This window comes from Rhodopseudomonas sp. BR0M22 (assembly GCF_010907035.1).
Classification (GTDB): Bacteria; Pseudomonadota; Alphaproteobacteria; order Rhizobiales; family Xanthobacteraceae; genus Rhodopseudomonas.
The window spans coordinates 1-56,673 of sequence record NZ_QUMK01000015.1; the positions used below are offsets into that span (position 1 = coordinate 1).

At 65.6% G+C, this 56,673-nt stretch carries 52 protein-coding genes and 1 tRNA gene; 39 read left to right on the forward strand and 14 right to left on the reverse strand.

The features are described 5' to 3' along the window. A partial coding sequence (locus DY468_RS06700) for a thermonuclease family protein (protein WP_246700910.1) occupies nucleotides 1-732 on the reverse strand: 732 nt, incomplete at its 3' end. Nucleotides 733-1,167: 435 nt separating this feature from the next. Between DY468_RS06700 and DY468_RS06705 the strand changes: the two genes are divergently transcribed. The 3 genes from DY468_RS06705 (at nucleotide 1,168) to DY468_RS06715 (ending at nucleotide 4,106) form a co-directional block, all read left to right on the forward strand. Continuing rightward, a complete protein-coding gene (locus tag DY468_RS06705) occupies nucleotides 1,168-2,373 on the forward strand; it encodes an ABC transporter substrate-binding protein (RefSeq protein WP_164603578.1) in 1,206 nt (401 codons plus the stop codon). 177 nt (nucleotides 2,374-2,550) lie between these two features. Next, entirely contained in the window at nucleotides 2,551-3,339 is a 789-nt protein-coding gene (locus DY468_RS06710) for an enoyl-CoA hydratase (protein WP_164603580.1), read from the forward strand. 2 nt (nucleotides 3,340-3,341) lie between these two features. After that, on the forward strand, nucleotides 3,342-4,106 hold the full coding sequence (locus tag DY468_RS06715) for a VOC family protein (RefSeq protein WP_164603582.1): 765 nt from the start codon (nucleotides 3,342-3,344) through the stop codon (nucleotides 4,104-4,106). Between the two features lie 215 nt (nucleotides 4,107-4,321). Here DY468_RS06715 and DY468_RS06720 read toward each other — a convergent pair whose 3' ends face one another. Genes DY468_RS06720 through DY468_RS06730 form a run of 3 tightly spaced genes read right to left on the reverse strand, consistent with a single transcriptional unit; the run spans nucleotide 4,322 to nucleotide 7,412 of the window. Beyond that, entirely contained in the window at nucleotides 4,322-5,128 is an 807-nt protein-coding gene (locus tag DY468_RS06720; RefSeq protein WP_107354019.1) for an enoyl-CoA hydratase/isomerase family protein, read from the reverse strand. Nucleotides 5,129-5,160: 32 nt separating this feature from the next. Beyond that, complete coding sequence (locus DY468_RS06725) at nucleotides 5,161-6,321, reverse strand: acyl-CoA dehydrogenase family protein (protein ID WP_107354018.1); 1,161 nt, start codon at nucleotides 6,319-6,321, stop codon at nucleotides 5,161-5,163. Between the two features lie 26 nt (nucleotides 6,322-6,347). Next, nucleotides 6,348-7,412, reverse strand: coding sequence for an acyl-CoA dehydrogenase family protein (locus DY468_RS06730; RefSeq protein WP_164603583.1), 1,065 nt, complete (start codon nucleotides 7,410-7,412; stop codon nucleotides 6,348-6,350). A 261-nt stretch (nucleotides 7,413-7,673) separates the two neighbouring features. On the opposite strand from DY468_RS06730, the gene DY468_RS06735 reads away from it, so the two are divergent. After that, nucleotides 7,674-8,456 (forward strand): SDR family NAD(P)-dependent oxidoreductase, encoded by a 783-nt coding sequence (locus DY468_RS06735; protein ID WP_164603585.1) that lies wholly within the window; start codon nucleotides 7,674-7,676, stop codon nucleotides 8,454-8,456. Nucleotides 8,457-8,525: 69 nt separating this feature from the next. On the opposite strand, the gene DY468_RS06740 is transcribed toward DY468_RS06735, so the two are convergent. Together DY468_RS06740 and DY468_RS06745 are read right to left on the reverse strand one after the other, a co-directional pair. Further along, entirely contained in the window at nucleotides 8,526-8,810 is a 285-nt protein-coding gene (locus DY468_RS06740) for a GlsB/YeaQ/YmgE family stress response membrane protein (RefSeq protein WP_164603587.1), read from the reverse strand. 69 nt (nucleotides 8,811-8,879) lie between these two features. After that, nucleotides 8,880-9,443, reverse strand: coding sequence for a YidB family protein (locus tag DY468_RS06745; protein ID WP_164603589.1), 564 nt, complete (start codon nucleotides 9,441-9,443; stop codon nucleotides 8,880-8,882). Between the two features lie 474 nt (nucleotides 9,444-9,917). On the opposite strand from DY468_RS06745, the gene DY468_RS06750 reads away from it, so the two are divergent. Continuing rightward, nucleotides 9,918-9,994 (forward strand) — tRNA-Arg (locus tag DY468_RS06750). Nucleotides 9,995-10,075: 81 nt separating this feature from the next. On the opposite strand, the gene DY468_RS06755 is transcribed toward DY468_RS06750, so the two are convergent. Beyond that, on the reverse strand, nucleotides 10,076-11,077 hold the full coding sequence (locus DY468_RS06755; protein ID WP_164603591.1) for an NADP-dependent oxidoreductase: 1,002 nt from the start codon (nucleotides 11,075-11,077) through the stop codon (nucleotides 10,076-10,078). A 90-nt stretch (nucleotides 11,078-11,167) separates the two neighbouring features. Beyond that, nucleotides 11,168-12,118: an ATP-grasp domain-containing protein gene (locus tag DY468_RS06760; protein WP_164603593.1), complete on the reverse strand. Its 951-nt coding sequence runs from the start codon at nucleotides 12,116-12,118 to the stop codon at nucleotides 11,168-11,170. A gap of 290 nt (nucleotides 12,119-12,408) precedes the next feature. Here DY468_RS06760 and DY468_RS06765 point away from each other — a divergent pair, with 290 nt between their 5' ends. Beyond that, entirely contained in the window at nucleotides 12,409-14,040 is a 1,632-nt protein-coding gene (locus DY468_RS06765) for an FMN-binding glutamate synthase family protein (RefSeq protein ID WP_164603595.1), read from the forward strand. A gap of 54 nt (nucleotides 14,041-14,094) precedes the next feature. Here the strand turns inward: DY468_RS06765 and DY468_RS06770 are convergent, their stop codons facing one another. Next, nucleotides 14,095-16,161, reverse strand: coding sequence for a carbohydrate porin (locus tag DY468_RS06770; RefSeq protein ID WP_205512090.1), 2,067 nt, complete (start codon nucleotides 16,159-16,161; stop codon nucleotides 14,095-14,097). A 371-nt stretch (nucleotides 16,162-16,532) separates the two neighbouring features. Continuing rightward, nucleotides 16,533-17,345, reverse strand: coding sequence for a creatininase family protein (locus DY468_RS06775; RefSeq protein WP_164603597.1), 813 nt, complete (start codon nucleotides 17,343-17,345; stop codon nucleotides 16,533-16,535). Between the two features lie 129 nt (nucleotides 17,346-17,474). On the opposite strand from DY468_RS06775, the gene DY468_RS06780 reads away from it, so the two are divergent. From DY468_RS06780 to DY468_RS06800, 5 genes are read left to right on the forward strand one after another with little or no spacing between them, the layout of a single operon-like run. After that, nucleotides 17,475-18,611 (forward strand): ABC transporter substrate-binding protein, encoded by a 1,137-nt coding sequence (locus tag DY468_RS06780; RefSeq protein WP_164603598.1) that lies wholly within the window; start codon nucleotides 17,475-17,477, stop codon nucleotides 18,609-18,611. An 8-nt stretch (nucleotides 18,612-18,619) separates the two neighbouring features. Continuing rightward, nucleotides 18,620-19,450, forward strand: a complete 831-nt coding sequence (locus tag DY468_RS06785; protein ID WP_164603599.1) for an ABC transporter ATP-binding protein — start codon at nucleotides 18,620-18,622, stop codon at nucleotides 19,448-19,450. Then, nucleotides 19,447-20,271, forward strand: coding sequence for an ABC transporter permease (locus tag DY468_RS06790; RefSeq protein ID WP_164603600.1), 825 nt, complete (start codon nucleotides 19,447-19,449; stop codon nucleotides 20,269-20,271). The genes DY468_RS06785 and DY468_RS06790 overlap by 4 nt, the downstream gene beginning before the upstream one ends. Next, a complete protein-coding gene (locus tag DY468_RS06795) occupies nucleotides 20,271-21,257 on the forward strand; it encodes a 2-hydroxyacid dehydrogenase (protein WP_164603601.1) in 987 nt (328 codons plus the stop codon). The genes DY468_RS06790 and DY468_RS06795 overlap by 1 nt, the downstream gene beginning before the upstream one ends. Nucleotides 21,258-21,259: 2 nt before the next feature. Further along, nucleotides 21,260-21,943 carry a protease inhibitor Inh/omp19 family protein gene (locus DY468_RS06800; RefSeq protein ID WP_164603602.1) on the forward strand — a complete coding sequence of 228 codons (684 nt, stop codon included), beginning with the start codon at nucleotides 21,260-21,262 and terminating at the stop codon, nucleotides 21,941-21,943. A gap of 98 nt (nucleotides 21,944-22,041) precedes the next feature. On the opposite strand, the gene DY468_RS06805 is transcribed toward DY468_RS06800, so the two are convergent. Both DY468_RS06805 and DY468_RS06810 read right to left on the reverse strand, forming a co-directional pair. Beyond that, a complete protein-coding gene (locus DY468_RS06805) occupies nucleotides 22,042-23,535 on the reverse strand; it encodes an NAD-dependent succinate-semialdehyde dehydrogenase (protein ID WP_164603604.1) in 1,494 nt (497 codons plus the stop codon). Between the two features lie 161 nt (nucleotides 23,536-23,696). After that, nucleotides 23,697-24,026, reverse strand: a complete 330-nt coding sequence (locus tag DY468_RS06810; RefSeq protein ID WP_164603606.1) for a hypothetical protein — start codon at nucleotides 24,024-24,026, stop codon at nucleotides 23,697-23,699. 240 nt (nucleotides 24,027-24,266) lie between these two features. On the opposite strand from DY468_RS06810, the gene DY468_RS06815 reads away from it, so the two are divergent. Together DY468_RS06815 and DY468_RS06820 are read left to right on the forward strand one after the other, a co-directional pair. Continuing rightward, entirely contained in the window at nucleotides 24,267-25,454 is a 1,188-nt protein-coding gene (locus DY468_RS06815; protein ID WP_164603608.1) for a serine hydrolase domain-containing protein, read from the forward strand. Nucleotides 25,455-25,585: 131 nt separating this feature from the next. Beyond that, entirely contained in the window at nucleotides 25,586-27,280 is a 1,695-nt protein-coding gene (locus DY468_RS06820) for an AMP-binding protein (protein ID WP_164603609.1), read from the forward strand. Nucleotides 27,281-27,441: 161 nt separating this feature from the next. Here DY468_RS06820 and DY468_RS06825 read toward each other — a convergent pair whose 3' ends face one another. After that, a complete protein-coding gene (locus DY468_RS06825) occupies nucleotides 27,442-28,443 on the reverse strand; it encodes an adenosine kinase (RefSeq protein ID WP_164603611.1) in 1,002 nt (333 codons plus the stop codon). Nucleotides 28,444-28,699: 256 nt separating this feature from the next. Between DY468_RS06825 and DY468_RS06830 the strand changes: the two genes are divergently transcribed. The 18 genes from DY468_RS06830 (at nucleotide 28,700) to DY468_RS06915 (ending at nucleotide 44,546) form a co-directional block, all read left to right on the forward strand. After that, nucleotides 28,700-29,569, forward strand: a complete 870-nt coding sequence (locus tag DY468_RS06830) for a helix-turn-helix domain-containing protein (protein WP_164603613.1) — start codon at nucleotides 28,700-28,702, stop codon at nucleotides 29,567-29,569. Nucleotides 29,570-29,638: 69 nt separating this feature from the next. Continuing rightward, nucleotides 29,639-30,058: a VOC family protein gene (locus DY468_RS06835; protein ID WP_164603616.1), complete on the forward strand. Its 420-nt coding sequence runs from the start codon at nucleotides 29,639-29,641 to the stop codon at nucleotides 30,056-30,058. 22 nt (nucleotides 30,059-30,080) lie between these two features. Continuing rightward, entirely contained in the window at nucleotides 30,081-30,401 is a 321-nt protein-coding gene (locus DY468_RS06840; protein WP_164603618.1) for an MmcQ/YjbR family DNA-binding protein, read from the forward strand. A gap of 80 nt (nucleotides 30,402-30,481) precedes the next feature. Continuing rightward, on the forward strand, nucleotides 30,482-32,038 hold the full coding sequence (murJ, locus tag DY468_RS06845) for a murein biosynthesis integral membrane protein MurJ (RefSeq protein WP_164603620.1): 1,557 nt from the start codon (nucleotides 30,482-30,484) through the stop codon (nucleotides 32,036-32,038). A 51-nt stretch (nucleotides 32,039-32,089) separates the two neighbouring features. Then, a complete protein-coding gene (gene trpS, locus DY468_RS06850) occupies nucleotides 32,090-33,139 on the forward strand; it encodes a tryptophan--tRNA ligase (protein WP_164603622.1) in 1,050 nt (349 codons plus the stop codon). A gap of 235 nt (nucleotides 33,140-33,374) precedes the next feature. Beyond that, complete coding sequence (locus DY468_RS06855) at nucleotides 33,375-33,869, forward strand: universal stress protein (protein WP_164603624.1); 495 nt, start codon at nucleotides 33,375-33,377, stop codon at nucleotides 33,867-33,869. Nucleotides 33,870-34,014: 145 nt separating this feature from the next. Further along, on the forward strand, nucleotides 34,015-34,581 hold the full coding sequence (locus DY468_RS06860; protein WP_164603626.1) for a NifU family protein: 567 nt from the start codon (nucleotides 34,015-34,017) through the stop codon (nucleotides 34,579-34,581). 133 nt (nucleotides 34,582-34,714) lie between these two features. Beyond that, nucleotides 34,715-35,410, forward strand: coding sequence for a tRNA (adenosine(37)-N6)-threonylcarbamoyltransferase complex dimerization subunit type 1 TsaB (gene tsaB / locus DY468_RS06865; RefSeq protein ID WP_164603627.1), 696 nt, complete (start codon nucleotides 34,715-34,717; stop codon nucleotides 35,408-35,410). 22 nt (nucleotides 35,411-35,432) lie between these two features. Further along, nucleotides 35,433-35,918, forward strand: coding sequence for a ribosomal protein S18-alanine N-acetyltransferase (gene rimI, locus DY468_RS06870; protein WP_164603630.1), 486 nt, complete (start codon nucleotides 35,433-35,435; stop codon nucleotides 35,916-35,918). A 62-nt stretch (nucleotides 35,919-35,980) separates the two neighbouring features. Continuing rightward, nucleotides 35,981-36,412 (forward strand): Fur family transcriptional regulator, encoded by a 432-nt coding sequence (locus tag DY468_RS06875; protein WP_164603632.1) that lies wholly within the window; start codon nucleotides 35,981-35,983, stop codon nucleotides 36,410-36,412. Between the two features lie 85 nt (nucleotides 36,413-36,497). After that, a complete protein-coding gene (locus DY468_RS06880; protein WP_164603633.1) occupies nucleotides 36,498-37,157 on the forward strand; it encodes an HAD family hydrolase in 660 nt (219 codons plus the stop codon). 120 nt (nucleotides 37,158-37,277) lie between these two features. Next, nucleotides 37,278-38,669: a tRNA (N6-isopentenyl adenosine(37)-C2)-methylthiotransferase MiaB gene (gene miaB / locus DY468_RS06885; protein WP_164603635.1), complete on the forward strand. Its 1,392-nt coding sequence runs from the start codon at nucleotides 37,278-37,280 to the stop codon at nucleotides 38,667-38,669. A 6-nt stretch (nucleotides 38,670-38,675) separates the two neighbouring features. Beyond that, nucleotides 38,676-39,734 carry a PhoH family protein gene (locus tag DY468_RS06890; protein WP_164603637.1) on the forward strand — a complete coding sequence of 353 codons (1,059 nt, stop codon included), beginning with the start codon at nucleotides 38,676-38,678 and terminating at the stop codon, nucleotides 39,732-39,734. Between the two features lie 68 nt (nucleotides 39,735-39,802). Further along, the gene (ybeY, locus tag DY468_RS06895; RefSeq protein WP_164603639.1) at nucleotides 39,803-40,306 is read left to right on the forward strand and encodes an rRNA maturation RNase YbeY; all 504 of its coding nucleotides are present in this window, start codon (nucleotides 39,803-39,805) and stop codon (nucleotides 40,304-40,306) included. Between the two features lies 1 nt (nucleotide 40,307). Continuing rightward, entirely contained in the window at nucleotides 40,308-41,429 is a 1,122-nt protein-coding gene (locus DY468_RS06900) for a hemolysin family protein (RefSeq protein WP_164603641.1), read from the forward strand. Continuing rightward, nucleotides 41,426-43,033, forward strand: a complete 1,608-nt coding sequence (gene lnt, locus DY468_RS06905) for an apolipoprotein N-acyltransferase (RefSeq protein WP_164603643.1) — start codon at nucleotides 41,426-41,428, stop codon at nucleotides 43,031-43,033. The genes DY468_RS06900 and lnt overlap by 4 nt, the downstream gene beginning before the upstream one ends. A 200-nt stretch (nucleotides 43,034-43,233) precedes the next feature. Beyond that, entirely contained in the window at nucleotides 43,234-43,653 is a 420-nt protein-coding gene (locus tag DY468_RS06910; protein WP_011156011.1) for a helix-turn-helix domain-containing protein, read from the forward strand. A 212-nt stretch (nucleotides 43,654-43,865) separates the two neighbouring features. Beyond that, on the forward strand, nucleotides 43,866-44,546 hold the full coding sequence (locus tag DY468_RS06915) for a tRNA (guanine(46)-N(7))-methyltransferase TrmB (RefSeq protein WP_205512105.1): 681 nt from the start codon (nucleotides 43,866-43,868) through the stop codon (nucleotides 44,544-44,546). Between the two features lie 248 nt (nucleotides 44,547-44,794). Here DY468_RS06915 and DY468_RS06920 read toward each other — a convergent pair whose 3' ends face one another. Further along, nucleotides 44,795-45,880, reverse strand: a complete 1,086-nt coding sequence (locus DY468_RS06920; RefSeq protein WP_164603647.1) for a DUF2336 domain-containing protein — start codon at nucleotides 45,878-45,880, stop codon at nucleotides 44,795-44,797. A 339-nt stretch (nucleotides 45,881-46,219) separates the two neighbouring features. Here DY468_RS06920 and rimP point away from each other — a divergent pair, with 339 nt between their 5' ends. From rimP to pnp, 8 genes are all read left to right on the forward strand, one after another. Beyond that, a complete protein-coding gene (rimP, locus tag DY468_RS06925; RefSeq protein WP_164603649.1) occupies nucleotides 46,220-46,999 on the forward strand; it encodes a ribosome maturation factor RimP in 780 nt (259 codons plus the stop codon). Nucleotides 47,000-47,001: 2 nt separating this feature from the next. Beyond that, the gene (gene nusA, locus DY468_RS06930) at nucleotides 47,002-48,615 is read left to right on the forward strand and encodes a transcription termination factor NusA (RefSeq protein ID WP_164603651.1); all 1,614 of its coding nucleotides are present in this window, start codon (nucleotides 47,002-47,004) and stop codon (nucleotides 48,613-48,615) included. Nucleotides 48,616-48,675: 60 nt separating this feature from the next. Continuing rightward, on the forward strand, nucleotides 48,676-49,455 hold the full coding sequence (locus tag DY468_RS06935; RefSeq protein WP_164603654.1) for an RNA-binding protein: 780 nt from the start codon (nucleotides 48,676-48,678) through the stop codon (nucleotides 49,453-49,455). Further along, nucleotides 49,448-52,087 carry a translation initiation factor IF-2 gene (gene infB, locus DY468_RS06940; protein WP_164603655.1) on the forward strand — a complete coding sequence of 880 codons (2,640 nt, stop codon included), beginning with the start codon at nucleotides 49,448-49,450 and terminating at the stop codon, nucleotides 52,085-52,087. Before DY468_RS06935 ends, infB begins: the two co-directional genes overlap by 8 nt. A 173-nt stretch (nucleotides 52,088-52,260) precedes the next feature. Continuing rightward, complete coding sequence (gene rbfA, locus DY468_RS06945; protein WP_164603657.1) at nucleotides 52,261-52,674, forward strand: 30S ribosome-binding factor RbfA; 414 nt, start codon at nucleotides 52,261-52,263, stop codon at nucleotides 52,672-52,674. Next, complete coding sequence (truB, locus tag DY468_RS06950) at nucleotides 52,674-53,774, forward strand: tRNA pseudouridine(55) synthase TruB (RefSeq protein ID WP_164603660.1); 1,101 nt, start codon at nucleotides 52,674-52,676, stop codon at nucleotides 53,772-53,774. Before rbfA ends, truB begins: the two co-directional genes overlap by 1 nt. A gap of 2 nt (nucleotides 53,775-53,776) precedes the next feature. Then, the gene (rpsO, locus tag DY468_RS06955; RefSeq protein ID WP_164603662.1) at nucleotides 53,777-54,046 is read left to right on the forward strand and encodes a 30S ribosomal protein S15; all 270 of its coding nucleotides are present in this window, start codon (nucleotides 53,777-53,779) and stop codon (nucleotides 54,044-54,046) included. A 337-nt stretch (nucleotides 54,047-54,383) separates the two neighbouring features. After that, nucleotides 54,384-56,540 (forward strand): polyribonucleotide nucleotidyltransferase, encoded by a 2,157-nt coding sequence (pnp, locus tag DY468_RS06960; RefSeq protein ID WP_164603664.1) that lies wholly within the window; start codon nucleotides 54,384-54,386, stop codon nucleotides 56,538-56,540. Nucleotides 56,541-56,673 lie beyond the last annotated feature (133 nt).

Here is a 56,673-nt window from a genome sequence, read left to right on the forward strand (position 1 = left end):
GTCCCCGCCCGCCCGTTCCATCTGCGCCAGATCGCGCACGACGATCACCGGCCCGGCTCTGTGTTCGATCCAGCCGCGCACCCGAATTCGTTGTCCTGTCAGAGACTTGAGTGCGGGCCCGGCGGCCTCGTTCGCCCCCGCGATACGCCTTGAAATAGTCACCGCGAAGCCACGAGTCCAGCGACCGGAAAAGTTCAGATACACCGTCGAACCGACCTCCCGCACCGACACCACCCGGCCCTCGACCACGGTGAACCGCCCTGTCCGAGCCACCATATCGCCCGAATTTGCGGCGTTTTTTATGACGTTCTCCTGCACCCAAATACCCGAGGCAGCGCCCCGCGCCGCCGCTTCGGCCGCCAGCAGGTCCTTCCGGCAATCCGTCGGCGCGCGATCAATGCCGACCAGCGCACGGCCTTCGGCCAACAACCGGCGCTGCACGAGTTCGCCACCGGCCTGCATCGCCACAAAAGCCCGCTGCCGTCCGTAGCGGTCCGGCACGTCGTCGGCGCCGTGCAACACGACCCCGCGCCCGAGCGTCAGCGCCGTGAGCAACGCCACTGCGGCCTCCGGTTGCTCGCCGGCCAGTTCGATTCCGGCGAGCCGGACTTCGGCGCCGTCGGAAAGCCGCAGCGTTCGCGCATCGATCACCGAAGCCACCACGCCCTCGCCCAGCACCGGCAGTTCGGCACAGCCGGCAACAGCGGCGCCGTCGAGCTGCACCAGCACCATCGCTCCGCCGCAGATCGATGTCAGCCACCGAGTCCTGGTTCGCCGGAAAGTCATCGAGCCCGCCGTGCCGATTCGGATCACCGCCACTCGGCAAGATTAGCTGTCGGATTGATTGTGGCGAAGTGAAATGCACCTCGACTCTCGCCATAAAGTTCGGAGCCGTATTCGGGGACTCGCGCGCGATGCGCGGCACGCAACGCGTGACGCACTTTGACCTCGCGCTGATTGCAGACAGGCAGGGATTGCACTTCACCAACTAAGCGTCGGCCGATTTCACCGAGCAACGTGCCGCTCCACGCTACGACGCGACACAGCAGTCCATTCCATCACTCGGAAAAACCGCATTGCTTGCCGCACGACAAGCGATGCGGCATGATCGCGCGCAATCAAAAATGGCGTCGTGATCACAATCGGCGCTCGTCAGGGGAGAACGTCTTGAAGCCATTCCGCACCGCTCTACTCGCATGTCTGTCGATCGCAGCAATCACGGCCGCGAACGCGCAGACGCAGCCGCCGCTGAAGCTCGGCGCGATCCTCGATATGTCGGGCCTCTATGCCGACATCACCGGGACGGGCAGCGAGACTGCGGCCAAGATGGCCGCGGAAGACTTCGGCGGCACGGTGCTCGGCCGCAAGATCGAGATCATCGCCGCCGACCATCTGAACAAGGCCGACAACGCCGCCAACATCGCGCGCGACATGCTCGACAATCAGGGTGTCGAAGCCATCATCGACGTCGCCGCCTCGGCAACGGCCCTTGCCGCCGGCGAGATCGCCAAGGCCCGCAACAAGATCATCATGTTCTCCGGCCCGGGCTCGATCCGGCTCAGCAACGAAGCCTGCGGCCCCTACACGGTGCACTACGTGTTCGACACCTTCGCGCAGGCCAACACCACCGGCCTTGCCGCGGTGAAGCAGGGACTCGACACCTGGTTCTTCCTGTCGGCCGACTACGCGTTCGGCCAGGACCTCGAGCGCGATACCACCAACGTCATCAAGGCGTCGGGCGGCAAGGTGCTGGGCAGCGTCAAGCATCCGCTCAACACCTCCGACTTCTCCTCATTCCTGCTGCAGGCGCAAAGCTCGAAGGCCAAGGTGATCGGCCTTGCCAATGCCGGCGGCGACACGATCACTGCGATCAAGCAGGGCGCCGAATTCGGCATCACCAAAGGCGGACAGAAGATCTCGCCGCTGCTCGCCTTCATCTCCGACATCGACAGCGTCGGGCTGGAGACCGCACAGGGTCTGATCCTGGCGGAAGCGTTCTATTGGGACCTCAACGACGAGACCCGCGCGTTCTCCAAGCGTTTCATGGAGCGCACCAAGCGGATGCCGACCTCGGCGCAGGCGGGCCTGTACTCCGAAACGATGCACTACCTGCAGGCCGTCAAGGCCGCGGGCACGACTGACGCAGCTGCGGTGACCAAGAAGATGAAGGAGACGCCGATCAACGACTTCTTCGCCAAGAACGGCAAGATCCGTGAGGATGGCCGGATGGTGCACGACATGTACCTGTTCGAGGTCAAGAAGCCGTCGGAATCGAAAGGCCGCTGGGACTACTACAAGCTGCTCGCGACCGTCCCCGGCGATCAGGCATTCCAGCCGCTGTCGGAATCACGCTGCCCGCTGGTGAAGAAGTAACCCGATCAACACCGTCATTGCGAGGAGCGCAGCGACGAAGCAATCCGGCTCAGTGCACGGCGCTGGATTGCTTCGCCTTCGGCTCGCAATGACGGGGAATCCGTGAGACGGCGCTGGCGCGTCTTCTCACTGTCAGGGCCGTACTCGAAGCCACACAAATAACAACAAGGATCCGCCATGACCGACATCGTCCTGCAAGATCTCGACCGCGGCCTGCTCACCATCACGATGAACCGTCCCGATCGGCGCAACGCGCTCAATCAGGACATGATCCGCGGCTTGGTCGAGGCGGCGCATCGCGCCAAGGACGATCCGGAGGTCCGCGCGGTGCTGCTGAAGGGCGCCGGTGGCACGTTCTGCGTCGGCGGTGACGTCAAGTCGATGGCGGCAGCGGGTGCTCCGCCGCCGCTCGAACAGAAGGTGGCAAACCTCCGCCGTGGCATGGAAGTATCCCGTCTGCTGCATCAGATGCCCAAGCCGGTGGTGGCGCAGATCGACGGCGCGGCGGCAGGCGCAGGCCTGTCGATGGCGCTCGCCTGCGATCTGCGGGTGGCGGGCGCCTCGGCCAAGATCACAACCGCCTTCGCCAAGGTCGGTCTCTCCGGCGATTTCGGCGGCACATATTTCCTGACGCACCTGATCGGCGCCGCCAAAGCCCGCGAGCTGTATCTGACCTCGCCGGTGCTGACCGCCGAGCAGGCGCAGGCGCTCGGCATCGTCAGCCGGGTGGTGCCGGACGCCGAGGTCGAATCCGCCACGCGTGAACTGGCGCTGTCGCTGGCGCAAGGCCCGACCGTGACGCTCGGCTACATCAAGACCAACATCAACAACGCCGAGAGCCTGTCGCTCGAAGCCTGCTTCGACGCCGAAGCGCTGCATCACTCGCGCTGCGCCGAGACCGCCGACCACAAGGAAGCCGCCGCCGCCTTCGTCGAGAAGCGCGCACCGTCGTTCAAAGGGCGCTGACGATGGCGCCGTTCCTCCGCCTGCGCCAGATCTGCCTCGTTACTGAGCCGATCGAACCCGCCGCGTCGCGTCTCGCCGCGATCCTCGGGCTGACCATCTGCTACCGCGATCCGCATGTCGGCAAATACGGCCTGGAGAACGTGCTGCTGCCGGTCGACGCAACGCTCTTGGAAATCGTCGCGCCGACCCAAGCGGGCACCGCGGCCGGCCGCTTCCTGGAGAAGACCCAAGGCCGCGGCGGCTACATGGCGATCTTCTGTTGCGACGATCCCGATGCCCGCGGCCGTCACGCCGCGAGCCTCGGCGTCCGCACCGCCAATGTGATCGACCACGCGCCGTATCATGGCGTGCAGCTCCATCCGCGCGACTGCCGCGCCGCCTTCATCGAGCTGAACCACACCGAAGGCAGTGACAACATTCGCGGGCCCTACCCGCCGGCGGGTCCGGATTGGGCCAAGGCGATCCGCACCGACACCACGCAGGCGCTGACCGCAGTCGAAATGCAGAGCCCCGATCCGGCCGATCTCGCCGCGCATTGGGGCCGCATTCTCGAACTGCCGGTGGAAACGGATGCAAGTGGCATCGCCGAACTGCGCCTGCCGAACGCCACGTTCCGGTTCGTGCAGGGCGCCAGCGAAGCAATGACGGCGCTGACATTCAAGGTGGCGGATGCGCAGAAGGTTCGCGCAGCTGCACAGGCGCAGGGCGTGAGCTGCACTGCCGACGGCTTCAGCCTCGCAGGCGTCGAGTTCAGGCTGACGAACTAACAACCTGCATGGCCTCATCCTGAGGAGCCCGGCTAAGCCGGGCGTCTCGAAGGATGGCTGCGAGTCACGCCGTGCACCACAACCTCATGGTTCGAGACGGCGCTACGCGCCTCCTCACCATGAGGGCCGATGACTTGGAGAAACAACTTCGAGATTCCGGGTTCGCGCTCCGCGCGCCCCGGAATGACGACGTGGGGCCGACGAGTAGTTTTGCCCTACCGTCCCTTGAAATGCGCGACGCGGCGTTCTTCGGTGGCTTTGACGCCTTCCTTGAAGTCTTCGGTGGCGCGCAGGCGGGTTTGTTCGGCGAGTTCGTGCTTGGTCGCCTGCATCACCCGGTCGGCGAGGTTCGCGCGCATCGTGGCGCGGGTCGACAGCAGGCCGAGCGGCGAGCATTCAGCGATTTCGCGGGCGAGCTTCAGCGCGCCGCTGCGGACCTCGTTGATCGGCACCAGCACGTTGGCAAGGCCCATCTGCACCGCTTCTTCGCCGGTGACGCGGCGCGAGGTGTAGAACATCAGCTCGGCGTTGTTCTTGCCGATCAATTCCGGCAGCGTCACGGTGAGGCCGAAGCCGGGATGAAAACCGAGCTTGGTGAAGTTGGCGGAGAACCGTGCCTCGGCGCAGGTGACGCGGAAGTCGGCCGACACCGCAAGACCCAGTCCGCCGCCGATCGCAGCGCCGTGAACCGCCGCGATGATCGGCTTCTTGGCGCGGAAGATCCGCACCGCCTCGTAATACAGATGACCGATCTCGCCGAGGCTGTCGGCCGGATCGCCCTTCGCCGCCGCCGGGTCGACCTCCTGCCGCGCCGGATCGCCGAAATTGGCGCCGGCGCAGAACGCCTTGCCCTGCGCCGCCAGCACGGTGGCGCGCACTTGCGGATCGGCGTCGATCTCGTCCAGCGCGTTGGCGATCTGCCGGATCAGCGAGATGTCGAAGAAGTTCAGCGGCGGCCGCTGGATTTCGATGGTGGCGACGTGGCCGGTCTTTTCGACCGCGATATCGGTGTAGCTGCTCATGATTGTCCTCGATCGTTCGATGCGCGCCGGCGTCAGCGTAGGCCGAGCCCGCGGGCGATGATGCCGCGCAGCACCTCGGTGGTGCCACCCTGGATGGTGAGCTTCGGCGCCAGCTTGGTGGCGAACGCCGTCAGCTCGTCGAGCGTGGCATGGTTCGATGCTTCACCGTCGACGAAGGCGGCGAGTTCACGCACCCGGTGCGGCAATTGCTGCTCCCAGATCGTACCGATGTCTTTGACGATCGAGGCCTCCACAACCGGCTCCTTGCCGGCCTGCAGCATGCCGGCGACCGACACCGACATCCGCCGCATGGTGTGCAGTTGCGCCACCAGCCGGCCGATGCCCTCGGCGCCGCGGGTGTCCGGATCGGGACCGAGCGCGCGCACCAGTTCGGTGAGCACGTAGTAGGTCTCGAGGAAGCGTTCCGGCCCCGACCGCTCGTAGGCGAGTTCGGACGTCGCCTGTTTCCAGGCGCCGTCGACCTCGCCGAGCAGATGATCGTCCGGCACGAACACGTCGGTGAACACCACCTCGTTGAATTCGTACTGACCGGTGATCTGCGCGATCGGGTTCACCTTGATGCCGGGCGACTTCATGTCGACCAGGAACTGGGTCAGGCCGTGGCGGCGATTTTCCTTGGTCGGCGGCGAGGTGCGGAAGATCGCGATCATGTAGTCGGCGATGTGCGCCGAGGTGGTCCAGATCTTCGAGCCGTTGATCAGATAGCCGCCGTCGGTCTTGGTCGCCTTGGTCTTGGCGGCGAACAGGTCGGAGCCGGAATTCGGCTCGCTCATGCCGATCGCGAAGCATAGTTCGCCACGGCAGATCCGCGGCAGGATGTCCATCTTGATGTGCTCGGGCGCGTATTTCAGCAGCACCGGGCCGCTCTGGCGATCGGCGACGAAGAACCGCCGGGTCGGCGCATTGGCGATGCGCATTTCCTCGGTGACGACGTAGCGCTCCAGAAAGGTGCGCTCGTGGCCGCCGTATTGCTTCGGCCAGGTCATGCCGAGCCAGCCGCGTTCCCCGACGCGGCGGGAGAATTCAGGCGCGTCGGAATCTTCGCGCTGCGGCTTGTGTGGATCGAAGGTGCCGGCGGCGATTTCTTCGGCGAGGAAGGCGCGGACTTCCTTGCGCAGCTCTTCGCAGACGGGCGGCAGGCGGATCGGATCGAAACGGAGGGCGGCGGTCATCGCATAATCTCGCTACGTTGAGGCGGTCAGCGCGAAGCGACCAGCGGCCACAAATCATCGGCACCACGCTTGGCCACCATGCGGCCGAGCTCGACCGCCCAATGGCTCTCGTTGCCGAAATCGTCGCGCCAGGCGAGCGCGCGCAAGCTGAAGCGATGCAGGATGTGCTCACGGGTGAAGCCGATCGCGCCGTGCACCTGATGGGCGATCGCCGCGCCCTTCTCGGCCGCTTCGGCGCAGCGGATCTTGGCCGCGGCGGCTTCGAGAAACAACGCCTCATCGAAGCCGTCAGCGCTACTGATCGCGTCGGCCGCGGAGGTCGCGGCCGCGAGTGCAGCCGAGGTTTCGCCGGCGAGCTTTGCCAGATTGTGCTGCACCGCCTGGAATTTGCCGATCTTCTTTTCGAACGCGACGCGCTCGTTGGCATAAGTCACGCTGCGGTCGAGCAGCGTTTCCAGTGCGCCGGCGATTTGCAGGCTGCGCGCGACGACGCCCATCAGCAGCAAAGAGGTCTGATTCAGCCCATCAGGCGCGGGCGCCGTGGCGATCGGCGCGACCTTGTCCAGAGTAACGACGTCCGACGCATCACCGCCGACGCCGAGACCTTTGTCGATCCGGCAGGCCGATGCCGGCACCAGCGCGATCGTTGCGCCGGCAGCGCTTTGCGCCAGCACGGCGATGTGCTGCGCGCCTTGCGCGAACGGCACGCTGCGCGCGCGACCCGACAACTTGCCGTCCGCATCCAGCGCAATGCGATCTTTCGGATGAGCCGGCGCGATCGTCATCGCGCCTTCGGGCGCCGCGATCTTGCCCTGGGCGAGCAGCCAGCCGGCCAGCATGGTTTCGGCGAGCGGCACCGCGAGGCCGGCGCGGCCGGCGGCGTTGAGGACGCCGAAGCCTTCGGCAACGCTGGCGCCCGAGCCACCGAACTCCTCCGGCACCCAGGACAGCAGCAGCCCGGACTCGCTCAGCGCCTGCCACAGCGGCGCCTTCCAGGTCTCGGCTTTGTCGGCATTGATGGTTTGCGCATCGGCGAGGTCGGCGAAGATCTTCTCCGCAGTCTCGACGACGATGTTGTCAGTCTCCGTCACGGCGTTTCCCGGTTGCGCACTCAGCACCCGGCGGATCGCCAAGCATGCGTGCTGGTCTTGTTGTTGCGCGGCATGATGATGAAAAGCCGATACGAAGACAAGCGCGGCCGGCACGGGGCGGACTGCGCAGCGGACATGGTCGAAACCGAGGAACGCGACAGACTTATTCCGCATCATGGGTTTTGCCGGCTTGCCCTCGATGTCGCAGCCGATATGGTGGCGGCCACGCGGCGAAGCCGGTTCGATGCAGAGGGAGTGAAGATGTCGGAAGCACTGAACGTAATCGTCACCGGGTCGGCTTCAGGGCTCGGCGCCGCCACCGCCAAGATCCTGGCGAAGGACGGCGCACGGTTGGTCATCAACTACGCATCGAGCAAAGACGACGCCGAAAAGACCGCCGAAGAGTGCCGCAAGCTCGGCGCCGCCGAGGTGATCGTGGCGCAGGGCGACGTCTCCAAGGACGACGACTGCAAACGGATCGTCGAGGCCGCGGCGCGTTGGGGCAAGCTCCACGCCCTGGTGAACAATGCCGGCACCACCAAGCATGTCGCGCATCATCTGCTCGATCAATTGTCGGCCGACGACTTCCAGCGCATCTACGCGATCAACACCATCGGCCCGTACCAGATGGTCCGCGCCGCGCGTGAACTCCTCGTCGCCGGCGCCAAGGCGGCCGGCCGCGCTTCGGCCGTAGTCAACGTCTCGTCGGTCGCCGGGATCAGCGGCATCGGCTCGTCGATCGCCTATGCGGCCAGCAAGGGGGCGCTGAACACCATGACGCTGTCGCTCTCGCGCGCGCTCGCGCCGAACATCCGCGTCAACGCGATCTGCCCCGGCTACATCGACACGCCGTGGTTCACCAAGGGCCGCGGCGCGGAGGAGGCCAAGCAGGTACGCGACATGGTGGTATCGCGGGTGCCGCTGAAGATCGCCTCCAGCGCCGAAGACATCGCCGAACTGGCGTGTTTCCTGGCGACGCCGAGATCGAGCAGCATGACCGGCGAGCTGGTCCGGATGGACGCCGGCATGCATCTGGCGGGCTGATCCTGCTGCGACTTGAAAATGACAGCGGCGGCCCGGAACACCGGGCCGCCGCCATGTCGTCTGCGATCGTTACGGATAGCGATTACCAGGATCGGATATCACCCGCCGCGCCACCAGCCTGTTCCAGATGAACAGCACCGCCACCGCTCCGATCGTCGCAGTGATGAATCCGGCGCCCTGATTGGGACCATAGTGGCCGATCATCTGTCCGACTGCCGTGGCGAGAAACGCGCCGGCGATGCCGAGGACCGTGGTGAGAATGAAGCCCTGGGGATTGTTGGGCCCCGGCGACAACACCCGCGCGATGATTCCGGCAACGAAGCCGACCAGCAGAATCCAGAGTAAGCCGCCCATACCCAGTGTCCTTTCTCGAGGTCGTTCCGACCGCTCAATCTCAAGGAACTACAACTCGGCTGTCTCCGATCAGATCCAGCGCGAAGCCTCATCGTCGGTCGGCAGCCGGCCATCGGGCGTGAGCTGGTCGACGACGTCGGGCAGGTAACGGCTCAGGCCGTCGAGCAATTCGTCGCGGGACATCCCGGTCTGGTGTGTCATTAGATCGATCTGATCGGCGCCGAGCGCATTGGCCAGATCGTTCGGGCCGATCTGCTGATTTGGGCCATGGCCGACCCAGGAATTGGCCGCGTCACCGAGCCCGTTGTGCTGAAACTGCCGCAGCAGATCGCCGAGACCGCCCGACAGCACGCTGCCGGCAGCGCCACCCAGAACCAAGCCGCCGAGGCCACCTTTGAGAAGGTCGCCCCAGCCGCCGCCGGCATTCGACGGCACCGGTGGCGGCGTCGGCATCGGGCGCGGCTGATTGGCCGGCGCCTGCTGCTGGCCGCCGGTCATGTGCTTGTAGGCCTTCCACGCCAGCAGCGCGAGAATCGCCATGGTGAACTTGGACATGCCGCCGCTTTTGTCCTGCGGATCGGCCGGGCCGCGCGGGCCGTTCTGCATGCCGTTGAGGATGTCGAGCAAACCCATCATGGCCTCCCATTTGATCGTCCGATCAATCTGCCAGCCGCGACATGAACCGGCGGCAACAACCCCTCGGCAACGCAGACCGCGCCGCTTCGTTCACCGCCGGCAACACATAGGAGCAGGCCGAGGCCGCAACAAGGAGCGGACAATCCGGCCCGGACTAATCGGATGTGTGACGCGGCTGTGACGGGAGTAGCAGCAAGCGCCCGGCGCCGGCGCGGCGAACTGCCGACTGATTGTAACCACCGACGCCCGCCCCGTTCACGACCGTCCCCCTCCGCGAAGACGGAGGGCCACAGAATCCCAGAGCGACGATGGCGTTTCGCAGGCGCACTCGGCTGGGTCGCGGTCGAGCCGGGCGATGGCCCACGGGAGGGGCCGGCACCGCCGGTCGCCCACCGCCCATTCCGGGGGTGGCGATTCGCCGGTCGCTCTGTTATGTGAACTGCCAGCGCCCGCGGCTCGCCGCGGCCGGCCGGTCCCGTAGCTCAGCCGGATAGAGCGGCGGTTTCCTAAACCGTAGGTCGGATGTTCGAGTCATCCCGGGATCGCCAACTCCGCCCTTGCGGTCGATGCAAGGCCGCTGGCCGGGACAACGCCCGGCCGACTTTTTTTGTGCAGCCGAGCCGCTCAGCTCAAACCCGCACCATCCGCTTGCCGCGGTTCTCGCCGGCCAGCAGGCCGATCAGCGCGGCGGGGGTGTTTTCCAGGCCGTCGATGACGTCCTCCTGGACCTTGAGCTTACCGCTCGCGACCCATTCCTGCATCTTGGCGACCGCTTCGTCGCGCTGATCCATGTAGTCCATCACGATGAAGCCCTGCATGATCAGCCGCTTTACCACGATCAGTCCGGGGATGCCGCGCGGGCCGGTGGCCGAGGGGGTACGGTCGTATTGCGAGACCGCGCCGCAGCAGGCGATCCGGCCCTTCAGGTTCATCTGCGGCAGGCAGGCTTCGAGAATGTCGCCGCCGACATTGTCGAAATACACGTCGATGCCGTTCGGCGCGGCGGCCCGCAGCGCCTTGAACAGCGCGCCGTCCTTGTAGTCGACCGCCGCATCGAAGCCGAGTTCGTTGACCAGCCAGTCGCACTTCTGTTTGCCGCCGGCGATGCCGACGACGCGACAGCCTTTGATCTTCGCAATTTGGCCGACGATCGAGCCGACAGAACCGGCCGCGGCCGACACCACCACCGTCTCACCGGCGCGCGGCTTACCGATGTCGAGCAGCCCGAAGTAAGCGGTCAGGCCGGCGATGCCGTAGACGCTGAGCAGATGCGTCATCGGCTCGACCTTCGGCAGCTTGGCGAGATGCTTGGCGGGCAGCGCCGCATAGTCCTGCCAGCCGGTATCGGCAAACACCAGATCGCCCGGCGCCAGGCCAGGCGCCTTCGAACTCACCACCTCGGCGACGCTGCCGCCCGGCATCACGCTGTCGGTTTCGACCGCGGCCCGATAGGTCGCGCCCTGCATCCAGGCGCGGTTGGCGGCATCGAGTGAGATGTAGCGGACCTTGACCAGCGCCTCGCCGTCCTTCGGTTCCGGCATCGGCGATTCCGCCAGACGGAAATGCTCCAGGCCGAGTTTCTCCTTCGGCTTCTCGATCAGCAGGATCTGGCGGTTGATGGTCGCGGTCATGAGTTTCCTTCGTGTCTGATGAACATGCGGATGCGGCGCGATCTTAGTTGATCCGCAGCGAAAGGAAATCGGCGCCATCCGGACTGCGCGTCAGGCCGGTAGCGCCTGCATCACGCGATCGAGCGCGCGGGTGTAGACCTGCTCGGCAATGCCCGGAAACCGGCGACTGAGCGATTCGATCATGACGCCGGAGTTGATCTCGAGCACCTGCGGGCCATGAACGGTCCAGACCACATCGACGGCGCCGAAGCTGAGTCCGATCGCGCGGGCCGCCTCCGCGGCGAGCGTCACGCAGGCGTCGCGCAGCGCCCCATCGTCGATCAGTTCGGGCACCGCACCGAATTCAAGATTGTGCCGCCAATCGAGCGGAACCTGCTGGCCAGCCGGCACGATTGCATCGAGCGCAACGTGTCCCGCCGGCAGGTTCGACAGCACGGCGCCGAGCCGGTCTGCCGGCACCGCATCGAGCAGAAGCTGCAGGAGGCTGCGCACGCCATCGCCGGTGATCGCCGGCCGCTTCTTTTCGTAGACAACAAGGGGCGCCCGATCGAGCAGGATGACACGGACTTCGCGGGCGATGTCGAAATACGGCGCGATCGCCAGATTCTGGTTAGCGGCCAAGATGGCGGTCGCGGCGCGCTCGAGCTCGAGCTCGGTGGCTGCTTTGAAGACCAGATGTCCGCAGGTGCCTTCGTTCGGCTTCAGCACGAGACCTGCAGGATTGGCACGCAGCATCTCCAGCATCGCCGACCAGTGGCCGCCGCTCGGTACGTATTTGAAGTGCTCGTGATTCATGAACAGCCGGTGCGGCACGCAGGCCATGCCGGCCGCGGCGAGGATATCGGCGGTCGCCGCCTTGTCGTTGGCGAGGCGGTGGGTGACCGAGCTGTTCAGCCCGAAATCATACCCATAGATAAAATGCCGGGCGTCACCCTTGCTCAGCACGATCAACCAGCCGTCGAGCCCGAGCGTGACGCCGACGCCGCGCGCGCCGCAATAGTCTTTGACGATCCGGACGATCACGCGGTCGGCATATTGCATCGGGACTCTCGTCAACAGGCAGTGACCGGCGCGGTCATCCTCGGCCGGCGGGCGCGGTGGGATCGCTTTGCGACGGCGAAATGTCAAGCCGAACCCGGCCGCGAAGTCTGGTCCGGGCTGCATCACGGAATTGCGACGACGCCGTGACCAAGCCGATCGAGGAAGCCACCGAGGTTATCGGGGCCGGGTGGCCGTGCTATACAGCGCCACGATCAGCGCCCTCGGCCGCACCAGGCTTCCCACCGCGGCGGCTGATCGAATGTCCATCCTGCCGCTTCCGCGGGGACTCCATGGCAACGCTGCTGCTTCCTCTCTCGCCGCGCTACATCGCACTCACCGTCTGCGTCGTACTTACAGCACTCCTCGCCACGCTCGCGGCATTCGATGCACACACGCCGCTGTTCGGCGTGGTGCTGGTGCCGCTGCTGGTGTTCGGCGCGCTGACCCTGCTCGGCATCCACGACCTGCTGCAGAGCAGCCACGCGGTGCTGCGCAACTATCCGATCTCGGCGCATCTGCGCTTCCTGCTCGAAGAGATCCGCCCGGAGATGCGGCAGTACTTCTTCGAGAGCGAAAAGGACGGCAAGCCGTTCAGCCGCGACACCCGCGCGCTGATCTATCAGCGCGCCAAGATGGAACTCGACAAACGTCCGTTCGGCACCCAGAAGGACGTCTATGACGACGGCTACGAGTGGATGCACCATTCGGTCGCGCCGCGGCCGCACGCCGAGGAGGCGTTCCGGATCACGATCGGCGGACCGGATTGCGCCAAGCCGTATTCGGCCTCGGTGTTCAACATCTCGGCGATGAGCTACGGCGCGCTGAGTCCGAACGCGATCCGCGCCCTCAATGCCGGCGCCAGAAAGGGCGGCTTCGCGCACGACACCGGTGAAGGCGGCGTCAGCCCGTATCACCGGGAGCACGGCGGCGATCTGATCTGGGAAATCGGATCCGGTTACTTCGGCTGCCGCACCCGCGACGGCCGGTTCGATCCCGAGGCGTTCGCCCGCGTCGCCTCCGACGACCAGATCAAAATGGTGGAGCTGAAGGTCAGCCAGGGCGCCAAGCCGGGCCATGGCGGCGTGCTGCCGATGGCGAAGATCTCCGAAGAAATCGCGCAGATCCGCGGCGTCGGCATGGACGAGGATTGCGTCTCGCCGCCCTATCACAAGGCGTTCTCGACGCCGATCGAGATGATGCGGTTCATCGCCGAGATGCGGCGCCTCGCTGGCGGCAAGCCGGCCGGCTTCAAGCTCTGCATCGGCCACCCGTGGGAATTCCTGGCGATCTGCAAGGCGATGCTCGCCACCGGGATCTATCCGGACTTCATCGTGGTCGACGGCAAGGAGGGCGGCACCGGCGCTGCGCCGCTCGAATTCATGGACCACCTCGGCATGCCGATGCGCGACGGCGTCAGCTTCGTGCACAACGCGCTGATCGGGATCGGGGCACGGGACCGCATCAAGCTCGGCGCATCCGGCAAGATCGCGACCGGCTTCGACGTCGCCCGCGCCATGGCGCTCGGCGCCGACTGGTGCAACTCGGCCCGCGGCTTCATGTTCGCGCTCGGCTGCATCCAGTCGCTGAGCTGCCACACCGACCGCTGCCCGACCGGCGTGACCACGCAGGAGCCGACCCGCTACCGTGCGCTGGCGGTGCCGCACAAGCTGGAGCGGGTTTACAACTATCACCGCGCGACGCTGCAGGCGCTGGCCGAACTGGTGGCGGCCGCCGGCCTCGATCATCCGCGCGACATCCGCCCGTATCACTTCTCGCAGCGCACCTCGTCGTCCGACGTGTTGTCGCTGGCGCAGCTCTACCCGGAGCTGCAGCCGGGCGAGCTGCTGAAAGGCACGGATGATTCCCGCTTCAAGCAAGCCTGGGCGATGGCCCGCGCCGAGAGTTTTGCGCCGTTAGTTTGAGCGGCGCGAATCGCTCGGTTGCTCTACTCGCTCTCGAGTGCGGCCGGGGATGCGTCAGAACTCCCCGTGCACCCGGCCCGAAAACACCGACACCGGGCCGCGGTCGGCGTTGTAGGCGGGGTTGGCGATCAGCTGATAGTCGGCGGTCGCGGTCCACGACGAGTTGAGCGCCAGCGCATAGTAGCTTTCGAACACCCGCTCGCGGCGATAGTTCAGCGCGCCGTCGCCAATCAGCGGGCCGAGCCCGCCTGCGGCGAGGAAATCGCGGTGATCGCGCGACAACCCGTTGAGCGCGCCGGCGATGCCGATCACGTCGTCCGGGCGGCCCCAGCGCTGGCCGCGGATCGACACGCCGCCCGACAGGCTGCTGTCGATATCGGTGAACGCCATGATCTCGTTCTTGCCGTCGTTCCAGCTCCAGCGGCCGAACACGCCAATGTCGTCGGTGACCGCCTGCTCCAGGTTGAGCGCGTAGCCGTACTTGATCCGGCCGCGGCGGGTCTGGGTGATGTCGAGGTTCAGCGACGGATCGTTCAGCGTCTCGCGATAGCTGCCCGAATAGGTGCTGTTGATGAAGCCCAGCGTGCGCAGCTTGCCGGGAAGGCCGAACAGCGAATAGCGGGTCTCGAGCTCGGCGACGTATTCGCCGCGCTTGAGCAGCTTCATGTCGTAATTGTTGGAATTGGATTCGGCGTCGACCAGGAAGTAACCGGCGCGGATCGCCCATTGTTTCTGGTTGAGTTCGGCGGTGGCGCCGTAGCCGAGGCCGAGCTTGTCGGCGGCGTAGTCGAACGCGCCCGAGGCCCAGATCGACCAGTTCATGAAATCGCGGCGGGGATCATGCGCGTAGGAGTTGCCGTCGAACACGTCGATGACGCTGAAGCGGCCGACCTGCAGCGTCAGCCGCGAGATATCGGCCTTGCCGGAGAGCTGCGAGCCGCTCGACGCGAGCTGCTCCTGCTCGCCGCCGAGCCCGAAGGTCTGGCGCAGATAGAACCGCGACGGGCTGAAATGCGGATAGGCGAAGCCCGATTTCTGCGCTTCGCCGTTCGGAAAGCCGCCGGCGCCGACCGTGTCGCTGAGCCCGTAGCCCTGCAGGAACTCCGGGTTGAAATAGAACTCGCCGCCGTCCCACAGCCGGACATTGACGAACAGGCTGGTGCTCCAGGTGTTTTTGAACTGCGCGCCGGGAAACAGGCTGTTGGTGCCGCTGTAGGGCGCCCGGAACGACGGATAGCCCTGCCCGATGAACGTGGTCTGGCCGTGGATCTCCCAGCGATCGGACTCCGGATCGGCGACGGCCGCCAGCGGCGTCGAGCCAGCGCCGGTGCCGGCACCGAACCAGTCGATCTTGCGGTTCACGCCGACCCGGACGGTCTGCAGATTCAGCGACGTCGCGTAATTCGCTCCGGTCGGCAGGGCGACGGTGGCGTTCTGATACTGGCTGTAGAGATATTCGATCTTGGCGCTCCAGTTCGGCGTGAAGCCGTATTCGATGCCGGCGCCCGCCGCCCAGCCGATCCGCGCGTTCATCACGCGGCCGACGTCGGGGTCGGTCAGATAGCGCTCGTGCTCGAAGGCGAGGCCGCCGGTGACGTAACCGAGCCATCGGCCGGCGATGACGCCGAACCGGGCACGGACCGTGCCGTAATAGTCGAGATGCTGCAGCGTATCGGCGGTGCCGTTGTCGAACTCCGACAGCACCGCGTTCTGCGGCAGATAGCTCGGAAACGAGATGTCGGCTTCGACGCCGAGCAGCAGGTTCGATCCGGTGACGAAATTATAGCCCGCCTGCGCGCCCGCGGTGACGCCTCCGGCGCCGTTGCTGTTCTGCGCGGTCGAGGTCGCATCCTGCAGCGTCGCGCCGGCGTGGCCGCGGACGTATCCCGCATGGGCACCGACATAGAACCCGCTCCAATCGTGAGCCGGGTCCGGCCGCTGCTTGCCGATGCCGCCCGCGGCTGCGGCCTGCGGCAGCAGCAGCGCGCCGGCCGCCACGCCGGCGATGAGCGCCGTAGCGGAGCGACGCCGGGAGACACGAACGTAAGGCGTGCCGCTCTCACGCGACACCAAGCAGGAGCGAACCGAAGTCGGGCGGGTGGGGCGTCGTCGAACAGTCATCAAGCTCACCTGGAACGCGTGCGATTGCGCGACGTTTCGTCGCGCCCGATCACCCGAAGGCATCCGACGAGCGTTCGCAAGCTGACGAAAGTCGGAAGCGTTGTCAGCACCTTGGGGCCCGTGACCCGCAAAAGCGCCCTCCAGCGCACACAACTCGACACGCGCCCCCCGCGACAGCGCCAGTCTGGAATTCCTCCAAGTCCAGAGCTCGCGGTAATTCACTGCCGTCCCGCCAGGTGCGCCGCCAAAGGCAGGCGCCTGACGGCAAAAAGCCGAGCGGTATCAGAGACGGACGGGCCACCTGGAGACAGGAGGTGAAGCACGCTCGCCCCGGTTTCGGGACGGCAGCGATACGGCTGGAGGAGTACCGCTCAAGCCGAAGGCGTGGTCGCCAGCGCGGCGAGATCGAAACGGTGGACGTCGTCCAGCAGCTCGCAGAATGCGCCCGCGCCGTAATCGAGCAACAGCCGCCCCTTCTCGGCGGTCGCCGCGGAGGCGTCGCCGATGGCTCCGCTCGGATGCAGGTCCTCGGCGGCCCAGGCGAACGGCGCCGGACGCTGTGCCGACAGCCGGCGGTAGGTCTGCTCCATCGCCACGCTGGCAGGCTGAAAGTCGGCGATCCTATCGACCCGGACCAGTTCCGGCACATGCGCCAGCATGATCGAGGTCTCGGTCGCACCGCCATGGATGCCGTGGCGCAACTCATCGGCGGCGAACAGACCGTCGGGCAAACCGAACCGCGCCCAACCGGTGGTCACCACCAGCATCCGGTGCCGGGCGCGCAGCTCCTGCGCCACCAGGCCCATCGCGGCGCTGTTGCCGCCGTGACTTGTCACCATCACCAGCTTGCGCACCCCCGCCCGTGCGACGCTGTCACCGATCTCGGTCCACAGCTTCAGCGCGCTCTCGGTCGACAGCGTCAGCGTGCCCGGAAACGACAGATGCTCGGTCGACAGGCCGATTGCCTGCACCGGCAGGAAGGTGGCGGGGATGTCGGCCGGCAACCGCTCTCGCACCCGCGCCAAATAGGCTTCCGCAATGGTGACGTCGGTCGACAGCGGCAGATGCGGCCCGTGCTGCTCTGTCGCGGCGAGCGGCAACACCGCGATCCAGCGCGACGGATCAGCGCCGGCGATCTCCGGCCAGTAAATCGCGCTCCAGTCGCGAGGCGGCAGCTTGGTCATCGGCGAAATGCGGGGTGACGGAGAAGTGGTTCAAATGCCGGCATTGTTTCGCTATCAATCCTGAAACGCTCGAATCCGCGCCGCCCTGATGCCGCCATCATGGGCCAAAATGAACGACGGAGTCCAACCATGAGCCCCGCTTTCCTGCTGCGAGCGTTAACCGGGGTGCTGCTGGCCGTCGCACTGGCGTCCCCCGTCCACGCCTCCGGCCATGGGGCGGAAAAGCCCGCAGCCGAAAAGCCGCCGGAACCGCCGCCGCGCCCGCCGATGCCCAAGAAGCCGCCGCCGCCGAAGGTGCAGCCGGTGCGCAAGGTGCCGGAAGGCGGGCTCGACAAGGTCTCGTTCGGCACCAACTGGGTGGCCGAAGCCGAACACGGTGGCTTCTTTCAGGCGGTCGCCGACGGCACCTACAAGGCCTACGGCCTCGATGTCAGCATCGTGCCGGGCGGTCCGAACGTCAACAATCGTGCACTGCTGATCGCCGGCAAGCTCGACTTCTTCATGACGGCCAACACGCTGCAATCGTTCGACGCGGTGGCCAACAATGTGCCGGTGGTGGCGATCGCCGCGATCTTCCAGAAAGACCCGCAGGTGTTCCTGTCGCACCCGGAGTCGAAGGTCGAGACGTTGGACGATTTGAAGCCGCTGACGCTGTTCGTCTCAAAGGAAGGCATCGCCAGCTACTTCCAGTGGCTGAAGTCCGAATACGGCTTCAGCGAAGCCAAGGTGAAGCCCTACACCTTCAACCCGCAGCCGTTCATCATCGATCGCCGCAGCGCGATGCAGGGCTACGTCACCTCCGAACCATTCACCGTCGAGCAGGCCGCCAAGTTCAAGCCGAACGTCCTGCTGCTGGCCGATTACGGGCTCAACGGCTACTCGACGCTGATCGAAACCCGCCGCGATATGATCGACAAGAACCCCGAGATGATCCAGCGCTTCGTCGATGCCTCGATCGTCGGCTGGTATCACTATTTGTACGGCGACAATTCCGCCGGCAATGCGATGATCAAGAAGCTCAATCCGGAAATGACCGACGCCATGCTGGCGTATTCGGTCGACAAGATGAAGCAATACGGCATCGTGGATTCCGGCGACGCCACCAAGAACGGTATCGGCGCGATGAACGACGACCGCTATGCTTCGTTCTTCGACAAGATGGCGCGCGCCGGCGTGGTGCAACGCGGGCTGGATTTCCGCAAATCCTACACGCTGCAGTTCATCAACAAGGGCGTCGGCGTCGACCTGCGTCCGACGCAGCAATAGCCGGCCACATGGCCACGTCGCCGCGACCGTCCGCTGCGGATGCCGACGCCACCGGGCCGGCGATCGAACTGCGCGGCGTCACCAAGACCTACCGCACCGGCACGCTGGCGCTCGGCCCGGTCGATCTCGACATCGACCGCGGCGAGTTCGTGTCGCTGCTCGGCCCATCCGGATGCGGCAAGTCGACAGCGCTGCGGATGATCGCCGGACTCGCAGCCCCCTCTTCGGGGCGGATCGAGGTCGGCACCGCATCGCCGCGGGGCCGCGGCGAACATCCGATCAGCTTCGTGTTTCAGGAGCCGACGCTGATGCCGTGGGCGAGCATCCGCCACAACGTCGCGTTGCCGCTGAAGCTGGCACATGTCGCCAGCGCCGAAATCGCCCGCCGGGTCGACGACGTGCTGGCGCGGGTCGACCTGTCCGAATTCGCCGAGGCGTTTCCGCGCGAACTGTCCGGCGGGATGAAGATGCGGACCTCGCTGGCGCGTGCGCTGGTGACGCGGCCGGACATTCTGCTGATGGACGAACCGTTCGCCGCGCTCGACGAAATCACACGCTTCCGCATCAACGACGATCTGCTGGAGCTGTGGCGCGAGCTGCAGATGACCGTGGTGTTCGTCACCCATTCGGTGTTCGAGTCGGTGTATCTGTCGCAGCGCGTGGTGGTGATGACGCCGCGCCCAGGACGGATCGCGGCCACCTTCGATATCGACGCGCCGAAGGAGCGAGGCGAGGAGTTCCGGCTCTCGGCCGATTATGCGGCGCAGTGCCGGGAGGTTTCACGGGCGCTGGCGTCGGCCAGCGAAGGCGCCCTCTCCACCCGCGAGGCACAAGCATGAGCGCCCTGCCTGCCTCGCGTGACGACGCGTCACCTCTGAGCGCCCGCGCCGGGCTGCGTGTCGCGCTCCCGATCGTCGTCCTGATCGCCGCGATCGTCGCGTGGGATCTGGTGGTGCGGCTCAATCAGATCCCGCCTTATGTGCTGCCGGGACCGCTCCTGGTCGCTTCGACGCTGATCCAGGACTGGCCGGTGCTGTTCGGCTCGCTGCTGACAACGCTATGGACCACGCTGGAAGGCTTCGTCGCCGCCGCGGTCGGCGGCATCGCGCTGGCGCTGCTGTTCAACCAGTCGCGGCTGCTCGAATACTCGCTGTTTCCCTATGCGGTGGTGCTGCAGGTGACGCCGGTGATCGCGATCGCGCCGCTGCTGCTGATCTACCTGCCGCAGGAAACCGCGGTGATCGTCTGCGCCTGGATCGTCGCGTTCTTTCCGGTGCTGTCCAACACCACGCTCGGCCTCAACTCGGTCGACCGCAATCTTACCGGGCTGTTCCGGCTGTACGGCGCCTCGCGCTGGCAGACGCTGCTGCGGCTGAAGTTGCCGGCGGCGCTGCCTTACATCCTCGGTGGCCTGCGCATCGCCGGCGGATTGTCGCTGATCGGCGCCGTGGTGGCCGAGATCGCGGCGGGCTCGGCCGGCGCCGGCTCCGGGCTCGCGTACCGGATTGCCGAATCCGGATACCGGCTCAACATTCCGCGGATGTTCGCCGCATTGCTGTTGCTATCGACGGCGGGCATTGTGATCTATCTGCTGCTGGCGCTGCTGTCGCATCTGCTGCTGCGGCGCTGGCACGAAAGCGCGTTGGGAAAGGATAATTGATGCCGGGGGAAACGGGCGCGTCCGAGCTGATCGATCTGTTGATCTATGGCCCGCGCAAACAGGTGATCGATGACGGCTTTCCGGACGGCTATGCGCTGCACCGATGCGAGCGCGCGAACGACCTGGAAAGCCTGAGCGACGACGTCCGTGGCCGCATCCGCGGCATCGCCGTCACCGGCCTGGTGCCGACCGGCGCCGCCATGCTGGAGCGCTTTCCGAAACTCGAGATCGTATCGAGCTTCGGCGTCGGCTACGACCATGTCGACGCCGCCTGGGCGGCCCAGCACGGCGTGATCGTCACCAACACCCCCGACGTTCTCACCGAGGAAGTCGCCGATACTGCGCTGGGGCTGCTGATCGCCACCTTGCGCGAGTTCATCCGCGCCGACAAATACGTCCGTGACGGCCTATGGCAAACGCAGGATTATCCGCTCAGCACCGGGTCGCTGCGGGACCGCAAGGTCGGCATGGTCGGGATGGGGCGGATCGGCCAGGCGATCGCCCGCCGGCTCGACGCCTCGCTGGTGCCGGTGGTGTATCACTCGCGCAATCCGGCGCCCGGCGTCGCCTACCAGCACTATCCGAACCTGATCGAGATGGCCAAGGAGGTCGACACCCTGGTGGTGATCACGCCGGGCGGCCCCACCACTGCCAAGCTGATCAACGCCGAGGTGCTCGATGCGCTGGGGCCGCGCGGCGTGGTGATCAACGTCGCACGCGGCTCGGTGATCGACGAAGCCGCACTGATCGCCGCACTGAAATCCGGCAGGACCCTCGCCGCCGGCCTCGACGTATTTGCGACCGAACCGAACGTTCCGGAAGAGCTGCGAACGATGGCGAATGTCGTCCTGCTGCCGCATATCGGCTCGGCCTCGGTGGTGACGCGCAACGCCATGAATCAGCTCGTCGTCGATAATCTGAAGGCTTGGTTCTCAGGCCGGCCGCCGCTGACGCCGGTGGCCGAAACACCGGTGAAAGGCCGCTGACCATGTGGCGCGCGTTCGGCATAGCGATCCTGGCGGCGCTGCTGGCGACCGCCGCGGCAGCACAGGACGCAGCCACGATGAAGAAGGACATGGTCGGCCAGTGGGAGCTGTCGACCACCGAACGCAGCAAGACCTGCGTCGTCACGCTGTCGTCCGAGCCGGCGCCCCAGGGGCTGAAACTGACGCTGGAGCCCGACTGCGCCAATTCCCTGCCCTTCACCAAGGCGATCGCAGCCTGGGACGTCAAAGGGCTCGACATCCTGAGGTTCGAGACCGCCGAAGGCGGCTTGGTGATCGACTTCACCGAGGTCGAAAGCGGCATCTTCGAAGGCCACCGCGACGGCGAAGGAATCTACATCCTGCAGAATCTGGTGGCGGCCCGGTCGCTCGCCAAATCGATGGAGCAGATGATCGGCGACTGGACCATGGTGCGCGGCAACGGTCGCCAGGTCTGCGGACTGACCTTGACCAATACCGAAGCCGGCCCCGATAACTTCCAGGCATTCCTGAAACCGCGCTGCGACCCGCAGGTGGTCAGTTTCGGACCGACGATGTGGCGGCTCGAACACGGCGCGATGCTGTTGGTCGCGCCGAACGGAGCTACCTGGCGGTTCGAGGCGGACGACAATGCGCAATGGCGCAGGGTGCCCGACAGCACCGACCCGCTGATCATGCTGCGGCAGTGATCTCTTCGGATGCTGGCGATGCTTTCAGTGCGTAACAATCCCCGCTGACTGCCGGCGGCGGTCACGCCGCCGGAGCCGTCCGCATCAACCGGTGCGCCTCAGATCCCTGCCATCATCACGTATTTGATCTCGACATATTCTTCGATGCCGTGATGCGAGCCTTCGCGGCCGAGGCCGGATTCCTTGACGCCGCCGAACGGGGCGACTTCGGTGGTGATCAGGCCGGTGTTGACGCCGACCATGCCCGACTCCAGCGCCTCGGCAACGCGCCAGACGCGGCCCAAATCGCGGGCGTAGAAATAGCTGGCGAGGCCGAACGGCGAGGCGTTAGCGAGCTTGATGACTGCGGCCTCGTCCTTGAAGCGGAACACCGGCGCCAGCGGGCCGAAGGTTTCTTCATGCGCCACCAGGGCGTCGGGCCTGACATCCGCCAGCACGGTCGGCTCGAAGAAGGTGCCGCCGAGCGCGTGGCGCTTGCCGCCGGTGATCACCTTGGCGCCGTTCGCCAGCGCGTCCGCAATGTGCCGCTCGGTCTTCTCGACGGCGGCGTCGTTGATCAGCGGCCCTTGGGTCACGCCCTGCTCGGTGCCGTTGCCGACCTTCATCGCCTTGACCTTGGCGGCGAGCTTCTCGACGAAGGCGTCATAGACGCCGTCCTGCACGTAGAGCCGATTGGCGCAGACGCAGGTCTGGCCCATGTTGCGATATTTCGACACCATCGCGCCGTCGACCGCGGCGTCGATATCGGCATCGTCGAACACGATGAACGGCGCATTACCGCCGAGTTCGAGACCGAGCTTCTTCACCCCGGCGGCGGACTGCTTGTAGAGAATCTTGCCGACCTCGGTGGACCCGGTGAAGCCGACGAACCGCACCGCCGGATGCTCGCAGAACACTTTGCCGATCGGCGGCGCATCGCCGGTGACGATGTTGAACACGCCCTTCGGGATGCCGGCCTTCTCGGCCAGCGCCGCCAGCGCCAGCGCCGAGAACGGCGTCTCTTCGGCCGGCTTCAGCACCACGGTGCAGCCGGCCGCAAGTGCCGGCGAGACCTTGCGGGTGATCATCGAGTTCGGAAAATTCCACGGCGTGATCGCGGCGCAGACGCCGATCGGCTGCTTGATGGCGATCAGGCGGGCGTCGGGGCGCTGGGTCGGAATGGTTTCGCCATAGACCCGCCGCGCCTCCTCGGCGAAGAACTCGATATAGGCGGCGCCGATATCGACCTCGCCGAGCGCTTCCGTGAGCGGCTTGCCCTGTTCGCTGGTGAGAATCAGCGCCAGATCCTCGCGATTGGCGATGATCAGTTCGAACCATTTGCGTAGGATATTGGAGCGCTGCTTGGCGGTGAGTTTGGCCCAGGCCGGAAACGCGCGTTCGGCGGCTTCCACCGCGGCAGTTGCTTCGGCAGCGCCGAGGCTCGGGATAAGGCCGATTTCGCCGCCCGTCGCCGGATTGGTGACGGCAATCGACCCGCTGCCGGTCCAGGCGCCGTCGATGTAGCACTGCTCACGCAGCAAGGAGGGGTCGTTCAGACGATCGCGCAGCGCTGCGGATTGAGCGGCAGTACGGGCGGCGGCGGTAGGGGACATCGAAGACTCCGGCGTGGCTGGTGGATCGCAGGCGGGACCACGATGGGCCCCTGTCGCCGGTCAATATAGGAGGAGATCGCTCCGAGCACAGGGCCGGCGCCATCATGCGCCTCCCTCTGCAACAGCATCGCACCTGCGAACGCAGGTGCCCCACAACGAATTCAGGCAGCGCCGGCGATCCAGGTGCTGCGCAGATTGATCATGCGTTCGGCGGCGGTGCGGGCATGAGCCCGGGACGTGGTGGCGCAAACGCGATATTCCAGCTCGGGGAACGGCTGCACCCCGCGCCGACCGAACCAGGACCCGATTCGGCCCGATTTGGCCGAAAGCTGCGCCAGCGCGACCGCGAGATTGTCGACCGCCTCGAATCCGTACAGCGCGCCGGTCTGCGCGTATCGCACTTCATAGATCCCCGGACTGATCGGCGCCTCGATATTGCCGCCGCGGCCGGGCTGCGGATAGCGCTTCCAGTCACTCCAGGTCGGGATCATCTCGGTGCTCCAGGCGAGGGCGTCGCAACTTTGAGTTGGACGTTGGCTGCCGCCGCGAGGTTCAACACTGCGGCGACTTTGTGAACGCCACGCCACCCCGTTCGTTCCCGGCACGAAATCGTCGTCGCTCGCAAATGCGAGACTTTGTCGCTCGACCTCGTTATCGCTTGCGGAGCGGAACCGCTCGGTGAAAAATCCGGCCGCTTTTAGAAACTGCCAGCCAAACAAGGGAGGACGAACATGCAGAGCAGCAACCAGATCGATCAAAGCTTGCGACAGATGAGCGAGCGCGGGGATATCCCCGGCGTGGTGGCGATCGCCGGCAATTCGAAGGAGGTCCTGTATCAGGGCGCGTTCGGCAAGCGCGATCTGTCGAAACCCGAGCAGATGACCACCGACAGCGTGTTCTGGATCGCGTCGATGACCAAGGCGATCACGGCTGCTGCAGCAATGCAGCTCGTCGAGCAAGGCAAGCTGTCGCTTGACGAACCGATCGGCAAGGTGCTGCCCGATCTCGCCGAACCGCTGGTGCTCGACGGATTCGACGCCGACGGTACGCCGAAGACCCGGCCGGCCAAATCTCCGATCACGCTGCGGCAATTGCTCACCCACACCGCCGGCTTCTGCTACGACATGTGGAACGCCGACATGGTGAAGTACATGGAGCGGCACGGCATCCCCGGCATCATCGGCTGCCAGGAAGCCGCGCTGAAGACGCCGCTTGCGTCCGATCCGGGCACGCGCTGGGAGTACGGCATCAACATCGACTTCGCCGGCAAGGCGGTCGAAGCGGCCAGCGGCATGAAGTTGGACGCGTATTTGCGCGATCATCTGTTCGCGCCGCTCGGCATGACCGACATCGGCTTCAAGATCAAAGATGAACAACGGAAGCGGCTGGTCGCGGTGCATGCCCGCGGCGAGGATGGCTCGCTGTCGCCGATCCCGTTCGAGGTCGCGCAGGAACCGGAATTCCACATGGGTGGCGGCGGCCTCTACGGCACCGCGGCGGACTATCTGAAGTTCACCCAGATGATCCTCAACAAGGGCCGCGGCAACGGCAACCAGGTGCTGAAGCCCGAGACCGTGGCGATGATGGGCCAGAACCACATCGGTGATCTCAACGTCACCAAGTTGAATTCGGCGATCGCCTTCGCCACCAACGACGTCGACCTCTATCCCGGCATGACCAAGAAGTGGGGCCTCAGCTTCCTGATCAACACCGAGACGACCCCGGAAGGCCGCAGCCCCAATAGTCTCGCCTGGGCCGGCCTCGCCAACACCTATTTCTGGATTGATCCGGCCCGCGATGTCAGCGGCGTGATCCTGATGCAGGTGCTGCCGTTCGCCGATGCCAAGTGCCTGGAGGCGTTCGCAGCCTTCGAGCAAGGCGTCTATGCCGGCCTCGGCGCCGACCAGCAGGCGGCCTAACAGGCTCTCGCGCCGCCGGCGGGGTCGCAATGCCTCGCCGGCGGCGCTATGCTTCGTGAAAGAGGCGAAAAGCCCGCACGATGGCGACCCGACACTTAGAATGTCCGGGCGATAAGGCGAGGACCAAGGACGTGACCAACTCGACCCCCAGCTATGTCTGCGGCGTCTCCGACGCGCCGCTACTTGGAATCACCATCGGCCAGGCGCTCGACCGCGCGGCGGCGCTATGGCCGGATCGCGAGGCGCTGGTCTCGCCCAGCCATGACACCCGCTGGACGTGGCGTGACTTCGCCGCGCGGGTCGACGCGCTGGCGGCCGGCTTTCTGGCGCTCGGCCTGGAGCACGGCGCCCGCATCGGCATCTGGTCGATGAATCGGCCGGAATGGACGCTGACACAGTTCGCCGCCGCCAAAGCGGGACTGATCCTGGTCACCATCAATCCGGCTTACCGGTTGAGCGAACTGGAATTCGCGCTCGCCAAGGTCGGCTGCGCCGCGCTGGTGACCGCCACGGCGTTCAAGACCTCGCACTACATGGAGATGCTCAACACGCTGATCCCCGAGCTGGCGACCTCGCCGCCCGGTGCGCTGCAATCGGCCAAACTGCCGAAGCTGCGGACCGTGATCCAGATCGGCGGACCGAAGGCGCCGGGGACGATCGCATTCGACGAAGTCGCGGCCATGGGCGGTGCGCGGCACCGCGATCAGATCGCCGCGTTCGCAAGTGAGCTGCAGTTCGACGACGCGGTCAACATTCAGTTCACCAGCGGCACCACCGGTTCGCCCAAAGGCGTGACGCTGACGCATCACAACATCCTCAATAACGGTTACTTCGTCGGCCGCGCGATGAAGCTGACCGAGCAGGATCGCATCTGCATCCCGGTGCCGCTGTATCACTGCTTCGGCATGGTGATGGGCAACCTCGCCTCGGTGACCTCCGGCGCCGCGATGGTGTACCCGGGCGAAGGCTTCGATCCGCTGGTGACGCTGCAGACCGCGTCACGCGAGAAATGCACAGCGCTGTACGGCGTGCCGACGATGTTCATCGCCGAGCTCGATCATCCGGAATTCGCCAGCTTCGATCTGTCGTCACTGCGCACTGGCATCATGGCGGGCGCGCCGTGCCCGGTGGAAGTGATGCGCCGGGTCAACGATGCGATGAACATGCGCGAAGTCACGATCGCCTACGGCATGACCGAGACCAGCCCGGTCAGCTTCCAGAGCGCGGTCGACGATCCGGAAGACCGGCGGGTCTCGACCGTCGGCCGCATTCATCCGCATGTCGAAGTGAAGGTTGTCGATCTCAACGGCAAGGTCGTGCCGCGCGGCCAGCGCGGCGAACTGTGCACCCGCGGCTACAGCGTGATGCTCGGCTATTGGGACGAGGCGGAAAAGACCGCCGACGTGCTCGATGCCGCCGGCTGGATGCACACCGGCGACCTCGCCACCATCGACCAGGAAGGCTTCTGCAACATCGTCGGCCGCATCAAGGACATGGTGATCCGCGGCGGCGAGAACCTGTATCCGCGCGAGATCGAGGAGTTCCTGTATCGCCACCCGAAGATCCAGGACGTCCAGATCTTCGGCGTCGCCGACGACCGCTACGGCGAAGAACTCTGCGCCTGGGTCCGCCCGCGCCCCGGCGAAACGCTGAGCGCCGACGATGTCCGCGCGTTCTGCCAGGGCCAGATCGCCCACAACAAGATCCCGCGCTACATCGAATTCGTCGACGAATTCCCGATGACGGTGACCGGCAAGATCCAGAAGTTCATCATGCGCGAGAAGGTCGAGGCCAAGCTCGGCCTGAAGGCGGCAAAGACGGCGTGAGCTGTCGTTGCAAGTAACAACAAGGACGACGTCATTCCGGGATGCGCGCGACAGCGCGCAGACCCGGAATCCCGACATGTTCTACAAGACGCCGATGCGACAAGCAGGAGATTCCGGGTTCGCGAACTGCGTTCGCGCCCCGGAATGACTCGGGGAGACGCTTAGACCGCCAGCCCGTGCTGCTGCGCCAGTTCCTTCAGCGACACCTGCGGGCGGGCGCCAATGTGCTGGATCACTTCGGCTGCCGCCAGCGCGCCGAGGCGGCCGGCATTTTCGTAGCCGAGATTGCGGACCAGGCCGAACAGGAAGCCGGCCGCGAACAGGTCCCCGGCGCCGGTGGTGTCGACCAGCTGATCGATCGAGGTCGCCGGCACCAAGGTCACGCCATCCTTATCGACCACCGCGCAGCCCTTTTCGCTGCGAGTGACGACGCCGAGCGCGACGTCCTGGGCCAGCAGCGTCAGCGCCGCATCGAAATCCGAGGTCTGGTACAGCGAGTGCAGCTCGGCCTCGTTGGCGAAGATCAGGTCGACGGTCTTGGAGCGCATCAGCTCGAGGAATTCACCGCGGTAGCGGTCGACGCAGAACGCATCCGACAGCGTCAGCGCCACCTTGCGGCCGGCGCCGTGCGCGATCTTGGAGGCCTTCAGGAACGCTTCCTTGGCCTGCGGCGGATCCCACAGATAGCCTTCGAGATAGGTGATGGCCGAGGCGGCGATCTTGGCCTCGTCGATATCGGCCGGCGACAAATCCTGCGCGGCGCCGAGATACGTGTTCATGGTGCGCTGGCCGTCCGGCGTCACCAGGATGTAGGAACAGCCGGTCGCCGGGCCGTCCGTCGCCGGCTTGGTGTCGAAGGTAACGCCCGCGGCGCGGATGTCGTGGGTGTAGAGCTTGCCGATCTGGTCGTCCTTGACCTTGCCGAGATAGGCCGTGCGGGCGCCGAACGAGGCCAGCCCGACGATGGTGTTGGCAGCCGAGCCGCCGGACATTTCGGTGGCCTGGCCCATGTCGGCATAGATCGCCGCGGCGCGGGCTTCGTCGATCAGCGCCATGCCGCCCTTGGCCATGCCGTGCTTGACCAGGAAGTCCTCTTCGGTGCGGACCAGCACGTCGAAGATCGCATTGCCGATGGCGAGAACGTCGTATTGGGCTGAGGTCATCGATATCCGATCCGTTGCGGGAGGTAGACGCGAAGCCGCGTCGTGCGGCTTTGAGGCGCGGCGCGGTCCGGCCTAAAAGGGCGGGCCGGCCTATCATGCCCAGGTCGGCTGCGGCAAGGGGCCCGGACGGCCGAAAAGCTCCGACGAGCCGGCGGCGCAGCATCGGCCGCCCCCCACTCCGGGGGGAGTTCGGTTGCCGATTACCAGCTGCATTGCTACGATGCAGCCTCTGGCCATTTTGGTAGCGGCGCCACCCATGAGCCTCGACCGTTGCACGCACGAGTGCATCCATGACGACGGCATCAACAGCTGGACCATGGCCAGCATCTCGGCCCCTTCGGATATCGCCGATCTCATCCAAGGTTACTGCGATTATCGGGAACACACCGGCGGGTTCACCACACGCCGCGAACTACCGCACGCGGAAGGCGTGTTCATCGTCAATCTCGGCGATCCGATCTCGATTACCGGAGGTGACGGCGCCGTGCTGTCGCTGAAGGCCGGCGAGGCCTTCGTCGCGGGCGCACATCTGCGGCCGGCGCTGTCGCATTCATCCGGTGCACAGGCCGGCGTTCACATCTACCTGCCGCTGGCCACGCTGCGCCGATTGCTCGGAACGCCGATGCACGAGCTGGCCGATCGCGTCGTCGGGCTTGATGCGCTGCTCGGCCGATCGGCCACCGACTTGTGTTGCTCGTTGCAGGACGCCGCCGGGCGTGACGATCGCGTGCGGCGGCTCGACCAGGCTCTGCGCCGGCGCCTGAGGGAGACCGATGCACTGAGCGCTCAGCAGCAACATGCGCTGAGGCTGCTGCGCGTGCGGCCAGACCTCGATATCTCGGCGATCTCCAAGCAGATCGGCTGGAGCCGGAAACATCTGGCCTCGCGCGTCCGCGACGCTGTCGGCGTCGGGCCGCGTTCGTTTCGCAGGCTGTTGCGTTTCCAGACGCTCACCCGCTTGATCGGACGAGATGCCGCGCGTCCGGATTGGGCGCAACTGGCGGTGGAGGCCGGCTATTACGACCAGCCCCACATGATCAATGAGTTCGTCGAATTCAGCGGGCTGACTCCGACCGCTTATCTGGCCCGCTCATTGCCCAATGGCGGCGGCCTTATCGAGGCCTGAGGTACGTTTCGTCCAATCCCCTACCGAGGTTGCGGTCTATCCGGCGTCGGACATTACGGAGGACATCCGATGCGACACGAGATCATTCCCAATCTGCGCTACGCCGATGCACCCCGCGCGATCGAGTTTCTCTGCACCGCATTCGGCTTCGTGCGTCATGCCGTGTACCTCAGCGAGACTGATCCCGGGATCGTGCAGCACGCCCAGCTGGTCTGGGCCGATCGCATGGTGATGATTTCGTCGGCGGTCGATTCGCCCCATGTGCAGGCCGCGCGGATGAAGACCGCCGCCGAGGCGGGCGGCCCGACCATGGGTCTGTATCTGATCGTCGCCGACGTCGACGCCCATGCCGAACGGGCCCGCGCCGCAGGCGCACAGATTATCCGCGAACCAAGGGACGAAGACTACGGCGGCCGTGGCTATTCGGCCAAAGATCCGGAAGGCAACGTCTGGAGCTTCGGCAGCTATGATCCTTGGGCTGATCATTGAGCCGATGGAACGCGCGCCCAAAATGTCCACCAGCCACGACCTTCGCCGCATCGCGCTGTCGCTCCAAGGGACGATCGAGGCACCGCATTTCGATCGCATCGCCTTCAAGGCCCGGCGCATCTATGTGACGCTCGCCAGCGACGGCCGGACGGCGAACTTCAAGTTCACGCCGGAGCAGCAGGAATTCAAATGCCTGACACACCCCGCGGCGTTCTCACCGGTGCCGAACGGCTGGGGCAAGCGCGGGGCAACGACCGCAATCCTGGCGGAGCTCAGCCTCACCGAGCTGGAAGATGCCCTCCGCCTCGCTTGGACTGCCGCCGCGGCAAAGCCGTCCCGCTAGGCTTCGCACCAATGTTTACCAAGCCGCATGAAAGCCCGTTGTCCCAAGCTGATGCGGCTTTCGTCGCGCTATAAGGGCCCATGCTTCGCCCGCTGCTCACCGTTTCTGCCGGAACGCTGTCGTCACGCTTGTTGGGATTTGTTCGCGATGCCCTGGTCGCGGCGCTGCTCGGCGCCGGGGTGGTGGCGGATGCTTTCCTGCTGGCGTTTCAGCTCGTCAACGTGACACGGCGGCTATTGACCGAAGGTGCGCTCAACGCCGCGCTGGTGCCGGCCTGGCTGAAAGTGCGCGAACACAACGGCCCCGTGGCGGCGGCCGCGTTCGCCGGGCGGCTGCTCGGCAGCATCGCGCTGGCGACGCTGCTGCTGGCGATCCTGCTCGGCGTGTTCATGCCGCTGCTGATCGCGGTGCTGGCGCCGGGTTTCGTCGGCCAGCCGGCGCTGCTGATGGCGACCCGTGACGCCCGGCTGATGCTGCCCTATCTGGCGTTCGCCGGCCCGGTCGCGGTGATGATGGGGTTGTTCAACGCGCAGGGCAAAGTCGGCCTCACCGCATTCTCGCCGCTACTCTTCAACGTCTCGCTGATCGTCGTCACCGCGGCGCTGCTGGTCGGCCACGATGATCCCACCACCGCGGCATTGATCCTGTCCGGCACCGTCGGCGTGGCCGGACTGCTGCAGCTCTCGATCCTGGCGGTGAACGGGCGCGGCGAGCGGCTGGCGACGCCGCTGCGCGCCGGCTTCGACGCCGCGATGCGGACGTTCTTCGCCAAGGCGATCCCCGGCATGATCGCCAATTCCGGGCCGCAGCTCCTGATCGTCACCGGCGCGATCATCGCCTCGGCGCAGCCGGCGGCAGTGTCATGGCTGTATTTCGCCAACCGGCTGATCGAGCTGCCGCTCGGCATCGTCGGCGTGGCGATGGGCGCGGTGCTGGTGCCGGAACTGGCGCGCGCGGTGCGGGGAGGCGACGACGCCGCGCTGTCGGAAGCCGCTTCCCGCGGGCTGGAACTGGCGATCGGTGTGGCGCTGCCCGCGACTTTCGGACTGATCGTGCTGGCCGAGCCGATCGTGCGGCTGCTGTTCGAACACGGCGCGTTCAGCGCCGCGGACTCGGCCGCGACCGCGCAGGCGCTGGCGGTACTGGCCGTCGGCCTGCCCGCCCAGGTGCTGGCCAAGAACTGGTCGGCCGCGTTCTTCGCCCGCGAAGACACCCACACGCCGCTCGTGGCGACCCTGATCTCGGTCGCGGTCGCGCTTGCAGCAGCCGTTCTGCTCGGACGGCTGTTTGGGGCTGCGGGCGTTGCGGCTGCGATCAGCCTCGGTGCCTGGAGCAACGCAGCTCTGCTGCTGGCGCGCGGCGTGCAGCGCTTCGGCGTCACGATCAATGCGCCGGCGCGGAGCCGTCTGGTGCTGATCGTGATCGCGGCCTGCGCGATGGGCGGCCTGCTGTGGCTGGCGGTCGGCCTGCTGCACCCGCTGACGGCGGCAGACTCGACTTTGGCCCAAGCCGCGGCGATCGGCGGCCTGATCGCAGGGGGGCTGATCGTCTACGCGGCGGCCTTGATCCTGTTCGGCGTGGTCCGGCCGAATGCGGCGCTCCGCGCGCTGCGGCGACCGCGCGGCTTGCGCGGCTAGCAGAGCTGTGCCACTTCACGGCGCCTCATCCGCACGCTCCAGGACCTGATCATGACCATTCAGCGGGTATTCTCCGGCATCCAGCCGACCGGCAATCTGCATCTCGGCAATTACCTCGGCGCGATCGTGAATTTCGTGAAGATGCAAGAGACGCACAATTGCATCTATTGCGTCGTCGATTTGCACGCGATCACGGTCCCGGTGACGGTGTGGGGCGGGCCGGACGAGCTGCGCAAGAACATCCGCGAAGTGACGGCGGCGTTCATCGCGGCCGGCATCGACCCGAAGAAGCAGATCATCTTCAACCAGAGCCAGGTGGCGGAACACTCCGAACTGGCCTGGGTGCTGAACTGCATCGCGCGGCTCGGCTGGCTGAACCGCATGACCCAGTTCAAGGAGAAGGCCGGCAAGGATCGCGAGAACGTCTCGGTCGGGCTGTACGACTATCCGGTGCTGATGGCGGCCGACATTCTGGTGTATCGCGCCACCCATGTTCCGGTCGGCGAGGATCAGAAGCAGCATGTCGAGCTGACCCGCGACATCGCCCAGAAGTTCAATAACGACTTCTCCGATTCGATCGCCAAGCAGGGCTTCAACGACGGTTACTTCCCGCTGCCCGAGCCGGTGATCACGGGGCCCGCGACCCGCGTGATGAGCCTGCGCGACGGCACCAAGAAGATGTCGAAGTCGGACCCGTCCGATTACTCGCGCATCAACCTGACCGACGATGCCGACGCGATCGCGCAAAAGATCAAGAAGGCCAAGACCGATCCGGAGCCGCTGCCGAGCGAAGAAAAGGGCCTGGAGACTCGCCCTGAAGCCGACAATCTGGTCGGCATCTACGCGGCGCTCTCCGGCAAGCCGAAAGCCGACGTGCTGACCGAGTTTGGCGGCGCGCAGTTCTCCTCGTTCAAGTCGAGCCTGGTCGATCTCGCCGTCGCCAAGCTGTCGCCGATCTCCGGCGAAATGAAGCGGCTTTCTGCCGACCACGCTTATGTCGACTCGGTGCTGGCCGACGGCAGCGACCGCGCCCGTGCGATCGCGGCCGAAACCATGGTGGCCGTGAAGGACATCATGGGCATGGTGCGCAAGAAGGGCTGAGGCTTCGCACGCTCCCGTCATGGCCGGGTCGAGCCGGCCATCCATCTTCTTCAAAGGACTCTTGCAAGATTGGATGGATGCGCGGGCCTTCGCCGCGCCGAAGGGCTTCGGCCCCGCAGGCGGGTCAAGCCCGCGCATGACGGCTTTGTCTGTGGCGGCACCTTGTCCTTCCCGCTGTCGCCATGGCAGCATCGCCTCGTTGCGCGGGCGCGCGCTTGGGAACTCCGGGGACACCATGAGCAGCCAGCGACGGAGCTATGAATCCGGCCACAAGCCGAAATGTCTGGTGATCGTCGACGACACCGCCGAATGGGATCGTGCGGTGTATTACGGCAGCCGCTGGGCGGTGCGGGTCGGCGGCAGCGTCGTGATGCTGCGGGTAATCGAGATTCCCGACAAGAACCAGCAATGGCTCGGGGTCGCCGAGGTGATGCGTGCCGAAGCGATCGAAACCGCCGAGCTCGCGCTCGATCGCGCCTCGGGCCGCGCCAACGGCGTCGCCGGGATCACGCCGGAGCGGGTGATCCGCGAGGGCGACACCATCGCGCAGGTGCGCAAGGTGATCGAACAGGACGTCGACATCGTCATGCTGGTGCTGGCGGCGGACGACGGACCAGATGGTCCCGGCCCCATCGTCACCTCGATGGTGCGCCATCTCGGCACTTTCCCCGTGCCGGTGATGATCGTCGCATCGAGCCTGACCGACGACGACATCGACGCACTGGCCTGACGCCTCGATCTTCGAAAATGTGAGCCTGATCAGGCACTTTCTGCAACCTCGGGGAGAGCCCGCGGGTTGACCGTGCTTTCCCGAGCGCTATTTGCTAGGAGAGACCCACGCACCGGCCTTGAACCGGCGACGACGGAGACATTCGATGTTCATTCAGACCGAACCGACCCCCAATCCGGCCACGTTGAAGTTCATTCCCGGCCGGAGCGTGCTCGACAGCGGAACGCTGGAATTCACCGATGCGACCCAGGCGGCGCGTTCGCCGCTCGCGGCGCGGCTGTTCGACATCGACGGCGTCAGCGGCGTGTTCTACGGCACCGACTTCGTGACCGTCACCAAGGACAAGGGCGAGTGGCAACACCTCAAGCCCGCGATCCTCGGCGCCATCATGGAGCACTTCATGTCGGGCGCACCGATCCTGGCCGACGGCCAGTCGGACGGTGAGGATGGCGACGACGACGAGTTCTACGCCGATGATGATGCCGAGACGGTGGAGATCATCAAGGATCTGATCGAAACGCGGGTTCGTCCGGCCGTCGCCAACGATGGCGGCGACATCACCTTCCGCGGCTTCAAGGACGGCATCGTCTATCTCAATATGCGCGGCGCCTGCGCCGGCTGCCCGTCTTCGACCGCGACCTTGCAGCACGGCATCCAGAATCTGCTCAAGCACTTCGTGCCCGAAGTGGTCGAGGTTCGCCCAGTGACCTGACCGGCGACTGCTGCAGCAACAGGCAAGCACGCCAAACAGGCATGGTGCAGCGCGCCATGCCTCACCTCCTAATAATTGTCGATCGATCCGGCAGGACATGACGCAACTGTCGCATTGCTGATATGTTAGCCGGATGCTGATCCTCGCCATCGACACCGCTCTCGACGCCTGCGCAGCCGCGGTGCTGGACACCGAAGCCAATCGTCTGCTCGCCGGCGAATCGCAGGCGATGAAGCGCGGCCATGCCGAGGCGCTGATGCCGCTGCTCGGACGGGTGATGGACGCGTCAGGAATCGGCTTCCTCGATATCGACCGCATCGCAGTGACCACCGGACCTGGTAGTTTCACGGGGCTCAGGGTCGGCCTGTCGGCCGCGCGCGGCATTGCGCTCGCCGCTGCCAAGCCGGTCGTCGGACTGACGACGCTGTCGGCTTTCGCGGCGCCGCTGGTGAGCGAAACCGACGACACCCCGATCCTGTCGGTGATCGATGCCCGTCACGACCACGTCTATTATCAACTCGTTGCCGGCAACGGCACGATGATCCTGACGCCGCGCGTGGCGCCGATCGCCGAAGCGCTGGAAGCCGCGCGTTACGGCGCGCCGCGTCTGGTCGGCAATGCGGCGGAGCTCCTGGCAGATCGGTGGCCGGCGCTGACCCCGCCGCCGTTCGCGGTCGATCAGCGCCCCGCTCCCGATATCGGCTGGCTCGCCTGGCTCGGCGCCGCCGCAACGCCGGAATCCGCACCCGCCAAGCCGTTCTATCTGCGTCCGCCCGACGCCACCCCCAAGATTGATCCGATCGCTCAATCGGCGCAGCCCGCCGCATGACGCGCCGCGAAGTGAGCCATCGATGATGACTTGGCTGGCTGAGTTCTGGGGTTACGCCGATGCAGTGGTCGAGACGGCGACGCTGCGCGACGCGCCGAAGCTTGCCGAGCTGCACTCCGCGTCGTTTCACCGCGGCTGGGACGAGCAAGAATTCGCCGACCTTTTGAGCGAGCGCAATACGCTGGTGCACCGCCTGCGGGTCGGGCGGCGCATCATCGGCTTCGTCGCCTCACGAATCGGTGCCGACGAAGCAGAGATCCTGTCGATCGCCATCGCCGCGTCATATCGCGGTCGCGGTCTGTCGCGCGAAATGCTGCTCACTCACCTCGGCCACCTGGCCGGCCGCGGCGTCGCCACGGTGTTTCTCGAGGTGGAGGAGAACAATCAGCCGGCGCGGCGACTCTACGATCGTACCGGCTTTCAGGTGGTCGGACGCCGCGAGCGCTATTACCGGCAGCCCAACGGCGAGCAATTGAACGCATTGATAATGCGTCGCGACTTGTCCTGACCGCTGCGCGGTGGCAGAACACTCCGTAAGATAATCATTCACCATCAGATGCGTTGACGCCGATGTCCGAACCCAAGGCAACCGAAATCGAAGCGCGCTGTGCCGCCACCGGCATGCGCATGACGGAGCAGCGCCGCGTCATCGCACGCGTCCTCGCGGAGTCGCAGGATCATCCCGACGTCGAGGAACTCTACACCCGCTGCGTCGCGATCGACGACAAGATCTCGATCTCCACGGTGTACCGAACGGTGAAGCTGTTCGAGGATGCCGGCATCATCGAACGTCACGATTTTCGTGAAGGACGTGCGCGCTACGAACAGATGCGCGACAGCCATCACGACCATCTGATCAACCTGCGCGACGGCAAGGTGATCGAGTTCACCAACGAAGAAATCGAGAAGCTGCAGGCCGAGATCGCGCGCAAACTCGGCTACAAGCTGGTCGATCACCGGCTCGAACTGTATTGCGTACCGCTCGAAGACGACAAATCCTGAGCCCCGCAACGCATTTCCCGAGGTGCCGATCCGCCGCGAGCTGCGCAGCTCGCGGCGTTGTTAGTTTAGATTGCAGGTCTCGCGCGTGACTTTCGACCTCGTCATCTTCGACTGCGACGGCGTGCTGGTCGACAGCGAGGTGATTTCCTGCCGGGTCCACGCCGAGACGCTGACGCGCTACGGCTATCCGATCACCACCGAACAGGTCGCGGCCCGGTTTCTCGGCCGTTCGGGACGCGAGGCGCGCCGCGAGATCGAGGCCGAGATCGGCCGCCGCTTCGCCGACGATCTCGAAGCGCATCTGCTCGACGAACTGCTGCGTGCCTTCACACAGACGCTGCAGCCGATCCCCTATGTGACCGCGGCGCTCGACGCTCTGACATTGCCGTTCTGCGTCGCATCGAGCGGCACCTTGGATCGGATTCGGGTGGCACTGACCCAGGCGGGCCTGCATGCCCGGTTCGCGCCGCATCTGTTCTCGGCGGAGCAGGTGGCGCACGGCAAGCCGGCGCCGGATCTGTTTCTGTACGCAGCAGCACAAATGAGAGCCGCCCCGGAGCGCTGTGTGGTGGTCGAGGACAGCGTGCCGGGCGTATTGGGCGCGAAAGTAGCCGGAATGACCGTGCTGGGCTTCAGCGGCGGCAGCCATTGCACCGCCGCCACGGCCGCGGCGCTGGTCTCCGCAGGAGCCGATCGCAGCTTTGCCGATATGCGCCAACTTACTAAAATCATTGAGGAAATTTAACCACCCTGGACGCCGGTGACGGCAAATCGGCGTTCGCGGCTGGATTTCGCCCGGTTTCGGCTATAAGTGACGGCAACGCGCTGGAAAACGCGCGTTTTTTGTTCCGGGCCCCCACACGCAATGTCTCCGCCGCGCAAGCTGCACATCAAGTCATACGGCTGTCAGATGAATGTCTACGATGCACAGCGCATGGTGGACGCATTGGCACCGGAAGGCTTCGTCGAGACCGCGAACGTGGATGACGCCGATCTGGTGATCCTCAACACCTGCCACATCCGCGAGAAGGCATCCGAAAAGGTCTATTCCGAACTCGGCCGGCTGCGGGTCGCGCGCGACGAGGCCGCCAGCCATGGCCGGCGGATGCAGATCGCGGTCGCAGGATGCGTGGCGCAGGCCGAAGGCGAGGAAATCATCCGCCGCGCACCGGTGGTCGATGTCGTGGTCGGACCGCAGAGCTATCACAACCTGCCGCAACTGCTGGCGCGGGCGGACCGCGACGGCCGCGCGCTGGAAACCGAGTTCCCGATCGACGACAAATTCGGCGTGCTGCCGCAGCCGGCGCCGGATGCGATCCGCGCCCGCGGGATCTCCGCCTTCGTGACCGTGCAGGAAGGCTGCGACAAGTTCTGCACCTTCTGCGTCGTGCCCTATACCCGCGGCGCCGAGATGTCGCGCCCGGTGGCGGCGATCATCGAGGACGTCAGGCGGCTTGCCGACCACGGGGTCCGCGAGGTCACGCTGATCGGACAGAACGTCAATGCCTATCACGGCGACGGACCGGACGGCCGCGTCTGGCCGCTCGGCCGCCTCATGCGGCGCCTCGCCGAGATCCCCGGCATCGTTCGGCTGCGCTATTCGACCAGCCACCCCAACGACGTCGACGACGATCTGCTCGCGGCGCATCGCGACCTGCCGGCGGTGATGCCGTTCGTCCATTTGCCGGTGCAATCGGGCTCGGACCGGATCCTGGCGGCGATGAACCGCAAGCATACCGCCGACGATTATCGCCGGGTGATCGACGGGTTCCGAAGCGCCGCGGACGGAATCGCGTTCTCGTCGGACTTCATCGTCGGTTTCCCGGGTGAAACCGAACGCGATTTTTCCGCGACTCTCGCGCTTGTCGCACAAATCGGCTACGCTGGGGCGTATTCGTTCAAATACTCCCCGCGGCCCGGCACGCCCGCGGCGGACATGCCGGAGATGGTGCCTGCAGCGGTCATGGACGAGCGGTTGGAGCAGCTCCAGCAATTGATCGACCAGCAGCAATCGGCCTTCAACAAGGCTGCGATCGGCCGAACCGTCGAGGTTCTGTTCGAGCGCGCCGGCCGCAAGCAGGGCCAGATCGTCGGCCGCACCGCTTATCTGCAGCCGGCCCATGTGATGGCGCCGGACAGCATCATCGGACAGGTACTCCCCGTCCGCGTCGACAGCCTCGAACGCTACAGCCTGCTCGGCGAACTCGTATCGGCAACTGCCCGGCCGGCCGATGCGATGGCCCCCACTGGAGCCTGAGCCCCCTTGGTCAAAAGCGCACCGGAATCGTCTTCGTTCGTTTCCCGCCGCAAACCAGATCGCGACAGTTTGAACCCGCCCGAAACCCAGGTCGTCATCGATTTCGACGACAACCGCGCCGCCTCCTCCCTGGTCGGCCCCTACGGTCAGAACCTCGCTCAGATCGAGCGCAGGCTCAACGTGGTGGTGGACTCACGCGGCAACAACATCACCATCGGCGGCTCGCGGGAGGGCTGCGACGCGGCCAGGCGCGTGCTCGAAACGCTCTATGCGCAGGCGATGTCGGGGCACGATCTGGTCCAGGGCGACGTCGAAGGCGCAATCCGCGCCGTGATCGCGCAAGGTTCGTTGTTCGAGTTCGACACCAAGCAGCCGTCCGCGGCCGCGTTCGAAGCGATCAATCTGCGCAAGCGGCCGGTCCGCGCGCGCACTGCGGCGCAGGATTCCTACATCCGTGCACTGAAGCGGCACGAGCTGGTGTTCGGCGTCGGCCCGGCCGGCACCGGCAAGACCTGGCTGGCGGTGGCGCATGCGGCGCAACTGTTCGAGCGCAAGGAAGTCGATCGTATCATCCTGTCGCGGCCGGCGGTCGAAGCCGGCGAACGGCTCGGCTTCCTGCCCGGCGACCTGCGCGAAAAGGTCGACCCTTATTTGCGGCCGATCTACGACGCGCTGTACGACCTGATGGATGCGCGGATCGTCGAACGCGCGCTGCAATCCGGCGAGATCGAGATCGCGCCGCTGGCGTTCATGCGCGGTCGCACGCTGACCAACGCGGCGATTATTCTCGACGAAGCGCAGAACACCACGTCGATGCAGATGAAAATGTTTCTCACGCGCCTCGGTGAGAACAGCCGGATGATTATCACCGGCGACCCCAGTCAGGTCGATCTGCCGAACGGCCAAACCTCAGGCCTGTCCGAAGCGGTGCGGCTACTGTCCGGCGTCGAGGGGATCGCACAGGTGCAGTTCAGAGCCGAGGACGTGATCCGCCACGAATTAGTGGCGCGGATCGTCGCCGCCTATGAAGGATCGCCGCCGTCCCCGGCGAATGGTAAGTCGTAATGTCGCAGCCGCGCCCTGAGTACCGACCCGATTGCGGCGGGACGCTTTCGGATATTAGCTTTGCACCAATGACCCATTCCAATCACCCTGTTACCGAAGTCGTCATCGAAGCCGATTGCTGGCAGGCCGAAGCCGCCGCCGAAGCGATCGTGCTACGCGCCATCGAGATGGCCGCCGAAGTCATCGATGCAGACACCGGCGCCGCCGAACTGGCAGTGATGCTCACCGACGACGATCACATCCAGAAGCTCAACGCCTCGTTCCGCGGCAAGGACAAGCCGACCAACGTGCTGTCGTTTCCGGCCGCACAGCCGGACGTGCAGGGCGATGGTGCGCCGCGCATGCTCGGCGACATCGCGATCGCGTATCAGACCGTCCGCCGTGAGGCCGACGACGAGGACAAACCGTTCGATCACCACCTCAGTCACCTCGCCGTGCATGGTTTTCTGCACCTCGTCGGCTACGATCACGAAACCGACCAGGAAGCCGACGAGATGGAAGATGCCGAACGCCTTATTCTTGCCCGGCTCGGAATTCCCGATCCCTATGCCGGCCAGGATCGGGTGAACTGACATGCCCGACGGCGACAGAGCTCTCACGACGTCGCAGGCTGCGCAGGAGGAGCCTCCGCCCGGCCAGTTACCGGCGGTGGTTCATCAAGGCGAAGTCCTGCAGCCGAACGGCGGCAATTGGCTGATCCGCGCGATCCGTTCGCTGTTCGGTTGGAAACCCGGCTCGGTCCGCGACGATCTGCAGGTGGTGCTCGACACCAGCTCGCCGGACGACGCCGGCTTCTCGACGCTCGAGCGCACGATGCTGCGCAACATCCTCGGGCTGCACGATCGCCGGATCGCCGACGTCATGGTCCACCGCGCCGACATCGTGGCGATCAAGCAGGACATTCAGCTCGGTGAACTGCTCAGCCTGTTTCAGGACGCGGCGCATTCCCGGCTCGTGGTCTACAACGAAACGCTCGACGATCCGGTCGGGATCGTTCACATCCGCGACCTCGTGGCGTTCATGACCGCCAAGGCCAAGGTGCCGCCGGCGACCGTCGCCAAGCGCAAGAAGGCTTTGCCCGCCGGGCTCGACCTGCGCGCCATCGACCTGAAGATGCCGCTGACCGAAACCGGCATCATCCGCAAGCTGCTGTACGTGCCGCCGTCGATGCGTGCGATCGACCTGCTGGCGCAGATGCAGGCGGCCCGCATCCATCTGGCGCTGGTGGTCGACGAATACGGCGGAACCGACGGACTGGTGTCGATCGAAGACATCGTCGAACAGATCGTCGGCGAAATCGACGACGAACACGACTCGACCGAGCCGCCCTCGATCGTGCGTCAACCCGATGGCTCGTTCATCGCTGATGCCCGAGCCAGTCTGGAAGACGTCCGCGCCATGATCGGCGATCAGTTCGTCACCGGCGAAGCGGGCGAAGACGTCGAAACGCTCGGCGGTTACCTCGTCAATCACGTCGGCCGGCTGCCGGTGCGCGGCGAAGTGATCGCCGGCCCCGACAATTTCGAGTTCGAAGTACTGGACGCCGATCCCCGACGGGTGAAGCGGCTCCGGATCGGCCCGCGCAAGGAACGACCGGCCGCGCGTGCGCGCGACGGCCGGCGCCGCGAAGCCTCGACCGACGGCACCACCCCCGCCTCGCTTCCTCCGACCGGCGACGGGACCGGTTCGCCGTGACGCAGCGTGGTGTGCTGAGCCGGATCGCCTCGGGCATCATCCTGGCGTGGGGTTGGAAGCGTGCCTTGATCGCGTTTCTCGCCGGCGCAGCGTCCTCGCTGGCGATGGCCCCATTCAATGCGTGGCCGGTTCTCTTCATCACCTTCCCGGTCGTGGTCTGGCTGATCGACGGCTCTGCGGCCGGCAAGCGGCGCGGCGTGCCGGCTGCCGCAATGGCCGGCTGGTGGTTCGGCTTCGGTTACTTCGTCCCCGGGCTGTATTGGATCGGCTACGCGTTCTTAGTCGACGCCGACACCTTCGCGTGGCTGCTGCCGTTCGCGATCTGCGGACTGCCGGCCTATCTGGCACTTTTCACTGCGCTCGGTTTCGCGCTCGCACGACTGCTGTGGCGGCCCGACAGCCTGCGCATCCTGTCGCTCGCCGTCGGCTTGACGATCAGCGAGTGGCTACGGGGGCATCTGCTCACAGGCTTCCCCTGGAACGCATTCGGCTACGCGCTGACCGAACCGCTGGCGCTGGCGCAGAGCATCTCGCTGATCGGGATCTGGGGCCTGACACTGCTGACCGTGGCGATCTCCGCCTCGCCTGCCGTGCTGATCGACGATGGCTCTGCAAAGCGCCGCTGGACGGCGCCGGCCATCGCGCTCGGCGTGCTGGCCGCAATGGCCGTGTATGGCGGCATCCGGCTCGACCTGTCGCCGACCCGGCTCGTCGACAATGTCCGGCTGCGGATCATGCAGCCCGACCTGCCGCAGGACGCGCGCTTCAATTATTCCGCCAAAGCCGAGGTGATGCAGAAATATCTGTCGTTGTCGGACCGTTCGACAGGACCGAAATCGACAGGCGTGCGCGACGTGTCGCTGCTGATCTGGCCGGAGTCGGCGTTTCCGTTCTTTCTGTCGCGGGAACCGGACGCGATGGCGCAGATCGCCGATCTGCTGCCGAAGGGCACCGTGCTGCTGACCGGCGCGGTCCGCCCACCCGAGTTACCGCCGGGGCGCAGGATTACCCGCGCGTACAATTCGATCTACGCGATCGATCACGACGGCAGCATCTTGTCAGTCTACGACAAGCTGCATCTGGTCCCATTCGGCGAGTTTCTGCCGTACCAGAATCTGATGGAGCGGATCGGCTTCGTCCAACTCACCAAGGTGCAGGGCGGATTTTTATCCGGTGTCACGCGTCATAACCTCGAGCTGCCCAACGCTCCTCCGGCGCTGCCGCTGATCTGTTACGAAGCGATCTTTCCCGACGAGATCAAGATCGACGGCGCCCGTCCGGGCTGGATCCTGAATCTCACAAACGACGGCTGGTTCGGGATTTCCAGCGGCCCGTACCAGCATCTGCAGCAGGCGCGGATGCGCGCGATCGAGCAGGGCCTGCCACTCGTTCGCGCAGCGAACACAGGCGTTTCTGCGGTGATCGATCCGGTCGGGCGGATCGTCGCCAAGCTCGGACTCGGCGTCGAAGGGGTGCTGGATTCCGGGCTGCCGGCCCCGGTGTCACCGACCGTCTATGCGCGGGTCGGCGAACTTCCTGCGGCCGTACTGGTTGCGTTAGTGATGATGCTTGTACTATTACGAAAGCGCCCGTCGGGTTCGTGATAATACGCGCTCGATGACGCAACCAGAGATTAAGTTCGAGGAAATTCGCACTTGTGTAGCCCGCGAGTTTTGCTCGGCGTAAATTAACGCCGAATCCCCATCGGATTCCAAAGACATTTGACGACTCCAATATTTGAGGCGTATTCCAACCCGCATACGCTAACTGTTGGCGTGTGCACTGTGCCTGAGGAGTAAGTGAGATGTCGACTAAAGCGCCCAATCCTGTTGACAAATACGTCGGCAGCCGTGTGCGCATGCGACGCATCATGCTGGGCATGAGTCAGGAAAAGCTCGGCGAAGCGCTGGGTCTGACGTTTCAGCAAGTGCAGAAATACGAGAAGGGGACCAACCGCGTCGGCGCCAGCCGTATTCAGCAGATCGCTGAAGTCCTGCAGGTCCCGGTGTCCTTCTTGTTCGAAGGCGGCCCGAGCGGCGGCCTCGCCAACGGCAACGGCTTCAGTGAGGCGCCGTCGCCTTCATACGTATCGGACTTCCTCGCGACTTCCGAAGGTCTGGCGCTCACCCGCGCATTCACCAAGATCACCGATGCCAAGCTTCGTCGCAGCATCGTCGATCTCGTTGAACGGATCGCCGCGCGCGAAGCGGACGAGACGAACTGATCGATCGACCTGCAGTAGCGCCGGCCTCCGCTTTGAGATAAGCGGGGCCGGTTTTTCGTTGTCGGTCGAACGACGGCGGCCCTTCATTCGGGCGGCCATCGAAGAAGTGCGAGTGCGGCTGCCTGATGTTCAATATTGATCACCCAAACTCGGCGCCCGATACTGACGATCACCCCGGCGATCACATCGACGATCACGACGGCGACATCGTCATGCACGGCCAAGGATCTTTCTTCGGCCGCCGCAAGGGCCACAAGCTGCGCGCCCATCAGGCCGACCTGATCGAGAATCTGCTGCCGCATCTGTCGCTGCGGATCGATGAACCCGCGCCCGAGCCGCTCACCGCTCTGTTCGAGCCGCCGGTCGAGCATGTCCGCCTCGAGATCGGATTCGGCGGCGGCGAGCATCTGATCGCCGAAGCCCTTGCCCATCCGGATACGGGGTTCATCGGCGCCGAGCCTTATGTCAACGGCATGGCCAAGATCCTGGCGCGGATCGAGGCCGACAACATCCGCAACATCCGCCTGTTCGCCGGCGACGCCTCCGAGCTGCTGGCCTGGGTGCCGGCCGGCTCGCTGGCACGGGTCGATCTGATCCATCCGGACCCGTGGCCGAAGCGGCGTCACTGGAAGCGCCGCTTCGTACAGGACGCCACCGTCACGGCGATGGCGCGAGCGCTGGTGCCGCACGGCGAATTCCGCTTCGTCAGCGACATCGACGGCTACAACGCCTGGACGCTGGCGCATCTGCTGCGCGCGCCGAATTTCGACTGGCTCGCCGAGCGTGCCGACGATTGGCGCAAGCCGTGGCCGAACTACACGATGACGCGCTATGGCCGCAAAGCCGAGCGCGAAGGCCGGCGCGCCAACTATCTGCGCTTTGAACGTCTCTAGAGCAGTTCTATCTTTCATAGAGTCAGAGCTGATCCACGCCGCCTGCCACACGCACAACCTCATGGTGAGGAGGCGCGTAGCGCCGTCTCGAACCATGTGACGCAGGGAATGCGTTGCCCCATCCTTCGAGACGCCCGGCTTCGCCAGGCTCCTCAGGATGAGGACTCAGTGCCTTCGGAAAGGTCGGATCGTTCAATCAAACGATGAACCGCTCTAATTTCTCAGCCGGCGATTAGTTGGCGAACGGATCAGGCGTCGGCCTGCCGCATCCGCCAGAAGCCGAGTACGCGCTGCGCCGTCGATGACGTCAGCCGCTCGAAATTGTGCTGCGCTTCTTCGACGTCGGGGCACGCCACCGATCGATCCGGTCCGAGCCGCAGCCTGATCAGCGCCCGGACTGTCGCCCATCCGAACCCGAGCGCCTTGCCGAGGATCAGCACGGGATCGTGCCGTTCGCCGGACATCATCTGGTCGAGAGTCGAGATCCGCGTCCCGGTCATCGCCGACAGGGCCGCGACCGTCTCCTCGTATTGATGCGCTTGGGCGAAGCCCAGTACGGTGGCCTCGTTGAGTTCGCCCTTGTTGTGCAGGCCGACGACCGAGCGTTGCGCGGCGTCGAAATCACGACGCACATTCGGCTGTCGGGACTCGCCGGCCAGCTCGCGCATCGCGCGGTTGATGGCGATCCGGGCGCTCGGCCGGGCGCTTTCGAACAGGCGCCGGCGCACCAGATCGGTCGAACACGCCAGCAGATCCTTCAGCCTCGGCGGCGAAAGATCATCTCGCGTACCGACCGCGATCGCCAGCACCCCGTCCTCCGCGGCGCGGCGGATCAGGCCGTTGAATCCCGTTGCGGAGAATTCTGCGCCGGCATTGCCGGCGACCTTCCGCACCACGTCGCGGTCGCCGCGGCGCACGATCACGTCGGTCACCGGCGGCGAAATGCTGGAACGTTCGGAGATTGCCAGAAGGTGCGTCTGGCCACGCTGCTTGGCCAGTTCGACCAGGGTGGGATCGTCCAGCATGACCGATCGCCGCAGCAGCGGCCCGGCGATGCCGATATCTTCGTCGTACACGAGCTGCCGAACCAACTGCGGCGGCGCATTCACGACTTCCGAAAACCGTCGTGCCAGCTCGCTGCGGACCTCGACGTCGATCTCCGGAACCAGCGTCAGCAGAATTCCGTCGAACAGCGCGACATGATCCGGCTGAAAGCTCTCGACATCCCGAATGTACAGGTCCGCGATCCGGCGCACCGCATCGGCACGCCGAACAGGATCACCCTGCCTGACGATGTCGTCGAGTTCGGGAAGGAGAGAGTTGGGAGCAGACATCCATCGTTCTCGCGGGCGGCCCGCACCTGTACGGCCGGAACCTAGAGGCCTGGCGTGAACGAAGGGTTGAACCGCCTTGTCGCATTTGTTCCGGTCGTGTGTGCCAGCCATGCGCCGGAGCGCTTCCCTGACGGCTCTTGTCGCTGGAGCGGAAAAGCGCTATATCGGCGTGACTTCGAAATTCTCATACGATCCGTATCGAGAGTGGGCCCTCCGGGACCCGCTCTTTTTTATTACCTGGATCGTAGGACATGGACCGGCGCGCTTTCGGAAGCGCAGCCTCATTCACCTGCTTGATACCGCTTACCGCCGAGACACCATAACGCTTTGACCCAGGACATGACCGAGCCGACCCCTGCCATTCCGGAAACCGACGACTTGGCCGAACCGCGCCTGGTAATCGAACCGGGCGTCGCGGCGCGGTTCGGGGCGGTCGCCGAGCCCGTTTTGCTGGCAATGGGATACCGCCTGGTCCGGATCAAGGTGTCGGGTGAAGCCGGCTGTACGGTGCAGATCATGGCCGAGCGGCCGGACGGCACCATGCTGATCGACGACTGCGAAGCGGTCTCGCGGGCGCTGTCGCCGGTGCTCGACGTCGCCGACCCGATCGACCGCGCCTATCGGCTGGAGATTTCGTCGCCTGGTATCGACCGGCCGTTGGTCCGTCGTTCGGATTTTGCCCGTTATGCCGGGCACTTGGTCAAGATCGAGATGGCGGTGCCGCACCAGGGCCGGAAGCGGTTCCGCGGCCTGCTGGACGGCGTCGACGGCGATGCCGTGCGGATTCAGCGGGAGGAGGCCCCGAAGGGCGAAGACCCGTTGGTGATGTTGCCGATGCACGATATCGGCGATGCCCGGCTGGTGCTGACCGACGAGCTGATCGCCGAGTCGATGCGCCGCGGCAAACAGGCCGAACGCGACCTCAAGCAGAGCCTCGGGCTGGCCCCGGAACCGCCGCCGCACGCCAAGCGCAGCGATCCGACCAAGAGCCAGGCTCCGAAGCGCGGCGCCAAGGCCGCCAAAGCGGCCGCCAAGCCGACACCGCAGAACACCAAGAAACACCGCCTTGCCGCCGAACGGGCGCGGCGTGGCGAGATCGACACCTCTGAGGGAGACTGACCATGGCCGTCAGCGCCAATAGGCTGGAACTGCTGCAGATCGCCGATGCGGTGGCTCGCGAGAAAACCATCGACCGCGGCATCGTGATCGCCGCGATGGAAGACGCGATCGCCAAGGCGGCGCGTGCCCGCTACGGCTCGGAGACCGACGTCCACGCCGAAATCGACCCCAAGAAGGGCGAGCTGCGGCTGTCGCGCCACATGCTGGTGGTCGAGCAGGTCGAAAACCCCGCCAACCAGATCTCGCTGAAGGACGCGCAGCGCGCCAATCCCGGGGCGCAGATCGGCGACACCATCGCCGACACCCTGCCGCCGTTGGAGTACGGCCGCATCGCCGCCCAGTCGGCCAAGCAGGTGATCGTGCAGAAGGTCCGCGAGGCCGAGCGCGACCGCCAATACGCCGAGTTCAAGGACCGCATCGGCGAAATCGTCAACGGCGTCGTCAAGCGCGTCGAATACGGCAGCGTGATCGTCGATCTCGGCCGCGGCGAAGCCATTATCCGCCGCGACGAGATGCTGCCGCGTGAGTCGTTTCGTAACGGCGACCGGGTTCGTGCCTATGTGTTCGACGTCCGCCGCGAAACCCGCGGTCCGCAGATCTTCCTGTCGCGCACCCATCCGCAGTTCATGGCGAAATTGTTCGCCCAGGAAGTGCCGGAGATCTACGACGGCATCGTCGAGATCAAGGCGGTCGCCCGCGATCCGGGCTCGCGCGCCAAGATCGGCGTCGTGTCGCGCGACTCGTCGGTCGACCCGGTCGGCGCCTGCGTCGGTATGCGCGGCTCGCGCGTCCAGGCGGTGGTGAACGAGCTGCAGGGCGAAAAGATCGACATCATCCCGTGGTCGCCGGACATTGCCACTTTCGTGGTCAACGCACTGGCGCCGGCCGAGGTCTCCAAGGTCGTGATCGACGAAGATCGCGAGCGGATCGAGGTTGTGGTTCCGGACACCAATAACCAATTGTCTCTTGCGATCGGCCGTCGCGGCCAGAACGTGCGGCTCGCCTCGCAGCTCACCGGCTGGGACATCGACATCCTGACCGAGAGCGAAGAATCCGAGCGCCGCCAGGCCGATTTCGAGAAGACCACCCGAGCCTTCATGGACGCGCTGAACGTCGACGAAGTCGTCGGTCAGCTGCTCGCCTCCGAAGGCTTCACCTCGGTCGAAGAACTCGCGCTGGTCGACTCCCGGGAACTCGCTTCGATCGAGGGCTTCGACGAAGAAACCGCCGGCGAACTGCAGGCCCGTGCGCAGGAATATCTCGATCGGGTCGAATCGGAGATCGAGGCGCGGCGCCTGGAGCTCGGCGTCGAAGACGCCCTCAAGGACGTCCCCGGCGTCACCTCGAAGATGCTGGTCAAGTTCGGCGAGAACGACGTCAAGACCGTCGAGGATCTGGCCGGCTGCGCCACCGACGATCTGGTCGGCTGGACCGAGCGCAAAGACGGGGCCGAGCCGGTAAAGTATCCGGGCATTCTCGACGGACTGGAAATGTCGCGCGAGGACGCCGAACACCTGATCATGCAGGCCCGCGTCAAGGCCGGCTGGATCGACGAGTCGGAGCTGGCCTCCGACGACGAAACTGCGGACGAAGCGTCCGAAGCCGAAGCGGAGTGAGCACCGATGGCTCGCGACCCGCATCCGCGCAGCACGTGAAATGAAAGGTCAGCCGCACCTATGCTTGCTGCCGTACCCGGCGCAGATCTCGACGACGGACCGCGGGCCAAGACGCCCGCGACCGAGCGGATGTGCGCGGTCACGCGGCAGGTGCGGCCGATCGGCGAACTGATCCGGTTCGTGCTCGGCCCGACCGGTGAGGTGGTGGCCGATCTGAAACGCAAGCTGCCCGGCCGGGGCCTGTGGGTCACGGCGTCGCGGGAGATGGTGACGCAGGCGGTTCGCCGCCGCGTCTTCGCCAAAGGTTTCAAGCGCGACGTCAAGGCGCCGGCGGATCTCGCCGACGCGATCGAACGCCTGTTGGCGCGGTCGGCGCAGGACGCGCTGGCGATTGCCGCCAAGGCCGGCCAGGTCGTCTGCGGCTTCGGCAAGGTCGAAACCGCGCTGAAGAGCCGCGAAGCGGTCGCGGTGATTCACGCCACCGACGGCGCCGCCGATGGAATCCGCAAGCTGGACGCGCTTTGTCGGCAAATCGACGAAGAGGCGGCCGGGGGTCGCAAATTTCCTCGGATTGCTGCGCTCAGCTCTGCAGAATTGGATTTGGCATTAGGGCGGTCAAATGTGATACATGCTGCGCTGCTTGCGGGCACGGCCGGACAAACATTCCTGTCGCGCTGCCAGATCCTGGTCCGATACCGGCTGGCGGGCGATGGCAATGCCGATGCGGCCACGGCAGGAACGCCGATCGACACGCCGAAAGACGCTGCTGACCTAGACGCCGCTGACGAAGTCCGTGCGAACGCGCACAACGTTGAGAGATTGGGACTACTGAATGGTTGATACGAAAACTCCTGGCGACAAGACTCTGACGATGCCGACCAAGACCTTGACGCTGAAGCCGCGCGTCGAGCAGGGCGTCGTGCGCCAGAGCTTCAGCCACGGCCGTAGCAAGCAGGTGGTGGTCGAAAAGCGCGGCAAGCGTCGCGTTGGCGGCGACGAGCCGGCCGCACCGGCGGCTCCCGAGGTCGCGAAGAAGCCCGCGCCTCCCGCGCCGAGCCGGCAGCAGCAGTCGCGCCCAGCGCCGCAGCAGTCGCGCAGCGGTATGGTTCTACGCACCTTGACCGAGGACGAGCGCACCGCCCGCGCCACCGCGCTGGCCGACGCCCGCGTGCGCGAGGTCGAGGAGCGCAAGCAGGCCGAGATCGAGGCTCAGCGCCGCGCCGAGCAGGAGAAGATCGAGAAGGCCGAGCGCGAAGCCGCCGAAGCCCGCCGCAAGGCCGAGGAAGAGCGTCACCGCCTGGAAGACGAAGCCAAGCTCAAGGCCGAGACCGAGGCCAAGAAGCGGTTTGGCGACGCCGAGCCGGCCAAGAAGCCGGCCCAGACCACCACTGCGGCGCCCGCGCGGCCTGCGACGACGACCACCGCGCGCACGGCGACGACGACGCCCGGCCGCCCGCCGGCCGTCGCAGCCGAGGCTGGCGACGACGATGAGGCGCCGCGGATGATCCGCCGTCCGGGCGGCCCCGCCCGTCCGGCGCCGGCACCGAAGCAGCCGGCCGCCAAGCCGGGCGCGTCGAAGCAGCGCGGCCGTCTGACCGTCGTCACCGCGCTCAATGCCGACGACGTGCGCGAACGTTCGATCGCCTCGTTCCGTCGCCGCACCCAGCGGCTGAAGGGGCACGCTTCGAACGAGCCGAAAGAAAAGTTGGTGCGTGAAGTCGTTATTCCCGAAGTGATCGCCATCCAGGAACTCGCCAACCGCATGTCCGAACGTGCGGTCGACGTGATCCGCCTGCTGATGAAGCAGGGCGCGATGCACAAGATCACCGACGTCATCGACGCCGACACCGCCCAGCTGATCGCCGAAGAACTCGGCCACACCGTCAAGCGCGTCGCCGCGTCGGACGTGGAAGAGGGGCTGTTCGACGTCGTCGACGACACCACCGACACCGAACCGCGTTCGCCGGTGGTGACCGTGATGGGCCACGTCGACCACGGCAAGACCTCGCTGCTCGACGCGCTGCGCCACGCCAACGTGGTGTCGGGCGAAGCCGGCGGTATCACCCAGCACATCGGCGCCTATCAGGTGACCTCGCCGGAGACCGGCACCAAGATCACCTTCATCGACACCCCCGGCCACGCCGCGTTCACCGCGATGCGTGCCCGCGGCGCCAAGGTCACCGACATCGTGGTGCTGGTGGTGGCCGCCGACGACGGCGTGATGCCGCAGACGATCGAGGCGATCAATCACGCCAAGGCCGCCGGTGTTCCGATCATCGTGGCGATCAATAAGATCGACAAGCCCGACGCCAAGCCGGACCGCGTCCGCACCGACCTGCTGCAGCACAATGTGCAGGTCGAATCGATGGGCGGCGACGTGGTCGACGTCGAGGTTTCGGCCAAGAACAAGGTCAATCTCGACAAGCTGCTCGAGATGATCGCGCTGCAGGCCGAAATCCTCGATCTCAAGACCAACACCACCCGCCCGGCCGAAGGCACCGTGATCGAAGCCAAGCTCGATCGCGGCCGCGGTCCGGTCGCCACCGTGCTGGTCCAGCGCGGCACCCTCAAGGTCGGCGACATCATCGTGGCCGGCGCCGAGATGGGCCGCGTCCGCGCGCTGATTTCCGATCAGGGCGAGACCGTGCAGGAAGCCGGCCCGTCCGTGCCGGTCGAAGTGCTCGGCTTCAACGGTCCGCCGGAAGCCGGCGATCGCCTGGCGGTGGTCGAGAACGAAGCCCGTGCCCGCGAAATCACCGACTACCGCGCCCATCAGAAGCGCGAGAAGTCGGCGGCCACGGCGAGCGGCATGCGCGGCTCGCTCGAGCAGATGATGAGTCAGCTCAAGACCTCGGGCCGCAAGGACTTCCCGCTGATCGTGAAGGCGGACGTGCAGGGCTCGCTCGAAGCCATCCTCGGCTCGCTGGAGAAGCTCGGCACCGACGAAGTCGCGGCGCGTATTCTGCACGCCGGCGTCGGCGGCATCAGCGAGAGCGACGTAACGCTGGCCGAAGGCTTCAACGCCGTCATCCTCGGCTTCTCGGTTCGTGCCAACAAGGAGGCGGCCGCGGCCGCCAAGCGCAACGGCATCGAGATCCGCTACTACAACATCATCTACGATCTGGTAGACGACATTAAGAAGGCGATGAGCGGTCTGCTCGCGCCGACCCTGCGCGAGACCATGCTGGGCAATGCCGAAATCCTGGAGATCTTCAACATCTCCAAGGTCGGCAAGGTCGCCGGCTGCCGTGTCACCGACGGCAATGTCGAGCGCGGCGCCAATGTCCGCCTGATCCGCGACAACGTCGTGGTTCACGAAGGCAAGCTTTCGACCTTGAAGCGCTTCAAGGACGAAGTGAAGGAAGTCGTCGCCGGCCAGGAATGCGGCATGGCGTTCGAGAACTACACCGACATGCGGGCAGGCGATATCATCGAGTGCTACCGCGTCGAGACCATCCAGCGCTCGCTGTAAGTCCGATTCTTACAGCCGAGACGCTCGATTGAACTGAGACGTCGTGGCCGGGCCAAAGCGCGAAGCATGTCTTCGCGACGAAGTCCCGGCCGTCCACGTCTTGCTTTGCCCCATCGAAGACGTGCATGCCCGCGACTGGTCGCGGGCATGACGGCGGTTTTTGAAAGAACGTCATGTCTCGCGATCATCAGAAGAGTTCCCCGCCCGGCGGCTCGACCCGCTCGCTGCGCGTCGGCGAACTCATCCGCCACGCCGTGGCCGAGATCCTCACCCAGGGCGGCGTGCACGATCCCGTGCTCGAAAGCCACCTCGTCACCGTGCCGGAAGTCCGCATGTCGCCGGACCTCAAGCTCGCGACCATCTACGTGATGCCGCTCGGCGGCCGCGACGAGAAGCTGGTGCTCGACGCACTCGAGCACCACAAGCGCTTCCTGCGCGGCGAGATCGCCCACCGCGTCAATTTGAAATTTGCCCCCGAACTCCGCTTCCGCATCGACGAACGTTTCGCCGAGGCGGAGCGGATCGACAGACTGCTGCGCTCGCCGGCAGTCCAGAAAGACCTCGAACCGAATTCGGACCAGGATTGATGACCGTGACCACCCCCGACGCCCTGCTCGCCCCGCACGACGTGCAGCACGCCGGCGCCGACGAATCCGCCGCGCAGATCCGCAAACCGCGCGACAACAACGACCCGCGCAACGCCAATCGCGGCGGCGGCAACGGCAAACCGCGCCGCGACAAACGCGACGTCCATGGCTGGGTGGTGCTGGACAAGCCGATCGGCATGACCTCGACCCAGGCGGTCGCGGTGGTGAAGCGGCTGTTCTCGGCCAAGCGCGCCGGCCACGCCGGCACCCTCGACCCGCTCGCCTCGGGCGGCCTGCCGATCGCGATGGGCGAGGCGACCAAGACCGTGCCGTTCGTGATGGATGGCCGCAAGCGCTACCGATTCACCGTCGCCTGGGGCGAAGAGCGCGACACCGACGACACCGAGGGGCGCGCGATCGCGACCAGCTCGGACCGGCCCACGGCCGAAGCCGTGATGGCGCTGCTGCCGCGCTTTACCGGCGTGATCGAGCAGATTCCGCCGCAATATTCGGCCGTGAAGATCCAGGGCGAGCGCGCCTACGACCTCGCCCGCGACGGCGAAGTCGTGCCGCTGGCCCCGCGGCCGGTCGAGATTCACGAATTAACTCTGGTCGATCATGGAGATAACGGCCAGTCCGTGTTCGAGGCGGAGTGCGGCAAGGGAACCTATGTGCGCGCCTTGGCGCGCGACATGGGCCGGCTGCTCGGCTGCTACGGCCATATCTGCGCGCTGCGCCGCACGCTGGTCGGGCCGTTCGACGAGGCCGACATGATTCCGCTGGAAGAATTGCAGGCTTTGTGCGATAGAGCCGCGTCCGGCGAGGGTAGCCTCGCCGACGCGCTACTGCCCGTTGAGACCGCGCTGGACGACATCCCGGCACTGGCCGTCACACGGGCGGATGCGGCAAGGCTCCATCGGGGCCAAGCCGTTTTGTTGCGCGGACGGGATGCGCCTCATTGTAGCGGCACAGTCTATGTCACGGTGGCAGGCCGGCTTCTGGCCCTCGCCGAAGTCGGCAATGGCGAGCTCATCCCCAAGCGCGTGTTCAACCTCACCGGGCTGACTGCCAGTCCGGCTGCTCGCAAGGAAAGTATCTGACGATGTCGATTACCGCAGAACGCAAAGCGGAAGTCATCAAGGGCAACGCCACCAAGGCCGGCGATACCGGCTCGCCCGAGGTCCAGGTCGCGATCCTCTCGGAACGCATTGCCAACCTCACCGCGCACTTCAAGACCCACACCAAGGACAATCACTCGCGCCGCGGGCTGTTGAAGCTGGTGTCGACGCGCCGTTCGCTTCTCGACTACGTCAAGAAGAAGGACGAGGCGCGCTACAAGGCGCTGCTCGAAAAGCACGGCATCCGTCGCTGATCTAAGCTGCGTCCGCCGGCTGCGGCATCGAAAGCGGATCGCCGCTTCCGCCGCCGCGCCGGCCGAACCACCACACGGGAGCGCTGAGTTCGCCCGTGTGTTTCGCTCAGCCGCATCCGGCGGCTGGGCTGTCAACGGGCCTGAAGCCCGCCCTGCGGGTCGGAGACCTCGAAGGTCTCGATCCCGCACCCGGGAGGACAGAGCGCCATTTTCCACCTCGAGACCATGGCAGGATCGCCGGACGCTGTGCACGTCGTCGCCAGCGTCCCGCCATCTTGGCATGGTCTTTTGGTATCTGGCGTTCGGTCGTCTCGGGATCCGATGAAAGAAGGATCCGATGTTCAATCAACATTCAGTCGAAATCGATTGGGGTGGACGTCCCCTCAAGCTTGAGACCGGCAAGATTGCACGCCAGGCCGACGGCGCCGTCGTCGCCACCTATGGCGAGACCGTGGTGCTCGCCACCGTCGTCGCCGCCAAGTCGCCCCGTGAAGGCGTCGACTTCCTCCCCCTCACCGTCGACTATCAAGAGAAGACCTACGCGGCCGGCCGCATCCCGGGCGGCTATTTCAAGCGTGAAGGCCGTCCGACTGAGAAGGAGACCCTCGTCTCCCGCCTGATCGACCGTCCGATCCGTCCGCTGTTCGCCGACGGCTGGCGCAACGAGACCCAGGTGATCGTCACCGTCCTGTCCCACGACATGGAGAACGATCCCGACGTGCTGTCGATGGTCGCCGCCTCCGCGGCGCTGACGCTGTCGGGCGTGCCGTTCAAGGGCCCGATCGGCGCCGCCCGGGTCGGCTTCATCAACGACGAATACGTGCTCAACCCGGTGCTCGACGAGATGGCCGAAACCCAGCTCGAGCTGGTTGTGGCCGGCACCGCCGACGCGGTGCTGATGGTCGAATCCGAAGCCAAGGAGCTGTCGGAAGAGATCATGCTCGGCGCGGTGATGTTCGGTCATCGCCACTTCCAGCCGGTGATCGACGCCATCATCGAGCTCGCCGAGAAGGCCGCCAAGGAGCCGCGCGAGCTGATCGAGATCGACAATTCGGCGATCGAGAAGGAAATGCTCGGCCTGGTCGAGCAGGAGCTGCGCGCCGCTTACGCCATCCCGGTCAAGCAGGATCGCTACGCCGCGGTCGGCAAGGTGAAGGAGAAGGCGATCGCGCACTTCTTCCCGGAAGGCCAGGAGCCGAAATACGACAAGCTGCGCGTCGCCGGCGTGTTCAAGGAGCTGGAAGCCAAGATCGTCCGCTGGAACATCCTCGACACCGGCAAGCGCATCGACGGCCGCGATTCGAAGACCGTCCGCAACATTCTGGCCCAGGCCGGCGTGCTGCCGCGCACCCACGGTTCGGCGCTGTTCACCCGCGGTGAGACCCAGGCACTGGTCGTCACCACGCTCGGCACCGGCGAAGACGAGCAGTATGTCGACTCGCTGTCCGGAACGTACAAAGAGACGTTCCTGCTGCACTACAACTTCCCGCCCTACTCGGTCGGCGAGACCGGCCGCCTCGGCGGCACCAAGCGCCGCGAGATCGGCCACGGCAAGCTGGCGTGGCGCGCGATCCATCCGGTGCTGCCGCCGCATCACGAGTTCCCCTATACCATCCGCGTCGTCTCCGAGATCACCGAGTCGAACGGCTCGTCCTCGATGGCGTCGGTGTGCGGCGCCTCGCTGGCGCTGATGGACGCGGGCGTGCCGCTGAAGCGGCCGACCGCGGGCATCGCGATGGGCCTGATCCTGGAAGGCGAGCGCTTCGCCGTGCTGAGCGACATCCTCGGCGACGAGGACCACCTCGGCGACATGGACTTCAAGGTGGCCGGCACCGAGGCGGGCATCACCTCGCTGCAGATGGACATCAAGATCGCCGGCATCACCGAAGAGATCATGAAGGTGGCGCTCGGTCAGGCCAAGGACGGCCGCATCCACATCCTGGGTGAGATGTCCAAGGCACTCGACCGCGCCCGCGCCGAGCTCGGCGAACACGCGCCGCGGATCGAGACCTTCAAGATCCCGACCGACAAGATCCGCGAAGTGATCGGCACCGGCGGCAAGGTGATCCGCGAGATCGTCGAAAAGACCGGCGCCAAGGTCAACATCGAGGACGACGGCACCGTGAAGGTGGCCTCATCCGACGGCGAATCGATCAAGGCCGCGATCAAGTGGATCAAGTCGATCGCGTCCGATCCGGAAGTCGGCGAGATCTACGAAGGCACCGTCGTCAAGGTGATGGAGTTCGGTGCCTTCGTGAACTTCTTCGGCGCCAAGGACGGTCTGGTGCACATCAGCCAGCTCGCTGCCGGCCGCGTGCAGAAGACCTCCGACGTGGTCAAGGAAGGCGACAAGGTCAAGGTCAAGCTGCTCGGCTTCGACGACCGCGGCAAGACCCGGCTGTCGATGAAGGTGGTCGATCAGACCACCGGCGAAGATCTCGAGGCCAAGCAGAAGGCCGAAGGCGAAGCGCCGGCGCAGGCTGCCGGCGAGTAGTTCGGCTTCCTGACCAGCCAAATCGACCAGACGACCAGGGGGCGGCCACGAGGCCGCCCCCTTTGGTTTTTGCGCGAAGCCGCGCTGAAAGCCGTTTTGTCCGGTCTTCTGATCGGGATGGCGCCGATCGTGA

Excerpts from the sequence above, each read along its gene's own strand:
- DY468_RS06855 (WP_164603624.1), top strand. The coding sequence starts at position 33,375 with ATGAGCAGCCAGCGACGGAGCTATGAATCCGGCCACAAGCCGAAATGT.
- ybeY (WP_164603639.1), top strand. The coding sequence starts at position 39,803 with ATGACCCATTCCAATCACCCTGTTACCGAAGTCGTCATCGAAGCCGAT.
- DY468_RS06795 (WP_164603601.1), top strand. The coding sequence starts at position 20,271 with ATGCCGGGGGAAACGGGCGCGTCCGAGCTGATCGATCTGTTGATCTAT.
- DY468_RS06740 (WP_164603587.1), bottom strand. The coding sequence starts at position 8,810 with ATGGGCGGCTTACTCTGGATTCTGCTGGTCGGCTTCGTTGCCGGAATC.
- rimI (WP_164603630.1), top strand. The coding sequence starts at position 35,433 with ATGATGACTTGGCTGGCTGAGTTCTGGGGTTACGCCGATGCAGTGGTC.
- trpS (WP_164603622.1), top strand. The coding sequence starts at position 32,090 with ATGACCATTCAGCGGGTATTCTCCGGCATCCAGCCGACCGGCAATCTG.
- DY468_RS06720 (WP_107354019.1), bottom strand. The coding sequence starts at position 5,128 with ATGAGCAGCTACACCGATATCGCGGTCGAAAAGACCGGCCACGTCGCC.
- DY468_RS06765 (WP_164603595.1), top strand. The coding sequence starts at position 12,409 with ATGGCAACGCTGCTGCTTCCTCTCTCGCCGCGCTACATCGCACTCACC.
- rpsO (WP_164603662.1), top strand. The coding sequence starts at position 53,777 with ATGTCGATTACCGCAGAACGCAAAGCGGAAGTCATCAAGGGCAACGCC.
- DY468_RS06755 (WP_164603591.1), bottom strand. The coding sequence starts at position 11,077 with ATGACCGCGACCATCAACCGCCAGATCCTGCTGATCGAGAAGCCGAAG.
- DY468_RS06900 (WP_164603641.1), top strand. The coding sequence starts at position 40,308 with ATGCCCGACGGCGACAGAGCTCTCACGACGTCGCAGGCTGCGCAGGAG.
- DY468_RS06770 (WP_205512090.1), bottom strand. The coding sequence starts at position 16,161 with ATGACTGTTCGACGACGCCCCACCCGCCCGACTTCGGTTCGCTCCTGC.
- DY468_RS06840 (WP_164603618.1), top strand. The coding sequence starts at position 30,081 with ATGTCCACCAGCCACGACCTTCGCCGCATCGCGCTGTCGCTCCAAGGG.
- DY468_RS06790 (WP_164603600.1), top strand. The coding sequence starts at position 19,447 with ATGAGCGCCCTGCCTGCCTCGCGTGACGACGCGTCACCTCTGAGCGCC.
- DY468_RS06920 (WP_164603647.1), bottom strand. The coding sequence starts at position 45,880 with ATGTCTGCTCCCAACTCTCTCCTTCCCGAACTCGACGACATCGTCAGG.
- rbfA (WP_164603657.1), top strand. The coding sequence starts at position 52,261 with ATGTCTCGCGATCATCAGAAGAGTTCCCCGCCCGGCGGCTCGACCCGC.
- DY468_RS06760 (WP_164603593.1), bottom strand. The coding sequence starts at position 12,118 with ATGCAATATGCCGACCGCGTGATCGTCCGGATCGTCAAAGACTATTGC.
- miaB (WP_164603635.1), top strand. The coding sequence starts at position 37,278 with ATGTCTCCGCCGCGCAAGCTGCACATCAAGTCATACGGCTGTCAGATG.
- DY468_RS06775 (WP_164603597.1), bottom strand. The coding sequence starts at position 17,345 with ATGACCAAGCTGCCGCCTCGCGACTGGAGCGCGATTTACTGGCCGGAG.
- DY468_RS06910 (WP_011156011.1), top strand. The coding sequence starts at position 43,234 with ATGTCGACTAAAGCGCCCAATCCTGTTGACAAATACGTCGGCAGCCGT.
- DY468_RS06745 (WP_164603589.1), bottom strand. The coding sequence starts at position 9,443 with ATGGGTTTGCTCGACATCCTCAACGGCATGCAGAACGGCCCGCGCGGC.
- DY468_RS06830 (WP_164603613.1), top strand. The coding sequence starts at position 28,700 with ATGAGCCTCGACCGTTGCACGCACGAGTGCATCCATGACGACGGCATC.
- infB (WP_164603655.1), top strand. The coding sequence starts at position 49,448 with ATGGTTGATACGAAAACTCCTGGCGACAAGACTCTGACGATGCCGACC.
- DY468_RS06835 (WP_164603616.1), top strand. The coding sequence starts at position 29,639 with ATGCGACACGAGATCATTCCCAATCTGCGCTACGCCGATGCACCCCGC.
- DY468_RS06860 (WP_164603626.1), top strand. The coding sequence starts at position 34,015 with ATGTTCATTCAGACCGAACCGACCCCCAATCCGGCCACGTTGAAGTTC.
- murJ (WP_164603620.1), top strand. The coding sequence starts at position 30,482 with ATGCTTCGCCCGCTGCTCACCGTTTCTGCCGGAACGCTGTCGTCACGC.
- pnp (WP_164603664.1), top strand. The coding sequence starts at position 54,384 with ATGTTCAATCAACATTCAGTCGAAATCGATTGGGGTGGACGTCCCCTC.
- DY468_RS06710 (WP_164603580.1), top strand. The coding sequence starts at position 2,551 with ATGACCGACATCGTCCTGCAAGATCTCGACCGCGGCCTGCTCACCATC.
- DY468_RS06715 (WP_164603582.1), top strand. The coding sequence starts at position 3,342 with ATGGCGCCGTTCCTCCGCCTGCGCCAGATCTGCCTCGTTACTGAGCCG.
- DY468_RS06805 (WP_164603604.1), bottom strand. The coding sequence starts at position 23,535 with ATGTCCCCTACCGCCGCCGCCCGTACTGCCGCTCAATCCGCAGCGCTG.
- tsaB (WP_164603627.1), top strand. The coding sequence starts at position 34,715 with ATGCTGATCCTCGCCATCGACACCGCTCTCGACGCCTGCGCAGCCGCG.
- DY468_RS06785 (WP_164603599.1), top strand. The coding sequence starts at position 18,620 with ATGGCCACGTCGCCGCGACCGTCCGCTGCGGATGCCGACGCCACCGGG.
- DY468_RS06725 (WP_107354018.1), bottom strand. The coding sequence starts at position 6,321 with ATGACCGCCGCCCTCCGTTTCGATCCGATCCGCCTGCCGCCCGTCTGC.
- truB (WP_164603660.1), top strand. The coding sequence starts at position 52,674 with ATGACCGTGACCACCCCCGACGCCCTGCTCGCCCCGCACGACGTGCAG.
- DY468_RS06810 (WP_164603606.1), bottom strand. The coding sequence starts at position 24,026 with ATGATCCCGACCTGGAGTGACTGGAAGCGCTATCCGCAGCCCGGCCGC.
- DY468_RS06825 (WP_164603611.1), bottom strand. The coding sequence starts at position 28,443 with ATGACCTCAGCCCAATACGACGTTCTCGCCATCGGCAATGCGATCTTC.
- DY468_RS06915 (WP_205512105.1), top strand. The coding sequence starts at position 43,866 with ATGCACGGCCAAGGATCTTTCTTCGGCCGCCGCAAGGGCCACAAGCTG.
- rimP (WP_164603649.1), top strand. The coding sequence starts at position 46,220 with ATGACCGAGCCGACCCCTGCCATTCCGGAAACCGACGACTTGGCCGAA.
- DY468_RS06735 (WP_164603585.1), top strand. The coding sequence starts at position 7,674 with ATGTCGGAAGCACTGAACGTAATCGTCACCGGGTCGGCTTCAGGGCTC.
- DY468_RS06935 (WP_164603654.1), top strand. The coding sequence starts at position 48,676 with ATGCTTGCTGCCGTACCCGGCGCAGATCTCGACGACGGACCGCGGGCC.
- nusA (WP_164603651.1), top strand. The coding sequence starts at position 47,002 with ATGGCCGTCAGCGCCAATAGGCTGGAACTGCTGCAGATCGCCGATGCG.
- DY468_RS06815 (WP_164603608.1), top strand. The coding sequence starts at position 24,267 with ATGCAGAGCAGCAACCAGATCGATCAAAGCTTGCGACAGATGAGCGAG.
- DY468_RS06780 (WP_164603598.1), top strand. The coding sequence starts at position 17,475 with ATGAGCCCCGCTTTCCTGCTGCGAGCGTTAACCGGGGTGCTGCTGGCC.
- DY468_RS06800 (WP_164603602.1), top strand. The coding sequence starts at position 21,260 with ATGTGGCGCGCGTTCGGCATAGCGATCCTGGCGGCGCTGCTGGCGACC.
- DY468_RS06875 (WP_164603632.1), top strand. The coding sequence starts at position 35,981 with ATGTCCGAACCCAAGGCAACCGAAATCGAAGCGCGCTGTGCCGCCACC.